The organism is Bacillus sp. FAU18, assembly GCF_056033885.1.
Window position 1 is genome coordinate 1,377,581 of sequence record NZ_JBVYHZ010000003.1, and the last position, 55,480, is coordinate 1,433,060.

At 42.8% G+C, this 55,480-nt stretch carries 62 protein-coding genes, 1 other RNA gene and 3 pseudogenes; 20 read left to right on the forward strand and 46 right to left on the reverse strand.

Annotation, left to right across the window (positions count from 1 at the left end):
• Positions 1-7: 7 nt before the first annotated feature.
• The 4 genes from ssrS to AC0OMU_RS07070 form a co-directional block, all read right to left on the reverse strand.
• Positions 8-194: non-coding RNA, 6S RNA (ssrS, locus tag AC0OMU_RS07055), on the reverse strand.
• 235 nt (positions 195-429) lie between these two features.
• A complete protein-coding gene (azoJ, locus tag AC0OMU_RS07060; RefSeq protein ID WP_003231260.1) occupies positions 430-1,056 on the reverse strand; it encodes an FMN-dependent NADH-azoreductase AzoJ in 627 nt (208 codons plus the stop codon).
• 150 nt (positions 1,057-1,206) lie between these two features.
• Positions 1,207-1,698 carry a TraR/DksA family transcriptional regulator gene (locus AC0OMU_RS07065; RefSeq protein ID WP_014477068.1) on the reverse strand — a complete coding sequence of 164 codons (492 nt, stop codon included), beginning with the start codon at positions 1,696-1,698 and terminating at the stop codon, positions 1,207-1,209.
• Between the two features lie 74 nt (positions 1,699-1,772).
• Complete coding sequence (locus tag AC0OMU_RS07070) at positions 1,773-2,105, reverse strand: hypothetical protein (protein ID WP_015383861.1); 333 nt, start codon at positions 2,103-2,105, stop codon at positions 1,773-1,775.
• Between the two features lie 77 nt (positions 2,106-2,182).
• Between AC0OMU_RS07070 and AC0OMU_RS07075 the strand changes: the two genes are divergently transcribed.
• Positions 2,183-2,410, forward strand: a complete 228-nt coding sequence (locus AC0OMU_RS07075; RefSeq protein ID WP_015383862.1) for a hypothetical protein — start codon at positions 2,183-2,185, stop codon at positions 2,408-2,410.
• On the opposite strand, the gene yocM is transcribed toward AC0OMU_RS07075, so the two are convergent.
• Positions 2,397-2,873: a salt stress-responsive protein YocM gene (yocM, locus tag AC0OMU_RS07080; RefSeq protein WP_003231255.1), complete on the reverse strand. Its 477-nt coding sequence runs from the start codon at positions 2,871-2,873 to the stop codon at positions 2,397-2,399. The two genes, AC0OMU_RS07075 and yocM, sit on opposite strands and share 14 nt — an antisense overlap.
• A gap of 66 nt (positions 2,874-2,939) precedes the next feature.
• On the opposite strand from yocM, the gene AC0OMU_RS07085 reads away from it, so the two are divergent.
• Entirely contained in the window at positions 2,940-3,203 is a 264-nt protein-coding gene (locus AC0OMU_RS07085) for a hypothetical protein (RefSeq protein ID WP_004399338.1), read from the forward strand.
• 4 nt (positions 3,204-3,207) lie between these two features.
• Positions 3,208-3,441 carry a hypothetical protein gene (locus AC0OMU_RS07090; RefSeq protein WP_003231251.1) on the forward strand — a complete coding sequence of 78 codons (234 nt, stop codon included), beginning with the start codon at positions 3,208-3,210 and terminating at the stop codon, positions 3,439-3,441.
• Positions 3,442-3,525: 84 nt separating this feature from the next.
• Here AC0OMU_RS07090 and AC0OMU_RS07095 read toward each other — a convergent pair whose 3' ends face one another.
• Both AC0OMU_RS07095 and AC0OMU_RS07100 read right to left on the reverse strand, forming a co-directional pair.
• The gene (locus tag AC0OMU_RS07095; protein WP_003220141.1) at positions 3,526-3,870 is read right to left on the reverse strand and encodes a PH domain-containing protein; all 345 of its coding nucleotides are present in this window, start codon (positions 3,868-3,870) and stop codon (positions 3,526-3,528) included.
• Positions 3,871-4,223: 353 nt separating this feature from the next.
• Positions 4,224-4,427 carry a DUF6501 family protein gene (locus AC0OMU_RS07100; RefSeq protein ID WP_003231245.1) on the reverse strand — a complete coding sequence of 68 codons (204 nt, stop codon included), beginning with the start codon at positions 4,425-4,427 and terminating at the stop codon, positions 4,224-4,226.
• Positions 4,428-4,656: 229 nt separating this feature from the next.
• Here AC0OMU_RS07100 and dhaS point away from each other — a divergent pair, with 229 nt between their 5' ends.
• The 3 genes from dhaS to AC0OMU_RS07115 all read left to right on the forward strand — a co-directional run bounded on the left by dhaS (position 4,657) and on the right by AC0OMU_RS07115 (position 8,978).
• On the forward strand, positions 4,657-6,144 hold the full coding sequence (gene dhaS / locus AC0OMU_RS07105) for an aldehyde dehydrogenase DhaS (protein ID WP_015483335.1): 1,488 nt from the start codon (positions 4,657-4,659) through the stop codon (positions 6,142-6,144).
• Positions 6,145-6,244: 100 nt separating this feature from the next.
• Positions 6,245-8,143 (forward strand): sporulenol synthase, encoded by a 1,899-nt coding sequence (gene sqhC, locus AC0OMU_RS07110; RefSeq protein WP_322839656.1) that lies wholly within the window; start codon positions 6,245-6,247, stop codon positions 8,141-8,143.
• Entirely contained in the window at positions 8,133-8,978 is an 846-nt protein-coding gene (locus AC0OMU_RS07115) for a superoxide dismutase (RefSeq protein ID WP_015251901.1), read from the forward strand. The genes sqhC and AC0OMU_RS07115 overlap by 11 nt, the downstream gene beginning before the upstream one ends.
• A 32-nt stretch (positions 8,979-9,010) precedes the next feature.
• Here AC0OMU_RS07115 and AC0OMU_RS07120 read toward each other — a convergent pair whose 3' ends face one another.
• The gene (locus tag AC0OMU_RS07120) at positions 9,011-10,348 is read right to left on the reverse strand and encodes a sodium-dependent transporter (protein WP_015383868.1); all 1,338 of its coding nucleotides are present in this window, start codon (positions 10,346-10,348) and stop codon (positions 9,011-9,013) included.
• A gap of 218 nt (positions 10,349-10,566) precedes the next feature.
• Here AC0OMU_RS07120 and AC0OMU_RS07125 point away from each other — a divergent pair, with 218 nt between their 5' ends.
• Positions 10,567-11,532, forward strand: a complete 966-nt coding sequence (locus tag AC0OMU_RS07125) for a bile acid:sodium symporter family transporter (RefSeq protein ID WP_015383869.1) — start codon at positions 10,567-10,569, stop codon at positions 11,530-11,532.
• A 49-nt stretch (positions 11,533-11,581) separates the two neighbouring features.
• Here the strand turns inward: AC0OMU_RS07125 and odhB are convergent, their stop codons facing one another.
• The 8 genes from odhB to cdaS form a co-directional block, all read right to left on the reverse strand.
• Positions 11,582-12,835 (reverse strand): 2-oxoglutarate dehydrogenase complex dihydrolipoyllysine-residue succinyltransferase, encoded by a 1,254-nt coding sequence (odhB, locus tag AC0OMU_RS07130; protein ID WP_015383870.1) that lies wholly within the window; start codon positions 12,833-12,835, stop codon positions 11,582-11,584.
• A 15-nt stretch (positions 12,836-12,850) separates the two neighbouring features.
• Entirely contained in the window at positions 12,851-15,685 is a 2,835-nt protein-coding gene (gene sucA, locus AC0OMU_RS07135; RefSeq protein ID WP_474241024.1) for a 2-oxoglutarate dehydrogenase E1 component, read from the reverse strand.
• 228 nt (positions 15,686-15,913) lie between these two features.
• Positions 15,914-17,830, reverse strand: a complete 1,917-nt coding sequence (locus AC0OMU_RS07140; protein ID WP_015483338.1) for a nitric oxide reductase activation protein NorD — start codon at positions 17,828-17,830, stop codon at positions 15,914-15,916.
• Between the two features lie 10 nt (positions 17,831-17,840).
• Complete coding sequence (locus AC0OMU_RS07145) at positions 17,841-18,755, reverse strand: AAA family ATPase (protein WP_010886530.1); 915 nt, start codon at positions 18,753-18,755, stop codon at positions 17,841-17,843.
• A gap of 63 nt (positions 18,756-18,818) precedes the next feature.
• The gene (locus AC0OMU_RS07150) at positions 18,819-19,409 is read right to left on the reverse strand and encodes a superoxide dismutase family protein (RefSeq protein WP_015251895.1); all 591 of its coding nucleotides are present in this window, start codon (positions 19,407-19,409) and stop codon (positions 18,819-18,821) included.
• Positions 19,410-19,501: 92 nt separating this feature from the next.
• Complete coding sequence (gene cwlS, locus AC0OMU_RS07155) at positions 19,502-20,746, reverse strand: D-gamma-glutamyl-meso-diaminopimelic acid endopeptidase CwlS (protein ID WP_004399265.1); 1,245 nt, start codon at positions 20,744-20,746, stop codon at positions 19,502-19,504.
• 380 nt (positions 20,747-21,126) lie between these two features.
• On the reverse strand, positions 21,127-22,344 hold the full coding sequence (locus tag AC0OMU_RS07160) for a macrolide family glycosyltransferase (protein WP_015383874.1): 1,218 nt from the start codon (positions 22,342-22,344) through the stop codon (positions 21,127-21,129).
• Between the two features lie 236 nt (positions 22,345-22,580).
• Positions 22,581-23,204, reverse strand: coding sequence for a cyclic di-AMP synthase CdaS (cdaS, locus tag AC0OMU_RS07165; protein ID WP_080030734.1), 624 nt, complete (start codon positions 23,202-23,204; stop codon positions 22,581-22,583).
• Between the two features lie 265 nt (positions 23,205-23,469).
• On the opposite strand from cdaS, the gene AC0OMU_RS07170 reads away from it, so the two are divergent.
• Both AC0OMU_RS07170 and rsbRC read left to right on the forward strand, forming a co-directional pair.
• Positions 23,470-24,828, forward strand: coding sequence for an MATE family efflux transporter (locus AC0OMU_RS07170; RefSeq protein ID WP_015383875.1), 1,359 nt, complete (start codon positions 23,470-23,472; stop codon positions 24,826-24,828).
• Between the two features lie 15 nt (positions 24,829-24,843).
• Positions 24,844-25,692 carry an RsbT co-antagonist RsbRC gene (gene rsbRC / locus AC0OMU_RS07175; RefSeq protein WP_014480032.1) on the forward strand — a complete coding sequence of 283 codons (849 nt, stop codon included), beginning with the start codon at positions 24,844-24,846 and terminating at the stop codon, positions 25,690-25,692.
• Between the two features lie 25 nt (positions 25,693-25,717).
• On the opposite strand, the gene bshB2 is transcribed toward rsbRC, so the two are convergent.
• From bshB2 to rarD, 4 genes are all read right to left on the reverse strand, one after another.
• Positions 25,718-26,383 (reverse strand): bacillithiol biosynthesis deacetylase BshB2, encoded by a 666-nt coding sequence (bshB2, locus tag AC0OMU_RS07180; RefSeq protein ID WP_003231215.1) that lies wholly within the window; start codon positions 26,381-26,383, stop codon positions 25,718-25,720.
• 18 nt (positions 26,384-26,401) lie between these two features.
• Positions 26,402-26,752, reverse strand: coding sequence for a YojF family protein (locus tag AC0OMU_RS07185; RefSeq protein WP_003231213.1), 351 nt, complete (start codon positions 26,750-26,752; stop codon positions 26,402-26,404).
• A complete protein-coding gene (locus AC0OMU_RS07190) occupies positions 26,749-27,027 on the reverse strand; it encodes a hypothetical protein (protein ID WP_015383876.1) in 279 nt (92 codons plus the stop codon). Before AC0OMU_RS07190 ends, AC0OMU_RS07185 begins: the two co-directional genes overlap by 4 nt.
• Positions 27,028-27,102: 75 nt before the next feature.
• Entirely contained in the window at positions 27,103-27,999 is an 897-nt protein-coding gene (rarD, locus tag AC0OMU_RS07195) for an EamA family transporter RarD (RefSeq protein WP_015383877.1), read from the reverse strand.
• A gap of 98 nt (positions 28,000-28,097) precedes the next feature.
• Between rarD and AC0OMU_RS07200 the strand changes: the two genes are divergently transcribed.
• Positions 28,098-28,571, forward strand: a complete 474-nt coding sequence (locus tag AC0OMU_RS07200; protein WP_015383878.1) for an Hsp20/alpha crystallin family protein — start codon at positions 28,098-28,100, stop codon at positions 28,569-28,571.
• A gap of 33 nt (positions 28,572-28,604) precedes the next feature.
• On the opposite strand, the gene AC0OMU_RS07205 is transcribed toward AC0OMU_RS07200, so the two are convergent.
• Both AC0OMU_RS07205 and AC0OMU_RS07210 read right to left on the reverse strand, forming a co-directional pair.
• On the reverse strand, positions 28,605-28,841 hold the full coding sequence (locus tag AC0OMU_RS07205) for a hypothetical protein (RefSeq protein WP_015483340.1): 237 nt from the start codon (positions 28,839-28,841) through the stop codon (positions 28,605-28,607).
• Positions 28,842-28,925: 84 nt separating this feature from the next.
• Positions 28,926-30,260, reverse strand: a complete 1,335-nt coding sequence (locus AC0OMU_RS07210; RefSeq protein WP_474241025.1) for a gluconate:H+ symporter — start codon at positions 30,258-30,260, stop codon at positions 28,926-28,928.
• Between the two features lie 364 nt (positions 30,261-30,624).
• Between AC0OMU_RS07210 and AC0OMU_RS07215 the strand changes: the two genes are divergently transcribed.
• Entirely contained in the window at positions 30,625-31,014 is a 390-nt protein-coding gene (locus tag AC0OMU_RS07215) for a tautomerase family protein (protein WP_015383881.1), read from the forward strand.
• Positions 31,015-31,408: 394 nt separating this feature from the next.
• On the opposite strand, the gene yodB is transcribed toward AC0OMU_RS07215, so the two are convergent.
• Positions 31,409-31,747, reverse strand: coding sequence for a transcriptional regulator YodB (gene yodB / locus AC0OMU_RS07220; protein ID WP_015483342.1), 339 nt, complete (start codon positions 31,745-31,747; stop codon positions 31,409-31,411).
• A 129-nt stretch (positions 31,748-31,876) separates the two neighbouring features.
• Here yodB and AC0OMU_RS07225 point away from each other — a divergent pair, with 129 nt between their 5' ends.
• Entirely contained in the window at positions 31,877-32,485 is a 609-nt protein-coding gene (locus AC0OMU_RS07225; RefSeq protein WP_014477092.1) for a nitroreductase family protein, read from the forward strand.
• Positions 32,486-32,527: 42 nt separating this feature from the next.
• On the opposite strand, the gene AC0OMU_RS07230 is transcribed toward AC0OMU_RS07225, so the two are convergent.
• Positions 32,528-33,130 (reverse strand): alpha/beta hydrolase, encoded by a 603-nt coding sequence (locus AC0OMU_RS07230; protein ID WP_015383883.1) that lies wholly within the window; start codon positions 33,128-33,130, stop codon positions 32,528-32,530.
• Positions 33,131-33,145: 15 nt separating this feature from the next.
• Positions 33,146-34,056, reverse strand: a pseudogene (locus tag AC0OMU_RS07235) (ring-cleaving dioxygenase).
• Between the two features lie 183 nt (positions 34,057-34,239).
• Between AC0OMU_RS07235 and AC0OMU_RS07240 the strand changes: the two are divergent.
• Positions 34,240-34,440 (forward strand): DUF3311 domain-containing protein, encoded by a 201-nt coding sequence (locus tag AC0OMU_RS07240; RefSeq protein WP_015383885.1) that lies wholly within the window; start codon positions 34,240-34,242, stop codon positions 34,438-34,440.
• Positions 34,440-35,930 carry a sodium:solute symporter family protein gene (locus AC0OMU_RS07245; protein WP_474241026.1) on the forward strand — a complete coding sequence of 497 codons (1,491 nt, stop codon included), beginning with the start codon at positions 34,440-34,442 and terminating at the stop codon, positions 35,928-35,930. Before AC0OMU_RS07240 ends, AC0OMU_RS07245 begins: the two co-directional genes overlap by 1 nt.
• Before the next feature lie 33 nt (positions 35,931-35,963).
• Here AC0OMU_RS07245 and ctpA read toward each other — a convergent pair whose 3' ends face one another.
• Positions 35,964-37,364, reverse strand: coding sequence for a carboxy-terminal processing protease CtpA (gene ctpA / locus AC0OMU_RS07250; RefSeq protein ID WP_015383887.1), 1,401 nt, complete (start codon positions 37,362-37,364; stop codon positions 35,964-35,966).
• Between the two features lie 152 nt (positions 37,365-37,516).
• On the opposite strand from ctpA, the pseudogene AC0OMU_RS07255 reads away from it, so the two are divergent.
• Together AC0OMU_RS07255 and AC0OMU_RS07260 are read left to right on the forward strand one after the other, a co-directional pair.
• Positions 37,517-38,219: pseudogene (locus AC0OMU_RS07255) on the forward strand (class I SAM-dependent methyltransferase).
• Positions 38,220-38,306: 87 nt separating this feature from the next.
• Positions 38,307-38,558, forward strand: coding sequence for a hypothetical protein (locus AC0OMU_RS07260; RefSeq protein WP_014477099.1), 252 nt, complete (start codon positions 38,307-38,309; stop codon positions 38,556-38,558).
• 70 nt (positions 38,559-38,628) lie between these two features.
• Here AC0OMU_RS07260 and ldcB read toward each other — a convergent pair whose 3' ends face one another.
• Together ldcB and deoD are read right to left on the reverse strand one after the other, a co-directional pair.
• Positions 38,629-39,450 carry an LD-carboxypeptidase LdcB gene (gene ldcB, locus AC0OMU_RS07265; RefSeq protein ID WP_046340243.1) on the reverse strand — a complete coding sequence of 274 codons (822 nt, stop codon included), beginning with the start codon at positions 39,448-39,450 and terminating at the stop codon, positions 38,629-38,631.
• 82 nt (positions 39,451-39,532) lie between these two features.
• The gene (deoD, locus tag AC0OMU_RS07270; protein WP_003241589.1) at positions 39,533-40,234 is read right to left on the reverse strand and encodes a purine-nucleoside phosphorylase; all 702 of its coding nucleotides are present in this window, start codon (positions 40,232-40,234) and stop codon (positions 39,533-39,535) included.
• Positions 40,235-40,435: 201 nt separating this feature from the next.
• Between deoD and AC0OMU_RS07275 the strand changes: the two genes are divergently transcribed.
• A complete protein-coding gene (locus AC0OMU_RS07275) occupies positions 40,436-40,561 on the forward strand; it encodes a hypothetical protein (RefSeq protein ID WP_003231174.1) in 126 nt (41 codons plus the stop codon).
• Positions 40,562-40,600: 39 nt separating this feature from the next.
• Here the strand turns inward: AC0OMU_RS07275 and yodL are convergent, their stop codons facing one another.
• From yodL to AC0OMU_RS07290, 3 genes are all read right to left on the reverse strand, one after another.
• On the reverse strand, positions 40,601-40,915 hold the full coding sequence (gene yodL / locus AC0OMU_RS07280; protein WP_004399431.1) for a shape determination protein YodL: 315 nt from the start codon (positions 40,913-40,915) through the stop codon (positions 40,601-40,603).
• Positions 40,916-40,975: 60 nt separating this feature from the next.
• A complete protein-coding gene (gene pgpB / locus AC0OMU_RS07285) occupies positions 40,976-41,587 on the reverse strand; it encodes a phosphatidylglycerophosphatase PgpB (RefSeq protein ID WP_015483346.1) in 612 nt (203 codons plus the stop codon).
• Between the two features lie 77 nt (positions 41,588-41,664).
• Positions 41,665-41,841, reverse strand: coding sequence for a YozD family protein (locus tag AC0OMU_RS07290; RefSeq protein WP_003231166.1), 177 nt, complete (start codon positions 41,839-41,841; stop codon positions 41,665-41,667).
• Between the two features lie 118 nt (positions 41,842-41,959).
• Between AC0OMU_RS07290 and AC0OMU_RS07295 the strand changes: the two genes are divergently transcribed.
• The gene (locus AC0OMU_RS07295) at positions 41,960-42,103 is read left to right on the forward strand and encodes a hypothetical protein (protein WP_003231164.1); all 144 of its coding nucleotides are present in this window, start codon (positions 41,960-41,962) and stop codon (positions 42,101-42,103) included.
• Here the strand turns inward: AC0OMU_RS07295 and AC0OMU_RS07300 are convergent.
• From AC0OMU_RS07300 to cgeC, 14 genes and pseudogenes are all read right to left on the reverse strand, one after another.
• Positions 42,100-42,780, reverse strand: a complete 681-nt coding sequence (locus AC0OMU_RS07300) for a hypothetical protein (RefSeq protein WP_014477102.1) — start codon at positions 42,778-42,780, stop codon at positions 42,100-42,102. The two genes, AC0OMU_RS07295 and AC0OMU_RS07300, sit on opposite strands and share 4 nt — an antisense overlap.
• 147 nt (positions 42,781-42,927) lie before the next feature.
• Positions 42,928-43,152: a YozE family protein gene (locus AC0OMU_RS07305; RefSeq protein ID WP_003231160.1), complete on the reverse strand. Its 225-nt coding sequence runs from the start codon at positions 43,150-43,152 to the stop codon at positions 42,928-42,930.
• 86 nt (positions 43,153-43,238) lie between these two features.
• Complete coding sequence (locus tag AC0OMU_RS07310; RefSeq protein WP_004399539.1) at positions 43,239-43,517, reverse strand: YokU family protein; 279 nt, start codon at positions 43,515-43,517, stop codon at positions 43,239-43,241.
• Complete coding sequence (gene kamA / locus AC0OMU_RS07315) at positions 43,514-44,929, reverse strand: lysine 2,3-aminomutase (RefSeq protein WP_004399420.1); 1,416 nt, start codon at positions 44,927-44,929, stop codon at positions 43,514-43,516. The genes AC0OMU_RS07310 and kamA overlap by 4 nt, the downstream gene beginning before the upstream one ends.
• A 28-nt stretch (positions 44,930-44,957) precedes the next feature.
• Positions 44,958-45,785 (reverse strand): putative beta-lysine N-acetyltransferase, encoded by an 828-nt coding sequence (gene ablB, locus AC0OMU_RS07320; RefSeq protein WP_063335187.1) that lies wholly within the window; start codon positions 45,783-45,785, stop codon positions 44,958-44,960.
• Complete coding sequence (locus AC0OMU_RS07325) at positions 45,763-47,073, reverse strand: peptidase (protein WP_080109043.1); 1,311 nt, start codon at positions 47,071-47,073, stop codon at positions 45,763-45,765. Before AC0OMU_RS07325 ends, ablB begins: the two co-directional genes overlap by 23 nt.
• 8 nt (positions 47,074-47,081) lie before the next feature.
• On the reverse strand, positions 47,082-47,735 hold the full coding sequence (locus AC0OMU_RS07330) for a 3-oxoacid CoA-transferase subunit B (protein WP_015383895.1): 654 nt from the start codon (positions 47,733-47,735) through the stop codon (positions 47,082-47,084).
• The gene (locus tag AC0OMU_RS07335) at positions 47,720-48,409 is read right to left on the reverse strand and encodes a CoA transferase subunit A (protein ID WP_015383896.1); all 690 of its coding nucleotides are present in this window, start codon (positions 48,407-48,409) and stop codon (positions 47,720-47,722) included. Before AC0OMU_RS07335 ends, AC0OMU_RS07330 begins: the two co-directional genes overlap by 16 nt.
• Before the next feature lie 6 nt (positions 48,410-48,415).
• Entirely contained in the window at positions 48,416-49,750 is a 1,335-nt protein-coding gene (locus AC0OMU_RS07340; protein ID WP_474241027.1) for an aspartate aminotransferase family protein, read from the reverse strand.
• Positions 49,731-49,886 (reverse strand): hypothetical protein, encoded by a 156-nt coding sequence (locus AC0OMU_RS07345; RefSeq protein WP_015714119.1) that lies wholly within the window; start codon positions 49,884-49,886, stop codon positions 49,731-49,733. Before AC0OMU_RS07345 ends, AC0OMU_RS07340 begins: the two co-directional genes overlap by 20 nt.
• Positions 49,880-50,029 (reverse strand): YjcZ family sporulation protein, encoded by a 150-nt coding sequence (locus AC0OMU_RS07350; protein ID WP_015251877.1) that lies wholly within the window; start codon positions 50,027-50,029, stop codon positions 49,880-49,882. Before AC0OMU_RS07350 ends, AC0OMU_RS07345 begins: the two co-directional genes overlap by 7 nt.
• A gap of 43 nt (positions 50,030-50,072) precedes the next feature.
• Entirely contained in the window at positions 50,073-50,852 is a 780-nt protein-coding gene (gene cgeE / locus AC0OMU_RS07355; RefSeq protein WP_474241028.1) for a spore maturation N-acetyltransferase CgeE, read from the reverse strand.
• A gap of 28 nt (positions 50,853-50,880) precedes the next feature.
• Complete coding sequence (gene cgeD / locus AC0OMU_RS07360) at positions 50,881-52,161, reverse strand: spore maturation glycosyltransferase CgeD (protein WP_474241029.1); 1,281 nt, start codon at positions 52,159-52,161, stop codon at positions 50,881-50,883.
• A gap of 64 nt (positions 52,162-52,225) precedes the next feature.
• Positions 52,226-52,507: pseudogene (cgeC, locus tag AC0OMU_RS07365) on the reverse strand (spore maturation protein CgeC); the annotation flags it as partial.
• Positions 52,508-52,724: 217 nt separating this feature from the next.
• Here cgeC and cgeA point away from each other — a divergent pair.
• Entirely contained in the window at positions 52,725-53,126 is a 402-nt protein-coding gene (cgeA, locus tag AC0OMU_RS07370) for a spore crust protein CgeA (protein WP_015383900.1), read from the forward strand.
• A 6-nt stretch (positions 53,127-53,132) separates the two neighbouring features.
• The gene (gene cgeB, locus AC0OMU_RS07375) at positions 53,133-54,086 is read left to right on the forward strand and encodes a spore maturation protein CgeB (RefSeq protein WP_041517905.1); all 954 of its coding nucleotides are present in this window, start codon (positions 53,133-53,135) and stop codon (positions 54,084-54,086) included.
• A 70-nt stretch (positions 54,087-54,156) separates the two neighbouring features.
• Here cgeB and AC0OMU_RS07380 read toward each other — a convergent pair whose 3' ends face one another.
• On the reverse strand, positions 54,157-55,305 hold the full coding sequence (locus AC0OMU_RS07380; protein WP_015483350.1) for a phytase: 1,149 nt from the start codon (positions 55,303-55,305) through the stop codon (positions 54,157-54,159).
• Positions 55,306-55,480 lie beyond the last annotated feature (175 nt).

A 55,480-nucleotide genomic window follows, 5' to 3' on the forward strand; every position in this document is an offset into this window, starting at 1 on the left:
GGAAATGGCTTTCGCTACGTCTTGCCGTATGCAAGTAAGAAAGTTTTAAACCACCACTCCTCAAAGTGGGTGTTTGCAGAAACGTTCCTGTCGTCCTCTGCAATGGAGGCATGACATTCCGGCTTCGATATAAAACTCCCTATTACAGCTTAAAGGTTAAAACTTAATTAACAATACGCACAAAGTAGCTTCTTTAATATAGTACACCATCAGGCGGTTTTAATCAAGAGGTCAGAACAATTGTTTAGAAAAACTTTTTCCAGTGAATAAAACTGTTTTTTCTCCAAAATACCTGACAATTCGACAAACAAAAAATATATTACAATAAAAAAACAGCCTTTTTCGCTAAAAGCGAATAATTATTTTCTTCTATATTAATGTGTATATACAAAAAGACTCCTATTTGTAACGATAGGAGTCTTGGCTTTATTAGAATTTTGCAGCAAGATCTTTTGCTTCTTGTAAACCTTTTTCAACGATTTCTTGCGCTTGATCAGGTGCTGCATTATGTCCTTCGATGACAACTGTGTGCAAGTCTTGAACACCCCAGAAACCAAGAACTGTTTTCATGAAGTTTAATGACATTTCAAGTGCAGCCATTGGTCCTTCTGAGTAGACACCGCCGCGAGCGTTAAGAAGCGCAACTTTTTTGCCGCCCATTAAACCGACTGGTCCTTCTTGTGTGTATTTGAATGTAACGCCTGCGCGAGACAGATAATCAACATAAGTATGAAGCACTGCTGGCACTGTGAAGTTCCAAAGCGGGAATGCGAAAACAACTTTGTCAGCTTTTACAAACTGGTTCAGATATTTGTCAGCAATTGCTGCTTGTTTTTTCTCATCTTCTGTCATTTCCATTCCTTGACCTGCTTTAAATGTTCCGTTAATCATATCTCTGCCAAGGTAAGGAAGGTTTTCCTTATGAAGATCTAATTCAACCACTTCATCATTAGGGTTGTTTTCTTTATAAGCAGCTAAGAAAGCTTCGTAAAGTTTAGTTGAAACGCCTTCTTCAGCTGTACGGTCGCTTGATTTTACAAATAAAACTGTAGACATTTGTATTCCTCCCGGTAAACTTTTTATATTTACTTACAAATAGTATGTTACTTTCTTTTTTACGCAAAGTCAATCACTTTATTTTGAATATGAGATTTTTTTTCAAAAAAAAGCAAGTACATCTAATATCGGTGTACTTGCTTGCCATTTTTACTTCGAATCTTGTTCACGATCCAAGATTTCATACGTCTGCGAGCTTTTTTGATCAATTGTTTCTTTGTTGGATAAATCTTTTACCTGTTCATGAAACTCTCTTTCATAAGAAGGAGCATCTGTCTCCAGATCATCCTCCACATCAGCTTGGGCCTCAACTGTCATTCTTGCATAAGGAACAGCTTCAAGTCTTTCGTAAGGAATCTCTTGGCCGGTTTTTTCACACACGCCGTAAGTTCCGTCTTTCATCTTTTGTAATGCACGGTTGACCTCCTCTAACAGCTCCCGGTCAATCTCTCTCACTGTTTGGTCTGTCATCCGGTCTGTGACGAGCGTCCCGTGGTCTGCCATATGGTTGTCAACCCCATTGGAAAGCTCCCCCACTTCTTCCGTCATTGATTCTGTTTCCTTTTTCTCGCCAGACAATTCTTTTTGCATATCGAGCAATTTATGATAGAGATGCTGTGTTTGTTCTTTTGTCAGTGCCATGTATATCCTCTCCTTTCTATCCTGTTTCCCGTTTTGCCTTCTGTCAAACATGGGAACATCGATGGAAAGATGAGCTACTGCCTTTTTGAACGGATCGTGACCGCTGGCGTCGATGGTGCTTCGGATTTTCGTTGGCACTTTTTGTCCTTCTCTTCTGGCGGTATATAATAGGTTGCGCCTATATTTAATCTGCCGCTCAGTTCATCAATGGTCAGCTCGCCGAATTCAAGATGATAGTCAATTTTTTCGACATTCAGCGTTTCAATATGTATATAGGTTTCTTCAGACTCCTGTTTGCTGCTTTGTTTTTGTTTCTCAATCACTGAGAGTCTTTCTTCACATTCACGCAGTTTGTCAAGTTCTGGTTTCAAGCAATGCCTGATCAGCGACCGGAACATTTTTTTCATGACATCACGACCCTTTGCATACTCCTCTTTCGTCTACATATATAATGAGGTATATCCCATAGAAAGGAGAGGTTTTCATGCTTCCGACTAACATCAATATTTCTCATCTCAAGACTAACTCGATAGGCACCGGCTCATCCCTTACCTTTGGTTCTGCGGAGTTAAGGAACAGGTGCTCTGCTATCAAAAGAAATAACGGTTTTGGGGAACAAAATGCAGATGTTATTGTCATGGTCATTCCGATTGAATCAATTGATGACCGTGATGGGGCAGATGCACTCAGTATGAAAATCAATCATCAATAACAATGGTTTTCGCTTGACCTTCGTCTTTTTGAATAGTGATGTATAGGATTCCGTCTTTAAAAATGGCATTCATCTTTCCATGAAGATGATCGGAAAGCGGAATTTTCTTTTCAAAACTTCCGTATTTCCCTTCTTTTTGGCGAAAGTCCTGTTCATTAAAATAGGAAAAGCGCTGCCCCTTCACCACTAAATAATCTCCGTACGATAATATGTGAACGTCTTGTTTACGGTAGCCTGGAAGATAAATTAAAAACTGCACTTCCGCAACAGTATCTACAATATCCATGCTCGGAAATGAAGCATCTCCTTTCCCTCGCTGATCTTGCTGCGCAAACGGAAACGGAGATTGGCCATTTGTCATAAAAGGGGTTTTTTGGTCTTCATCAAATACCTGTTTCCAAAAGTCACCGCCGTACATCTGCTGTGCGAATTCCATCCACTGCTTCATCTTTTCGAAATCCATTTGAAGCCCCCTGTCTTAACATACTTTATAACCGCCAGCATACAACTATAGAAAGGAGGTTTGCCTGTGGTTCAACCAACTCCGTATATCAATATTAATATTTTCATGCTGAAAATTAATTCCTTTGAAAATGCTTCAGCGGTTAACGTAGGACAAAATTTATTGGCAGAATGGCAAAATTCAGATAAAAAAAATCAAGGCTACGGACAGAATTTTGGAGATGCGAGCGGATTTATGGGCACGAGAAGCCATGTGGATGACAGAGACCAAATTGATTCTCCGGCCTCTTTTGAAAGTGAAGCGGTTAACTCCTCAATCAAAAGGAAGTGATGAGATGTTCTTTTCTCCCTCCGTCGTGAATGTCGGCGGATTTAAAATCAATACGATGGACCGTGGTTCCTCTTTAACACTCGGTCCGTATCAGCAGGTCGATTACTTTTTATCAGCTAAAATAAATCAAGGGTTTGGAGAAGAAAATGGCGACTTTACTCCTCTTGTCGTACCGATTTCAAATGTATTAGATGCAGATCTTGTTGATTCGAACTCAGCGAAAAACAGTGTGGTGTAATAAGAACAGGGCGCACATGCCCTGTTCTTGTTTTTATATAAAAAAAAGCCTAACCATTTTTTGAACGGCTGGCTCATCAAATATTCAGCTGCACAAATGCTTTGTCAGCACCGCCTGAACCTCGCTTAAATCGGTGTCTTTCGCAAATTCTAATTCGAACGTTTTGCTTCTTGTCATCAATAAAAGCCCAGTGTCCGGATCAAACATTCCCGCTTCTTGGATGGCAAAGCTTTCAATTGTTTTATATGGAAGAAATACACGAACCTTCTTTTTAGAAAACATTTTATTGTCAAAGAAAATGATCCGCTTATTTGTAAAGCAAATTTGGTCCACTCGGAGCTTATAAATCGATTCTATTCTTTCCCCTTCAACGAGCAAAGCCTCAAGCTTCTTTGCGTCCGTTGATCTGCTAACAGAAAAAATACCCAATGAAGAACCCCTCTTTCTGCATTTATCTATTTGTTTTATCATTCACTACATAAAAATAAGTCCTTTATCCCTATATAAGAATACGACATAGAAGACATTTAAACCATTACGAACAGATTACATTTTTCAAATTTTTGATTTGTTTTTTGGCTTTTAAGCTGTTGTCATCAAGTAATACGCACATATAGAGAAAAAAGTTTCAATATTCAGCAATGTTTTTATAAAAAAGTGGTTTTTAATGATTTTTTTAATTTTGTTTTATATTTCCTGTTTTAACCACAAAAAAACCGCAGCTGAGCTGCGGATTATGTATCGATGTTTTAACAAAATCTGTCTGATGCTTCAAGGAAGCATTACATCTCTTCGAAGTATTCTTTATAATAGCCGCCGACTTTATTCGTATTGTCGACCACAAAGAGAAACTCCTCTGTTTCATTTTTTACTTCATATTCTTTTCCCGGCGTTAAAACGCGGTTTACGATATATTTTTTTGCGTTTGTCTGCACACACTTTACTTTTTTAATTGTTTCTTTTTCAAGCCAATTTTTATGAATCATGATGAAATCTCCTTTTCTTATCTATAAGCTTATTGTAGCTTTTTTCTTTTGTAAATTGCAATATCGGTTATTCATTGATTTTGCCTTGATTTCTATTATAGAATGTTTGTATACGCTTACGTTTGAAGCAACTATCACAGCTTATTTCTGCTATTCAATCCAGGAATCAATGTGCTATCACCAAGAATCTCAGAACAGACCATAAAAAATGACTGGAGGTTTGTTACGGATGAGTTCTTTAACGATGCAAGTGACGAAAAGGCTGGAGACATTTTTACAGGGAACGAAGAAGCTTTATATTGACGGAAAGTTTGTTCCGAGTGCCTCAGGGGCAACCTTTGACACTCCAAACCCGGCGACCGGCGCAACCTTGATGACGCTGTATGAAGCCCAGGCTGCGGATGTGGACAAAGCGGTTAAAGCTGCCCGGAAAGCCTTTGACCAAGGTGAATGGAGAACAATGTCTCCAGCTTCGAGAAGCAGACTGATGTATAAGCTGGCGGACTTAATGGAAGAGCATAAAACTGAGCTTGCTCAGCTTGAAACACTTGATAATGGGAAACCGATCAATGAAACGACTAATGGAGATATTCCGCTGGCTATTGAGCATATGCGCTATTACGCCGGCTGGTGTACAAAAATAACAGGACAGACGATTCCGGTTTCCGGCGCTTATTTTAATTATACGCGTCATGAGCCTGTCGGTGTCGTCGGCCAGATCATTCCATGGAATTTCCCGCTCCTGATGGCGATGTGGAAAATGGGCGCGGCACTTGCAACAGGCTGTACAATCGTCCTCAAACCGGCTGAACAAACACCGCTTTCAGCTCTTTATTTGGCAGAATTAATTGACCAAGCCGGTTTCCCTGCCGGTGTAATCAACATCATTCCAGGATTCGGTGAAGATGCGGGAGAAGCGCTGACGAACCACGAAGCGGTTGATAAAATTGCCTTTACCGGTTCCACTGAAATCGGAAAGAAAATCATGTCCACCGCAGCGAAAAGCATTAAGCGTGTTACATTGGAGCTGGGCGGAAAATCGCCTAATATTCTTCTGCCGGATGCGAATTTGAAAAAAGCCATCCCGGGCGCTTTAAACGGTGTGATGTTTAACCAGGGCCAAGTCTGCTGTGCGGGCTCACGTGTCTTCATTCATAAAGACCAATATGATGAAGTTGTTGATGAAATGGCGTCCTATGCTGAGTCACTCCGCCAAGGAGCGGGACTTCATAAAGATACTCAAATCGGGCCTCTCGTAAGCAAGGAACAGCATGAGCGCGTTCTTTCTTATATTCAAAAAGGAAAAGATGAAGGAGCAAAAGCAGTGACCGGCGGAAGCTGTCCTTTTGAAGCAGGATATTTTGTCGCACCGACTGTGTTTGCGAATGTTGAAGACGAAATGACCATTGCAAAAGAAGAAATTTTCGGACCCGTGCTGACTGCAATTCCGTACGAAACAGTCGATGAAGTTATTGAACGGGCAAACCATTCAGAATATGGGCTTGCGGCCGGACTATGGACAGAGAACGTCAAGCAGGCACACTATATCGCGGACCGACTTCAAGCCGGAACCGTTTGGGTGAACTGCTATAATGTGTTTGACGCGGCGTCTCCATTTGGCGGTTATAAACAGTCAGGACTCGGACGAGAAATGGGATCATATGCCTTGGATAATTACACAGAAGTCAAAAGTGTATGGATAAACCTTGAAGACTAACATGTATGTTTAAAAAACTGCTGCCTGCCAGCAGTTTTTTTCTTTCTGTAATGGCAGTAAAAGACGCTGAATATATATGCTTCTGAAGGAGTTGAACGTGATGGGCACACTTCAGGAGAAAGTGAGGCGTTTTCAAAAGAAAACCATTACGGAGTTAAGAGACAGGCAAAATGCTGATGGTTCATGGACATTTTGCTTTGAAGGACCAATCATGACAAATTCCTTTTTTATTTTGCTCCTTACCTCACTAGATGAAGGCGAAAATGAAAAAGAACTGATATCATCCCTTGCGGCCGGCATTCATACAAAACAGCAGCCCGACGGAACATTTATCAACTATCCCGATGAAACGCGCGGAAATCTAACGGCTACCGTCCAAGGATATGTCGGGATGCTGGCTTCAGGATGTTTTCACAGATCTGAGCCGCACATGAAGAAAGCTGAACAATTTATCATCTCACATGGCGGTTTGAGACATGTTCATTTTATGACAAAATGGATGCTTGCCGCGAACGGGCTTTATCCTTGGCCTGCTTTGTATTTACCATTATCACTCATGGCGCTCCCCCCAACATTGCCGATTCATTTCTATCAGTTCAGCTCATATGCCCGTATTCATTTTGCTCCTATGGCTGTAACACTCAATCAGCGATTTGTCCTTATTAACCGCAATATTTCATCTCTTCACCATCTCGATCCGCATATGACAAAAAATCCTTTCACTTGGCTTCGGTCTGATGCTTTCGAAGAAAGAGATCTCACGTCTATTTTGTCACATTGGAAACGCGTTTTTCATGCACCATTTGCTTTTCAGCAGCTGGGCCTACAGACAGCTAAAACGTATATGCTGGACCGGATTGAAAAAGACGGAACATTATACAGCTATGCGAGCGCAACCATATTTATGGTTTACAGCCTTCTGTCACTTGGTGTGTCACGCTACTCTCCTGTTATCAGGAGGGCGATTACCGGCATTAAATCACTGGTGACTAAATGCAACGGGATTCCTTATCTGGAAAACTCTACTTCAACTGTTTGGGATACAGCTCTAATCAGCTATGCCCTTCAAAAAAATGGTGTGACCGAAACGGATGGCTCTGTTACAAAAGCAGCCGACTTTTTGCTAGAACGCCAGCATACCAAAATAGCAGATTGGTCTGTCAAAAATCCTAATTCAGTTTCTGGCGGCTGGGGGTTTTCAAACATTAATACAAATAACCCTGACTGTGACGACACAGCAGCCGTTTTAAAGGCAATTCCCCGCAATCATTCTCCTGCAGCATGGGAGCGAGGGGTATCTTGGCTTTTATCGATGCAAAACAATGACGGCGGATTTTCTGCTTTCGAAAAAAATGTGAACCATCCACTGATCCGCCTTCTGCCGCTTGAATCCGCCGAGGACGCTGCAGTTGACCCTTCAACCGCCGACCTCACCGGACGTGTACTGCACTTTTTAGGCGAGAAAGTTGGCTTCACAGAAAAACATCAACATATTCAACGCGCAGTGAAGTGGCTTTTCGAACATCAGGAACAAAATGGGTCATGGTACGGCAGATGGGGTGTTTGCTACATTTACGGCACTTGGGCTGCTCTTACTGGTATGCATGCATGCGGGGTTGACCGAAAGCATCCCGGTATACAAAAGGCTCTGCGTTGGCTCAAATCCATACAAAATGATGAGGGAAGCTGGGGAGAATCCTGCAAAAGCGCCGAAATCAAAACATATGTACCGCTTCATAGAGGAACCATTGTACAAACGGCCTGGGCTTTAGACGCTTTGCTCACATATGAAAATTCCGAACACCCGTCAGTTGTGAAAGGCATGCAATACCTTACCGACAGCAGTTCGCATAGCGCCGATAGCCTCGCGTATCCAGCAGGGATCGGATTGCCGAAGCAATTTTATATTCGCTATCACAGTTATCCATATGTATTCTCTTTGCTGGCTGTCGGGAAGTATTTAGATTCTATTGAAAAGGAGACAGCAAATGAAACGTGAATCTTATCAAACGGAGATGTTCAATTGGTGTGAAGCCCTGAAAGATCAGATTCAAAAGCGAGGTCAGCTTGACCAGTTTGAAGATCAAATCGACAAGATGATTGAGGCTCTGGAAGATGACCAAACAACAGAAGAAGATTGGTATAAACAGGCCGCTGCCCTTTATCGGGATATTACAGAATCAGATGATACAAGTGAAAGACGCGCTTATGTTCCTATAGGGAAACACGTGCTGCCAAAGCTTCCTTACAAATACTCCGCCTTAGAACCTTATATTTCACGCGATATTATGGTCCTTCATCATACAAAACATCATCAAAGCTATGTCGATGGCCTGAACAAAGCAGAATCAGAGCTTAAAAAAGCGAGAGCAACAAAGAATTATGACTTAATCACTCATTGGGAAAGAGAGCTTGCGTTCCATGGAGCAGGCCATTATTTGCATAGTATTTTTTGGTTTTCTATGCATCCAAACGGAAAACGGCGTCCTACAGGGGCATTGTTCCAAATGATAGACCTTTCATTTGGAAGCTATTCCGCTTTTAAAGAACATTTTACCCAAGCCGCTAAAAAAGTGGAAGGCGTCGGCTGGGCCATTCTGGTCTGGGCACCTCGATCAGGACGGCTGGAGATTTTAACGGCAGAAAAACACCAGCTCTTCAGCCAATGGGATGTAATCCCCCTTTTACCGCTTGACGTATGGGAACATGCCTACTATTTGCAATATAAAAATGACCGGGCCAGCTATGTCGACCACTGGTGGAATGTCGTGGATTGGCGCGAGGCAGAAAAACGTTTTGAGCAGGCAAAAGAAGTCGTTTGGAAGCTCTATTAAAAAAAGCCCCCTTTCCCCGGGGGCTTCGTGTTTTAAAAAATCCCTACCACATGCAAAAACACGATGATGATGGCAACAGGAGATAGATATCTAATGAGCAGCAGCCAAACCGCAAACCACTTTCGTTTGAGATTGGAACCGCTTTTCAGCTCGTCAAACAAATCCTGTTTCGGTATTTTTAGCGGAACAAAAATCGAAATCAGTAACGCACCTAACGGCATTAAAATATTGCTCACAAGATAGTCGGCCGCATCAAAAATAGACAGATGAAATATAGTGACGTCACTTAAGACACCGTATGATAATGCAGACGGCACACCGACAATAAAAATAGCAATTCCGCCTAACCAAGCGAATCGTTTTCTCTTATTGACATCGCCTTTCGAAAGTACTGCGACCAAAATTTCCAGCATTGAAAAAGCAGATGTCAATGCAGCAAATAAAAATAGAAGTAAAAATGCTAATAAAAAGATAATTCCGAACGGCATTTGATTAAACACAGTCGGCAGCACGTTAAATAACAGAACCGGGCCTTGGTCTGGTTTGAGGCCGAATGAAAAGACAGCTGGAAAAATCGCAATTCCGGCCATTACAGCAACAAGCATGTTCATAACAGTTACAGATACAGCGGACTGTACCAGATTTTCCTGTTTCTCTAAATAAGCGCTATACGTTACCATGACAGATACACCGACACTTAATAAGAAAAAGGATTGTCCCATTGCATATAAAATGGTATTGGCATTAATTGCAGTTAAATCAGGCATCAGGAAAAATTTGATTCCTTCCATCGCGCCATCAAGTGTAACCGAACGCACCATTAAAATGATGAATAATAGAAAAAGCGCCGGCATTAATACTTGGCTTGCTTTTTCAATTCCGCTGCTTACCCCTTTTGCAACAACTAAAATTGTTACCACCATAAAGAGCAGCTGGCCTCCTACAGCCAAATAAGGATTTGAAATGGTACTTGCAAATATCGTATCAAAACCAGATGTTTGCGATAAACCGCCAGTGAAGCCTTTTATAATATAAATTAAAATCCATCCGCCGACGACACTGTAGAAAGATAGAAGAATAAAGCATGTCACCATGCCTAAATAACCGATCCAATGCCACTTCGTTCCTGGAGCAAGTGTTTTATAGGACTGAACGGCATCTTTCTGTGTTCTTCTGCCTATGATGAATTCACCTAACAATAAAGGCAGTCCGATTAAAACCGTAAATAAAATAAAAATAAGTAAAAATGCGCCTCCTCCGCTGGTTCCGGCAACATATGGGAATTTCCATATCGCACCAAGCCCGATAGCTGATCCTGCCGCGGCTAAAATAAAGCCGAGCTTCGAAGACCATTGATTTGCTTCCTTCACCGTATCACTCCTATTTGATCTAACCATTATAAAGGTTCATTGTAAGAATATCTTCCTATATAGTCAAGAACATTTTGATTAGTTTACATCATATATCTATAGACATCTGCCAAAAACTAATATTGAATTATTCAGAAAATTATTTATAATAAGAGAATGTTATGAAATTTGTAAGAATTTCTGCTGAAGTTCTTGATAAGTGTGTTAGGAGTGTTTTTATGGACATCATTAGAAAAATAAGTCATTTTGCAGGACAAACCTTTGGCATATGGGTCATTGTTTTTGCAGTGCTGGGATTTTCTTTCCCATCTTTATTTACGTGGATCAGTTCTTATATTACGATTTTTCTTGGCATTATCATGTTTGGGATGGGCCTTACACTGCAAGCCGATGATTTCAAAGAGCTGGTCAGAAAGCCTTGGCAAGTTATTATTGGAGTAATAGCTCAATATACGATCATGCCGCTCGTTGCTTTCGGCCTCGCATTTGGGCTTCATCTTCCAGCTGAAATCGCAGTTGGCGTTATTCTTGTCGGCTGCTGTCCCGGGGGAACTGCATCTAATGTTATGACATTCTTAGCAAAAGGAAATACTGCCCTTTCTGTTGCGGTTACAACAATTTCTACCTTATTGGCACCTGTTGTAACACCGTTGTTGATTATGCTGTTTGCCAAAGAATGGCTTCCTGTCTCGCCGGGGTCTTTGTTTATCTCAATCTTACAGGCGGTTTTATTTCCGATCATTGCAGGTCTGATTGTCAAAATGTTTTTCAGAAAACAAGTGGCAAAAGCCGTACATGCCCTTCCGCTTGTTTCTGTCATTGGCATCGTTGCGATTGTCTCAGCTGTCGTCAGCGGCAATCAGGAAAATCTGCTTCAATCGGGGTTGCTCATTTTTTCAGTTGTTATCCTGCATAACGGTATCGGTTATTTACTTGGGTTTCTTTGTGCAAAGCTTTTAAAAATGGATTACCCGTCTCAAAAAGCGATTGCAATCGAAGTCGGCATGCAAAACTCCGGGCTTGGGGCTGCACTTGCCACGGCTCATTTCTCACCGCTATCTGCCGTACCAAGCGCAATATTCAGTGTGTGGCATAACCTTTCAGGTTCTATGCTTGCAACATATTGGTCAAAAAAAGTGAAAAAGAAACAAGCTGGATCCAAAAGCAGCAATCTATCACTTTAAATATGCATCAAAAAAGGTACATCACTTTATCGTGATGTACCCTTTTTTATTATCCTTCTAATAAAAGCTGTTCAGGATCTTCCAGTAAATTTTTGATTGTCACGAGGAAACCAACCGCTTCTTTACCGTCTACAATTCGGTGATCATAAGATAAAGCGATATACATCATCGGACGGTTTTCGAAACGCTCTTCATCAATGGCTACAGGACGCAGCTGAATCTTATGCATGCCCAGTATACCGACTTGCGGGCTGTTTAAAATTGGAGTTGACATCAATGAACCGAAAGTCCCTCCGTTTGTAATCGTGAAGGAGCCTCCCTGAAGCTCGCTAAGGGTTAATTTATTGTTTCTTGCTTTTTTCGCAAGCTCGCCGATCTCTTTTTCGATTCCTGCAAATGTCAGGCGATCCGCATCCCGCACAACCGGAACGACAAGGCCTTCATCAGCAGCAACAGCGATTCCGATATCGTAGAATTTTTTAACGATCAACTCATCGCCTTGAATTTCTGCATTCAACAGCGGATATTTTTTCAATGCAGCCACGACCGCTTTCGTGAAGAAAGACATAAAGCCGAGCTTCACTTCATTTTGCTCAAAGAATTGATCTTTGCGGCGTTTTCTGAGATTCATGACAGCCGTCATGTCCACTTCATTAAATGTGGTCAGCATCGCTGATGTTTGCTGTACCTCTACAAGGCGTTTTGCAATCGTTTGTCTGCGGCGTGACATTTTTTGCACTTCAACAGGTTTGTCAAAGCTTTGCTGTGCTTTTTGAGCCTGAGGCTGCTGCTTTTGCTGAGGAGCCGGTTTTGATGCCGGTTTTTCGTACGCTTCGACATCCTGCTTGCGCACTCTTCCAAGCGGATCTCCAGTTGGAACTTGAGACAGGTCAATTCCTTTTTCTCTCGCCAGCTTACGGGCCGACGGAGAAGCAATCGTTCTTGATTTTGCTTCAGATTGTGCTTCCTCGCTCACCTCTTGTGCAGCTGGTTCAGCCTGTTTCTCTTCTTTTATGCTTTCCTTGCTTTCTGCTTTCTCTGTAGGAGCAGGGGCAGAACTTTCACCCGCGCCTTCTGAAATCGTACCGATAATTTCTCCGACCTGGACGGTATCACCCGAATCTTTCAATACCTCTTGAAGTACACCCGATTCTTCTGCTGTCAATTCAACATTCACTTTATCCGTTTCTAGTTCAAGCAGATATTCACCCTGTTCTACATAGTCACCAGGCTGCTTTAACCATTGGGCTATTGTTCCTTCTGAGATTGATTCTGCTAATTCAGGTACCTTAATTTCCGCCATTTTTTCATTTCCCCCTTAGTTTTTGCGAGTCAAGCTATCAGATACAATACGTTCCTGTTCTTTTTTATGAACTGTCGGATCTCCCTCTGCAGGGCTGGATCGTCTTCTGCGTCCAATATATTGAACGCTTACTCCCTCTGGTGCAATCTCTGTCAAATACGGGCTGATATAACCCCAAGCCCCCATGTTCTGCGGCTCTTCCTGCACCCAAACGATTTCTTTCAGGTTCGGAAGTTTTGCAAATAATTCTTTGACTCCTTTTGCCGGGAATGGATACAGCTGTTCGATTCTCGCAATGTGAAGCCACTCTTTACCGTCTTCTAACTTATTAAAATGATCGCTAATGTCTATAGACACTTTACCGCTGGATAATACAAGTCTGGTTACTTTTTCATAGTCATGAGAAAGTCCCGACTGTTCATAAACAGGCTGGAAGCGGCTTTCGCTGAGCTCCTGCACTTCCGACACCGTATTTGGGTTGCGAAGAAGGCTCTTCGGCGTCATAATGACAAGCGGTCTGATTTCTTCACGAAGCAGCATTTTAGCCTGCCTTCTTAAAATATGGAAATACTGTGCCGCGCTTGTCAGGTTGGCAACCGTCCAGTTGTTTTCCGCTGCAAGCTGCAGGAATCGCTCGATTCTTCCGCTTGAGTGCTCAGGCCCCTGTCCCTCGTAACCGTGCGGGAGCAGCATGACTAATCCGGATTTTTGGCCCCATTTCGCGCGTCCGGCAGAAATAAATTGGTCAAAATACACTTGAGCAGCGTTGGCAAAATCTCCGTACTGTGCTTCCCACAAAACAAGCGTTTCCGGTGAATGCACGTTATAGCCGTATTCAAAACCGAGAACCGATCCTTCAGACAGCGGGCTGTTATGAACAGCAAATGATGTGCTGCAGTCAGATAAGTGATGAAGCGGCACAAATTCTTTGCCCGTCTCACTGTCATGAAGCACAAGGTTTCTTTGGGCGAACGTTCCGCGCTCGGAATCTTGTCCTGTTAAACGAATCGGTGTTCCGTCTTTCAAAATTGAAGCAAACGCGAGTGATTCTGCCAAAGACCATTCCACTTTTCTGTCATCATCGAACGCCTTGGCGCGTCTTTCTAAAATGCGCTTTAGCTTGCCGAAAACATTAAATGACTCCGGCCAGTTGATCAATTCGCCATTCAGCTTGCGGAGCACATCAAAATCAATCGAAGTGTCCACATCTGGGAAACCGTTTGATACAGGCTCTGGAAGTTCAATTTCACAGGCAGTGTGTTCCTTTTTAGACGGAACTTTCTGATATGCATCCTCAATGCGCTTCGTTACCGATTTTTCGATGTTTTGAACAACTTCCTCGGTAAGCACGCCTTCTTTTACCAGCTTTTCAGCGAAAATTTGTTTGACGGTCAGATGCTTTCTGACAGCATCATACAGCATTGGCTGAGTGGTTGACGGTTCATCCATTTCGTTGTGTCCATAGCGTCTGTACCCGATCAAATCAATCAGAAAATCTTTGTTGAATGTTTTTCGGTATTCGACCGCAAACTTAACAGCTGAAAGACAAGCTTCAGGATCGTCCGCATTCACGTGAACAATCGGAATTTCATAACCCTTGGCCAGGTCACTGGCATATTTTGTCGATCTGGATTCAGCGCTTTCTGTTGTGAATCCGATCATGTTATTGGCGATAATATGAATCGCACCGCCTACTTGATACCCTTTTAAAGAGCTTAAATTCAATGTTTCAGCTACAATTCCTTCCCCAGGGAATGCAGCGTCTCCATGGATTAAAATGGCCAGCGATTTTGTTTCATCTTGTACCGGGTATCCGCTTTGTGTTCGCGTTTCCTGTGCCGCTCTTGTGCTGCCTTCAACAATCGGATTGATAAATTCCAAGTGGCTCGGGTTGTTCGCTAACGTAATGCGCGCTGATTTTGTTTCAGCGTCTTGAAGCTCCCGATTCGCCCCCAAATGGTATTTGACATCCCCTGTCCATCCGTAGCTGATTCCAATTGATCCCTCAGACGGAACAAGATCTTTATTCGGCGCATGCTGGAATTCAGAGAAGATGATTTCATACGGTTTGCCGAGCACATGTGCCAAGACATTCAGGCGTCCCCTGTGCGCCATCCCGATGTTGACACTTGTCGTGCCTGATTTGACAGATTGTGCAATAATGTCATCAAGAACTGGAACAAGAGCGTCCAGACCCTCAATGGAAAAGCGCTTCTGCCCGACGAATGTGCGGTGTAAAAACTGCTCAAAGCCCTCTACTTCTGTCAATCTTTCCAGCACAGCTGACAGCTTTTCAGCTGAGTTCTTCTGGAACAGCTCGCCAGATTCAATCTTTCTTGTCAGCCACTCGCGCTCTTTGAAGTCATGCACATGGTCAAATTCAAAAGAGATGGTTCTTTTATACGTATTTCGTAAATACTGAATGGCTTCTAAACCGTTCGTAATGTTTTTAGGAGCGTCTTTGCAGATGACTGACGCAGGTATTGCTTTTATTTCCTCTTCTGTTAGCCCGTAATCGGATAATGGAAAAAGTTCGCTCTTTTTCTCATCCTTTCTGAGCGGATTGACGGAAGCGTTCAAATGGCCATAGGTTCGGATATCTTCTGCAAGTCTGACTGCGGATGCGATCTTTTGAATCAGATCGGCTGTAACACGTCCCTTTTCTTTTGTTCCCGAGGCCTCTTTTATATCGCTTGGCGGAGCACCGAGCTCGTCGAACATTTCCTTCAAATCCGGGTCAATGCTGTTCGGATCCTGGGTATACTGATCGTAAAGCTCCAGCGCATAGCCGAGGTTCGGACCGTAAAAATCTTCCCAATTCATTCGTTGTTTCATACTATTTTGAAACATTTGAATATTACCCCCAACTTAAATAATCAAGTGATTGATTCACTATCTTGAAATAACTTTCGAACGCTGTGTCCAAAATTATGTAATAAAAACGCTTCCAACGATATTTTACCACTGTTTGCAATTTGATTCTACCTTGATTGTTCACAAAATAGTAAAAAACCTTTATAAAAAACAAAAAATTTAATCATTCGAAAAAACAAACGCCAAAAAGCATAGGATTAAGGGCTATCCTATGCTTTTATGAAGCAGTTTTTTCAGCAGCGGATACAAAACATCCGGTAGCTGATCAACATCCGGGACAAATATACTGAATTTTCCGTACATATCCTGGATCGTCTTCATTTGCGATTCTTCTATTTCTGAGTTGGAGAGAAAAACATTTATCACTTCTATTCCTCTTTTTCGGGCTTCGATAACCGCCTCACTTGTATCGACGATCCCATTTTGTTCGTAGCCAAATGCGGCCGGCTCTCCATCTGAGAAAACAATTAAGAACTTTTGCGCCTCGCTGCGGTGTAGCATTTTTTTCGTCATCTGCCTAATTGCGTACCCGTCACGGTTATCTTCCTCTGGCTCAAGCTGCATAATCGCCGGTCCAGATTCTTGTCTTAATGATGATTGGAAGGGAATAACCGTATTGAAATAGTTTGGCTGGCTTGTTTCGGTCGCATCATTTGTGTCCTCCCAGAAACCGACAATCTGATGCGGAACCGCTACCGATTTCAACGCTTCGTGAAACAGCACGATCCCTCGTTTTGTTTCGTCCATTTTGTCGAACATGCTGGCTGAACAATCGACCAGCAATGTAAAAACTGCGTCGATTTCTGAAGACGGTTCTTGCTTTTTGTAGAACAGGCGCGGATTTCGCTCAGTGAAGTAACGAAGAAGCTTATTGTTCAGTCTCCCGGCATGAAGGTCTGTTCTCGGCAATGTTTTTTTATGCTCCAGCGTTTTTTGAATCATTTGTTTCAAACGCTTTTGATACGATTCAATCGTTTTTGCCTGCTGTTTATAAGAAAGCTCTTCTTCACTGGTTGCCGGCTGCGGTTCTTTATAAATTGGAAATGCATATTTATTTTCTTTGCCGTCAGCCATACCCGCTCCGTTCGGCTGGTCTTTTTGGGACTCCAGCGCTTCCAGCTTGGAATAGTCTTTCCGTTTCGTTTGTCTGGCTGATCCTTGAACAGAGCCAAGGGCCTGATCTCCATCGTCGCCTTCCCTTGAAGCATCTTTTCCTAAATCTGATTTTGCGCCGTGTTCAATATCAAATTGAAGGAAGCTTTTAGACGGTGCTTCTGTTTCCCGGTGCCATGTCGGCATTTCTTCTTCATGGATATCCTCATCACCGTCTGATTGTTTTGGAAGCGTGATGTCATCACTCAGCTTCGGCGCTTTTTTCTCTTCTTCAAATAACGGCTGTTCTGCAGCTTTTGCGTAGTCAAGCTCAGGCAAAAAGAAGTAGGTGTTCAACATGTCTTTATCGAGCACCTCTTCAAGCCCATCCATGAGGTCCTCAACAATTTTCAGAACCTGCCGTGTCGAATCTGCTTCATACACACGCAAGAGCTGCTGCTCAATAAACGGGCGCATCAGATCGATATCTTCACGCATGGACGGAAGGGTCTCAAGCGGCGATTCCGCTGTGAGTTTGACATAGATCGCGCAAAAGAGCGCATCGGTAAAAATGCTTCGTTCCAAATTTAAGGTCAGCTGAGTTGAGAAATGTTTTCTGTACATGTCTTTTCGCTTCGCAAATACTTGTTTCGTACCCGGGCGCTCACGTTTGATGCATTCTTCGATTCTAATGTCTTCAAGCAGCATAAAGAGCTGCTTGGCAAAACTTTTAAACGTAAGATGGCGATGGATATCATTCAAAAAGTTCGAATACTCATGCAGCGAGCTATATCTTGTTCCGACTGAACGCAGGTAGACGTCGCTTTTCAGACCCGCTTCCATGTCCTCAGCTGCCCTGTCTTTCCAAAAGTGGCTCATATAGATTTTCTTTTCAAATGGATTGTAATAGGACTGAACGCCATACTCCACTTCTACCGCTTCACTCTTGGTGAGTGTTTTGGCCAAATCAGTCAGCATCATAAATAAAAATGAATCAATCGTGCTGTCGTTAAATTTGATAAATTTCATCGCAGCCCCCTCATTCAAACAGAGTTTCTGCAATATTTCGGACGGCCGCTTTTTCCCGATCATCATCAAGCTTTTCTACAATTCCCCGCTCAATGGCACGACGCGGCGGAATATAAGCAGCTAAATCACATGTATCGATTAAAGCTCTGATGGATGCCGCTTCTTCAGACACCTGTCCGTTATTGGCCTGAACGATCAAGTCAGAGGAAAGCGTGATAAATCTGTCAATCAATTTCTCGTCTTTCAAGGCTGACTGAGACATGAGCACTTGTTTCAGCAGCTCGCCTTTAATATAAGGCACATCAATGATGACAAAACGGTTTTTCAACGCTTCATTCAGAGGAACAGTTCCGACATAGCCTTCATTGATGGCTGCAATGACTCCGAAACCGCTTTTAGCCCGTATGACCTCGCCTGTAAACGGATTTGTCATCATTTTTCTGTAATCTAATACACCGTTTAAAATAGGCAGTGTTTCCGGCTTCGCCATATTGATTTCATCTATATAAAGAAAATGGCCTTCCTTCATTGCCTTTGTAACAGGTCCTGAAACAAACTCGATTGTCGCCTGGCCAGATTGATTTTCAATCGTTTTATAACCGACCAATGCCTCAGCGTCCAAGTCGACTGAACAGTTGACGCTGTGCATCGGTTTATGAAAATAGCTGGACAATGTTTCTGCCAGCTTTGTTTTTCCTGAACCTGTAGGCCCTTTCAGCAGGACATTTTTTCCCATGGCTAATGCAATAATAGCGTCAAATAAAATGGCTTCATCCTCCGCCTCATAGCCTGATGTTCCTATAAGCGATTGAAACTCTGGGGAAATAGGCTGCTCTTTATATGATAAAAGCTTTTGTTGTATATCTTCCGGCAATGTTAAGTGCTGTAGTTGAGTTGTCATAGACAGATTCCCTTTCCTATTCATATTCCATTAACGAGTATACTAAAAAAGCCCCTGTATGCTCAATACAAAAGGGCTTGGATGATATTACTGCTTCTCGTTATTTCCCAAAAGGGCTCCGCAGACAATACGCGCACCGGAATTGCCGCTTGGGTTTGTCAGATAATCGTCGGCTTGTTCATGAATAATAAATGCACTTCCGTCCTCGTCGAGAATATTTAGTTTACTTCCTTTTTTCAGTGAAGTGTCAGGCGCATTCATAATGACATCTACCTTTCCATCAGCACCGACTTCAAGGTTCGGCAGATCTCCGGCATGATGCCCCATCGGATTGTTGAAGCCGTGTTCTTTGTTCAGTGGATTAAAGGGACCGCCCGCTGATTCAAAATCTGGCCTGACACAAGAACCTTTCTCATAAATATGAAAACCGAGAGAAGCACCTGGACGCAGGCTGTTTGCGGAAATATGAATATCGAGGCCTTCATCATCTGATTCTTTGATCTCTATAAAACCGACTGCTTTCCCTTCACGATTGACCAGCTGGACATGATGACCAAACGCTGACGTTTCAACCACTTTTTTTTCCGGCACCCGGTTAGGAGGGTCTGGAGGTTTTTTTTGTCCGCATCCGGCAACTCCCAGTGCCGTCAGCATCATCAACAGCAAGAGACGGTACATACTGTCTCCCCCTTGTTTTTTCTAACAGTGTGGTCAATCATGGTCTGGTATAAACAAAAAAGCCTATAAAAGGCTTTTTGTCATACTCATTTTTAAAAATAACTTCTTGCGCCCAAGTACCGCTGTTTCCAATACGAATTGCTGAGATTGGAAATGTCGACGCCCGATGAGCTTGCATGAATAAAATCACCGCCGCCTAGATAAATCCCCATGTGAGACGGGCCGGATTTATATGTGGTAAAGAAGACAAAGTCTCCTACTGACGGCTGGCTGACTTTCTGCATGACATTCCAATATCCTGCCGTACTCAATCTTGATATAGATGATACATTATTAATGAGGTAATAAATGAAGCCGCTGCAATCAAAACCGGCAGGCGTGTTTCCGCCCCATCGGTAAGGCACTCCGACATATTTTTTCGCTTCCGTTATCATTCTGTCAATCTTCGAACCTATTTGAATGTTTGACCCTGAGTTATCTTTTGGCTTTGTTGGCTTTGTCGGATTTGAAGGATTAGATTTTGATGCTCCCGAAATAGTCAGAACCTGCCCGATTTGCAGCACATCCGATGATAAATTGTTTTTATCACGGATGCTTTGGACAGTGACTCCGAGCCGATTTGCAATTTTCCACAGCGAATCGCCTGCTTTTACCTTGTACGTCGTTGTTTTTGAGGGATTGGAGTTTGACGGCTTTTTGGAACCGCTGTTTCCGTTCTTAGGTGAACTGCTTCCTTTTATTTTGAGCACTTGTTTAGGATAAAGTGTATCTGATGTTAAGCCATTTAAGGTTTTTAATTCAGCTACAGTCATATTTAAGCTGTTTGCGATTTTCCACAGTGAGTCACCAAGCTTAACCGTATATGTACTTTTTGAAGAACCTGAAGAATTGGAACCGCTGTTTTTCTTTGATCCATTTGATCCGCTTGAACTGCTTGTCCCTTTGATCTTAAGCTTTTGCCCCGGACGAATCAGGTCACTGCTCAGGCTGTTTAAGCTTTTAAGCTCAGAAACACTCATTTTATGATTTTTAGCAATCATCCATAGGGAATCACCATATGCAACTGTGTATGTTGATGTTTTGCTTGAGTTAGATGGGGATGTCGTGCTTTTTTTGCTGCTTTCAGGAACCTTAAGGCTTTGTCCGACATAAAGCACTGTTGATTTCAATTTGTTTTCGGATTTCAGAGCTGATATTGTCGTATCATACTGGCGGGAAAGTTTCCAAAGAGAGTCACCGCTTTTTACTTTTATCGTTTTTGCTTCCGCGGGTGCTGCGGCCATCGACGACCCAACAACTGCAGAAACAGCCAAACCGGCTACAATCTTCTTTTTCATTCATTCAACCTCCTAAACTGTTTTTTTTGCAAAAACAGCTAGTATTTTGTTTCCAAAAATGGCACACAACTGTTTTATCGTCAATTTTTCAGCAAGTTAAACCCTTTTCAAACATTTGGCAGCATTTTCAGCATCATTCGACCTTTTAACCTTTAAATAAACACCTCACATTTTACATAAGGAGGATATGTTTTTCGAAAGTCTAAGGAACTATTTAAGCGAGGGTAAAAATGATGGTTTTCTATTGATGAACGAAGCAGTTTCTCCTCCTTTCTTGTCTATTTTTCTAATCAATTCTCTATCGGCGTGTCAAATCCCTTCCTCTGCATTCTTATGAAATGGCAAAAAGCCTGTTCTTTCGATAAGAACAGGCTTTTACACTATGCATTTGCTGATTGAGTTTTTTGTTTTACAGCTTCAAGAATGCTATCGGCCGCTTTTTTAGAGCCGCCTGCCGCTTTCAGTGATTGTCCAATTTCTTTTGCCTTTTCAGCATACGAACGATTATTCATTACTTCTTGTATCGTCTCTTTCAGAAGGCTTTCAGATAATTCTTCTTTTTTTAACACTTTTCCTGCACCGACTTTTTCCACCTGATCTGCGACAACAAATTGGTCGCCTCCCATCGGAATGACAACGAGCGGGGTTTCAAAATACAAACCTTCACTTGTACTGTTCATTCCGCCATGGGTCACAAATAAGCTGGCTCTTTTCAATATCTCAAGCTGAGGGACATACGGGCGTACAATGAAATTCTCCGGAATGTCGTTTAACTCACTTGTTTTAATATGCTTGCCGATGGAGAGCACAACTTTACCGTCAAAGTCCTTACACACTTCAAGGCATTGATTAAAAAACTGCTTTTGATTATTAAAAATGGTTCCCATTGAAATAAACAGCACGTTTTCATTGTCAATCTGATCAAATGGGAAATCATTGTTTCCGGCTCTTTCTGTAATGGAAGGACCGACAAATACATATCGCTCGCCAAATTGCTCAGCCAGTGGCTGAAATCCCCTTGATGTAAAGACGATTGTCAAGTCACCATCAGCTAAAAAAACATCAAATGGCTTCTTGATCTCTGCTTGAAAATCAGCATTTAACGTTTCTGCAAGCTGCTGGTATGATTCATAATGAGGCGAATCTTCAAGTGATCCTTTCATGTACGCTCCCATCATTTCCTTCGCAAATTCCTCATTCATCGCAAAGGTTGTACACAATGAAAATCTTGGCAGCTTCAGCATGTTGGCAATGACTTTACCCGCGAGAAGATGGTGATCATATATGACGTAATCATACGATTCATGTTTGACTTCCTCATAAATATGAGTCGCGATATCCTTACAGGCTTTCAAAAAAGCGCAGAGCATTTCTGTGAAATCTCTTTCTTCATCGCCGGTTGCGTTTTTCCCGTAGTAATCTCCCCTGAAATCATGATACTCACGAAACTCTATATCAAGAGCTGTGATTTTTTCTTTATATTCCTTCACTGCGTAGTACGTAATGTTTTCTCCCCGGGATTTCAGCTCCTTCATCACACCGATAGATGGATTAATATGCCCTTCACCGGGGAAACCGATCATTAATACATTAGCCATGCGGCAGCCACCCTTCCTTTAAAAATTTATGTAATATTCTATACGGTACTATAAATACATAAACAGGTAAAGTATTTCACTTAATTAATATTCATCACATATAACTTTTCTACCAGTTTATATTTCCTGTCTTCAAGACAAAAAGCATTCAGCTTGAAGCGAATGCTTTAATAAAGATGCGAATTCAGTCATTTTGTCTCATGATAGGATTCTTAATCAGGCCCTTTTTATTATTTTTACGTTCTTGGTGAAATTAACGGATATAATACACCGTCTTTGGCAAACGACATCTTCCCTGTTTCCTCTGAAACCACGAGCACCAGTGCATCCGTATATCCCGACATACCAAGAGCCGCCCGGTGCCGGGTTCCCAGATGGATATCCACTTCCTTCGTCGTCAAAGGGAGCACATTGGCTGCTGACACAAGTTTATTTTCCCTCACCAATAAAGCGCCGTCATGAAGAGGGTTTCCGGGAAAAAAGATGCTTTCAATTAATGAAGAGCTGATCTCGGCGTGTAGGGAGGTGCCTTTTTGAATAAAATGTTCAACCGGGTCTGCTCTTTCAATCACAATTAAAGCTCCATGCTTATGTTCCGATAAGGCTTTAATCGCCTTGGCCAGCTCAATAAATGCCGGCGTAAATTCCTCAATGTATGATTGCAAATAAAAGGAGGATGCAATCCCCTGCATGTCCTGAAAAACGTGCCCCAAATCATCTAATTCACAAAGAAGGCACTGGTCTTTTTCGTGAAGCGTTTTCAAGATTAGAGATGCATCACCTAATATTTGCTCTAAGTACACCTGTATTTTCCCCTTGAACGCATTTTCTGATATCTGCTCATAGCGCATAGCCTTCATCTCCTGTTCAAATTTCCAACTTTTCACGAATGCTTATCTTATTGATGCACATTCTATTGGTAAAGGAGGGATGTAAAGAATGGAAATCGAAAGAATCATTCAGTATATTTGCACCTTTTTAGGCGTGATTTCGCTTTCTTTTATTTATGCCCAAATGTTTAGAAAAACGAAACCGACAAAAAAAGAATAGGCCCGGCGTTCATTGCTTTTTATACATAAAATGTTATAATTTCTCTCGTTATGAAAAAGAAACGGAGATCAATGTATGATAGAAACTCAAAACGCCCGGGAAAAAATCAAACAGCTTTTGCACATTTTAATACCGATATTCATTACCCAAGCGGGGCTTTCTCTAATGACTTTTCTAGATACGGTGATGTCAGGGAAAGTCAGCCCCGCTGATTTAGCGGGTGTCGCGATTGGCTCAAGCCTTTGGACCCCTGTTTACACAGGACTGGCAGGTATATTAATGGCGGTCACCCCGATTGTCGCTCAGTTATTAGGCGCCGAGAAAAAACAGAAGATCCCCTTTACTGTTTTACAGGCTGTATACGTGGCCGCGCTTCTTAGCATCGCCGTTTTAGTGATTGGATATGCTGCAGTTGACCTTATTCTTGGCCGATTGAACCTTGATATTCACGTGCATCAGATTGCTAAACACTTTTTAGGCTTTTTATCACTGGGAATTTTCCCTTTATTTGTTTACACCGTGTTGAGATCATTCATCGACTCATTAGGAAAAACGAGAGTCACCATGATGATTACACTCAGTTCTCTTCCGATCAATTTTGTATTGAATTATGTATTTATCTTCGGGAAGTTCGGAATGCCGGCACTTGGGGGTGTCGGCGCGGGGCTGGCATCCGCGTTAACTTATTGGTGTATCTGCATCATCAGTTTTTTCATTATTCATAAAAACGCACCGTTTTCTGAATATGGGATTTTCCTTACCATGTATAAGTTCTCTTGGAAAGCATGCAAAAACTTGCTCAAAATCGGGCTGCCTATTGGGTTCGCCGTGTTTTTTGAAACGAGCATTTTCGCAGCTGTCACGCTTCTCATGAGCCATTTTCATACAGTGACCATCGCGTCCCACCAGGCAGCCATGAATTTTGCGTCTCTTTTATATATGCTGCCGCTCAGCGTATCCATGGCTTTAACAATTGTTGTCGGGTTTGAAGCTGGTGCAGCCCGTTTTAAGGATGCACGCTCATATAGCTTAATCGGCATCATGATGGCGATCGGCTTTTCTTTGTTCACTGCCGCCTGTATCCTTTTATTCAGAGAGCAAATTGCGGGCATGTACACCTCTGACCCCGATGTGCTCCGGCTGACACAGCACTTTTTAATTTATGCGCTATTTTTTCAGCTTTCCGATGCTGTTGCCGCACCGATCCAGGGAGCACTCAGAGGGTACAAAGATGTGAACTATACGCTTGCGGCCGCTTTTGTCTCTTACTGGGTCATTGGCCTTCCGGTCGGTTATATGGTCGGTACGTTTACAAGCCTCGGTGCATTCGGCTATTGGATTGGATTAATAGCAGGACTCGCCGCCGGAGCAGTTGGGCTGTTTTTCAGGCTGGCAAAACTGCAAAAACGTTATTCTCAAAAACAACACATTTAAAAGAGGTGATCAATCATGGCAAAAAACAAAAAATTATTCGAGTATCTTTCCCAGCATGCGGAAACCATCAGTTCAACGTGGTATGAAACAATCGAGGAGACTGATCCCAATTCCATTTATGCCTCAACAGACCCTGTTGTCATTCACAATTTAAAGAGCCAGAATCTTGCCTTTAACTATAAAATAAACCGTATTTTTATAGATGATGAGGACGTATACTTGCCTATACTGAAAGAATGGGCCTTTGAAGTCACACAGGATCAAGAGCATTTAAAAACTCCTATCCACTATATTATTCGGGAGTTTGTCAGAGTGAGAGATTTATATGTTTCCTATGTGAAAGAATTTGTCCATCTCAATCAGGATACTGTGAAAAGCGAAGAAGCCGAAGACCTGTATCACGCCCTTATAAAAGCGTTTGATCTTGTGATTCATATTTTTATAGAAGAAATGTACAAAAACACAAGCCTTCAGCTTCAGGCCCAAAAAGATATGATTACTGAATTGAGCGCTCCGGTCATCGTGCTGTTTCACAGCGTCGGACTGCTGCCTTTAATCGGAGATATTGATACAGTCCGCGCCAAGCTGATTATGGAAAACACACTGCATCAATGTGCGAAAAAAAAGGTGACACAACTGTATATTGATTTGTCAGGAGTAGCTGTGATTGATACGATGGTTGCCCATCAGCTGTTCAGTCTGATTGAGGCGCTTCGTTTAATCGGTGTTTCTTCAACTTTGTCTGGAATCCGTCCGGAAATCGCGCAAACAGCGGTTCAGCTAGGTTTGTCTTTCGAAGGTATTTCCTTGAGATCCACTCTCGCTTCAGCAATTGCATCGGACTTAAAATTAAAAAAGGTATAAGGCTTAAGGCCTTATACCTTTTTGATTAATCATTCCATTGATACGTCCAATATATTTCTTCTTCAAACCATGTTGCCATAACAGGTTCATTATTTTTCAATTTCTCTTCAAGCTCTCTGAGCATGCCTTCTGTTTGTGTGCGGTGAGCTCTTAACGCATTCATTTTAATATCAGCTACTTCTTTGATATCAAGTACGACATCAGCTTCGCCGAGAACCTCTTCTCTGTTGCGGGTAATGGCCATGCAGATTGTACGCGGACGGTCTTCTTTCTTTTTGCGATATAATGCACGGATAACCGCTTCCCCGCATGCATCATGGTCAGGGTGCACACCGTGTCCGGGATAAAATGTGACAATTAAACTTGGTTTTACATCATCTATGATCTCTTCCATGATATCAGCTAAATACTCATCGTCTTCAAATTCGAGCGTTTTGTCACGGAGTCCAAGCATACGAAGGTCATTGATATCCATTTCTTTGCAAGCGTTGATGAGCTCTTGTTTTCTTAGCAGCGGCAACGTTTCACGATTAGCGAAAAATGGATCGCCCATATTTCTGCCCATTTCACCTAAAGTGGCGCAGGCATACGTAACGGGAATGTCTTTTTTTCTGTTTAAGGCAATTAGACCTGCCACTCCATATGATTCATCATCAGGGTGAGGCAGGATTACTAGTACATGTTCTTTCATTATTATTCACCCTTTTCTTTAAACTGTGAACGGTTTTTCGCTGATTTGCAGAGAAATAGCCAGTTTACCGCCCGGCAGATGTCCCGCCATTAATAAACGGTTTTCTTCATCTACCGTGTATTCAGTCAAGCCTTCAGCATAAATCCAGCCTTCTTCTGTTTTCAAGCCAACGCGGTAAGGCCCGTTACCTTTGATTTTTGCCTGATGATAAGTGACTTTTGCATTGCGGATATACGCAACAACTGTCATGTTCTTTTCATTTAAATGCGCTGAATAAGAACCTGTGGTGGTTTCTAAATGGATATATACAGGGCGGTCCGCATATCGTTCTAAAGATGCTTGCACATCTTCTTTTATGATCGCTTTCATGATTGCTCCCCTCTTTCTTCTTTTAAATACTCTGCACGTTCTGTATGTAATTTGACCAGCTGATATTTCACAGCCGGTTCGAGCTGTGAATTCACAATGCGCTGAATCGCGGCAAAATATTTTTCCAGCATCGGTTTTCGGAGTCTTGGATGTGTTCGTCTATCCAAGAGCTCAAGATCAATCGCCTCTGCTACCGCTTCTGCGTCATTATGTGCGAGAGATCGGTTATTCCAAAGTGAAGCATAGGCTTTCACTATCTCTTTATCATTGTCCATCGTCTTGCTCCTTTATGTCTTACATACATGAAATGATTATACATAATATATGCATCAGCTGAAAAGCCAAAGGCCTCAATGGCTTTTTGACGCCCGTTTCCACTTCACTTGTGAAAACGTAAACAAGAGCAGCGCAGCCCATATACAGCTGAATGTAAAAGCCTTCGAGCTTGAAAATGGCTCATGGTAAACAAACAGCCCGATCAGCAGGGTAATGGTCGGCGCAATATATTGTAAGATACCGACTTGATACAGCGGCAGCCGTTTCGCTCCTTCCGCAAACAATAAGAGCGGCAAAGCCGTAAACACACCGGCCAAAAAGAGAAGCAGCCACGTCCCTCCGCTTTCTGCACCCGCTGGCTGAACATGTCCGCTGAACAGCAAATACCCCAATGCAATGGGCATAATCATGAATGTTTCCAGCGTTAAGCCGATGGCGCTCGGCAGGCTTGTTCTTTTTTTGCTTAACCCGTATAGCCCAAAACTGAATGCCAGCAGAAGCGCAACATAAGGAATGGAGCCGTATTGGAACGCCGAGATGATGACACCGGCTGCCGCAATCGAAACGGCCACTAATTGCAGGCGATTCAGTTTTTCCTTTAAAAATAAAATCCCAAGGAGCACTGATACAAGCGGATTAATGTAATAGCCAAGACTAGCCTCAAGCAAAAAGCCATGGTTGACAGCCCATATGTATACAAACCAGTTGATCGAAATCAGGATAGAGGCAAGAAATAAAGAGAGGATCCCTCCGTTCTTTTTCAGAGAGCGCAGCTCCTGCCATCCTATTTTCCATTGCCGCAAGAAAAAAAGTACGATACACATAAAAACAAAAGACCATATAATACGATGAGCCAAAATATCAAGAGCCGGCAGCTGTTCGAGAAGCTTCCAATAGAGCGGAAACAGGCCCCACATGATAAAGGAAACGGCTGTGTAAATAACGCCTTTTTTTGTTTCTGAATATTGCATTTATATCCCTGCCTTTCTTTAGAGCATCTTATATTATATCACGTGAAAGATCTGGCGGGCATATACTATTTTGTCCGTGAAGAAAGGATGTGAAGACAATGTTTGAGTGGAACAAGTACTTTCCTTTCCACAATCAATTTTCTAAAGAAGCATTAAAAAAAGCTGATCCGAAAGAAGTTGAAACGTATGTCAATCGTGTGATGGAAAGTGTGTTCGGCAGTGATTATGCGGCTCAATTTCCTTTCCGCGATCCTCTCCCCCAAAAAGAACAGCCCGCCAAACCTGATGCAAAACCTGATGTCAAACCTGATATTGATATATTCGAAACTGCAGACCATGTGTTTGTAAAGGTGCCAATCAGCGAAGAATGGCTGGAACAAGTGAGAATCAAACACACATCTCACGAATTATGGTTGGAAAACTTCCCAAGAGCAGATCATCCGAAAAAAGTAAACCTTCCTTGTTTAGTCAAACGCAAAGGAACAAAAGCCGTCTATAAGGATGGCCTTCTGGAAGTCATGTTTCAAAAGCAGCAAGACTACAATATGTCCGAGGTAGAAATCATCCGATAAAAAACGGCCTGCAATCGATGCAGGCCGTTTTTATTAATAGAAGCCGGGATATCCCCCGTATGGCCCGCCGGCACCAAAACCGTACGGTCCGCCTCCGTATCCATAAGGGCCAGGAGGATAGGCATAGGGACGAGAATAGTTAAACAGCGCACTCCCGAGAAAACCGCCTAATAAACCGCCGACTAGAGGAGCGCCAAACAAAAAAGGACTACGCGCCGGATATCCGGCTGGACTTGGGATTCCGCGATAATACGAATGATGAGGGTACATGATTTTTTCCTCCTTTATGTCTGCCTATACGTAAAGTATTCAACAAAGAAGAAAAACGATTGGGCTACGGACTGTCTATGATTGTTACATCACAAGCCCTGCCAATAACACACAGCCTAGCCCTGTAACCGAAAGAACTGTTGTAAGCAGCGTCCAGGTTTGAAATGTTTCTTTCATGCTCAAGCCGAAAAATTCCTTTACCATCCAAAATCCTGCATCATTTACATGACACGCAATGACACTGCCGGCTCCTGTTGCAAGCACCATTAACGCGGGGTTTACACTGCCAGCCTCCATAAGCGGAGCTGCCATTCCCGCGGTGGTAAGCGCAGCCACGGTAGCAGAGCCTAGACACAGACGCAGAACCGCGGCGATGGTCCATGCAACGAATAGCGGCGACATGTTTGTTTGACGGAAAAAATCAGCGACATAATCGCCGACCCCGCCGTCAATCAGCACCTGTTTAAACGCTCCTCCCCCTCCTATGATGAGCAGCATCATCGCAATTTGCGAAATTGATTCTGAAATAGATCTGCTAATTTCCTGCATAGATATTTTACGGGCATATCCCATCGTATAGAGTGCAAGCAACAGCGAAATGAGCATTGCCGTTCCCGGAGTGCCGATAAATTCTATAATGTCTTTTCCTTTTGAATGTTCACTCAATAATAAAGAAAAAACTGTTGCCATTGCCATAAAGATAACCGGGAATAAAGACGTGACAGCACTGATCGCAAAGCCCGGTGTTTCATCCAGCTGAAATTCTTTCCTCGGTCCTAACCCCGATAAGTTTCCATGCTTTTGATATGCACCAGGAAACCGTTTCATCGCAAATTTATTAAATAAAGGCCCGGCAATCACAGTTGTCGGAACAGCGATAGTGATTCCAAAAAGCAGCACCTGGCCAATATGGGCACCGTATGCAACTGAGATAGCAGTTGGAGCAGGATGCGGGGGCAAAAATCCGTGAGTAACATTTAAGGCGGCGGCCATCGGGATTCCCAGATACAGAAAAGGCATTTTTAATTCTTTAGCAATCGCGTAAACAATCGGTATCAACAGAACAAGACCCACTTCAAAAAACAGCGCAACACCGATGATAAAAGAGGCAACCACAACCGCCGCCTGTATTCGTTCCTTCCCGAATTTATCAATCAGCGTAATGGCAATCCGGTAGCCGCCCCCAGCATCTGAGACAAGCCTCCCGAGCATCGCGCCAAGTCCAAACACTAAAGCTAAATGCCCCAGCTGCCCGCCAATTCCAGTCTCAATTGAAAGAACAATTTTATTGATATCCATTCCAAGTCCGATGGCTACTAAAAATGAAACGACAATCAGTGAGACAAAGGTATTTAATTTTACTTTAATAATGAGAAATAACAGAATCAGCACTCCGACAGCTACAATTAAAATCGGCATGGTACCCCTCCAAAAGTGTTTTATATGATTCTCGCGACAATGTTTTGGCGCTTTTCATGCCTAGATGAACAGAAAACGTTTTCATTAATAACTAAAAACGTCTTGGTTATATGATTGTTATCTTTTGATCAACTAATATGTTCATACTAATCTCCTAATCAATGACTGTCAATCGTTTTTATGAGCTTGTCTCGATTATCTACCGCCTAACCCAATGATGTATTAGTTATATGTTGATTAACTTTTGGTTATATGTTATGTTTTTTAAAGTTGACTGCCAATCATTATATTTATCCATAGTCAGGAAGCAAATGAGACAATATGAGAACAGACGGATAACAACTTCACAAGAGGAGGAGTACACATGCCATTATTGCGTTTTGATGTAATTGAGGGCCGTGATGAAAAATCGCTGCAATTGTTATTAGATACTGCTCACCAAGCGATGGTTGAAGCGTTTGGTGTTCCGGAAAGAGACCGTTATCAAATTGTCCATCAGCATCCAGCAAACGAGCTTATAATCCAAGATACGGGATTAGGGTTTCAGAGAACCAAGGACCTGGTCATCATTAGCATGACAAGCAAAGCAAGAACCGAAAGCCAAAAGGAAAAATTGTATGCTCTGCTTGCTGAAAGGCTAAAAGAAAAATGCGGAATTTCCCCTGAAGACCTCATGGTATCTATTACTGAGAATGGTGACGCAGACTGGAGTTTCGGTCTCGGTGAGGCGCAATTTTTGAATGGAAAACTATAAGATTTCGTCTCCCCATAAAAAAGAAGAGAGAGCTCCAAAGAAGCTCTCTCTTCTTTTCATAAATGCGGAAGTCATCAGTATAGAAGCATCCAGCAATACGAAAAACCTGGATCTCCTTTTAGATCCGGTTTAAATGCCAATTGGAAGATGAATGGGTTTTGGCGTAAAATAAGATTTGCATAACAAGATAAATCATTATCCTCATTTACAACAGGCTGGATGCTATAACTTATTGATCATTTCCTATTTTATATATCCCCTTCATATGCACATGACACTTTTGCCAATCCGGAAATGTCAGTCTGTCAAATATAAAAAGTCATGTAAACGGGTGTGAACCGTACTTACATGACTCACCATGGAAACAAAGGCTCTTTTTCAGGTGCCGCTTTCCTTATTTCTCTTCTTCACACACTGTGTCACCAGGCTCGCAAAATTGATCGGCCCATGCCTGCATCTCTTGAAATACAGCTTGAAGCGCTGTTCCTTTTTCAGTTAGCGTGTAGATGACTTTGACCGGCGTTTCAGGGAGAACCTGCCGTTCGATAATCTCGTTTTGTTCAAGCTCCTTCAAGCGCTCTGCCAACATTTTTTGGCTGATCATCGGTATTGTTTCCGTTATCTCTTTAAACCGTTTCGGCCCATCCATTAGCACATGGATGATCAGACCGTTCCATCGTTTTCCCAGCAATGAAAATGCGGATTCCATTTTAGGGCACATCGTATTTCCCACAAGTCTTCATCCCTTCATCTATTGATTGACATGTATTCAATGATCCATTACAATAATCTTTCAAGTTACATTTAGTAAGCTTCTAACTTTTCTATTATCATACCACGTTTATCCGAAGGAGGAAACACTATGACGAATACTCTGGATGTTTTAAAAGCACGTGCATCTGTAAAGGAATATGATACAAATGCCCCGATCTCTAAGGAGGAGCTGACTGAGCTATTAGACCTTGCCGCTAAAGCGCCTTCCGCTTGGAACCTTCAGCATTGGCATTTTACAGTATTCCACAGCGATGAATCAAAGGCGGAGCTTCTTCCTGTAGCGTATAATCAAAAACAAATCGTTGAGTCTTCTGCTGTTGTTGCCATTTTAGGCGATTTAAAGGCAAATGAAAACGGTGAAGAAGTTTATGCTGAATTAGCAAGCCAAGGCTATATTACGGATGAAATCAAACAAACATTGCTCGGCCAAATCAACGGTGCTTACCAAAGCGAGCAATTCGCACGTGATTCCGCTTTCTTAAATGCTTCTTTAGCTGCTATGCAGCTTATGATTGCCGCAAAAGCAAAAGGTTATGACACTTGCGCAATCGGCGGATTTAACAAAGAGCAGTTCCAAAAGCAATTTGATATCAGTGAGCGCTATGTTCCGGTTATGCTAATTTCAATCGGCAAAGCAGTGAAGCCTGCACATCAAAGCAACCGTCTGCCGCTTTCAAAAGTATCAACTTGGCTGTAAGAATATGAAAAACCTTAGTCCGAAATCCGGACTAAGGTTTTTTTATACAATCGCCTCTTTGTACCATTCACGAGCCTGTTCAGCTTCATGCTGAGTCAGCTGATGGCCCCCGTCCTGCCAGAAAACAGAGGCTGATGCCCCGCTGTCACGTAAATAGCAGTAAAGCTCTTCTGATTCTTCCTTCGTGCAAAGAGGATCGTATTTCCCGGCACCGATAAAAACAGGGAGCCCTGCCATATCAGGCAGCTCGATACCCCGAATCGGAACCATTGGATGATGCAGAATAGCCCCTTTTAACACATCTTTATAATGAAAAAGCAGGCTTGCCGCAATGTTTGCGCCGTTTGAATAACCGACTGCAATCACTCGGTCGCGATTAAACTGATGCGTTTCTGCAGCCTCGTCGATAAAATCTTTCAATTCTCTTGTCCGCACCACAAGATCCTTTTCATCAAAAACTCCTTCACTCAGACGTTTGAAAAATCGCGGCATTCCATTTTCAAGCACCGATCCTCTGACACCAAGCAAATGAGCATCAGGGTCTATAAACCGCCCCAATGAAAGCAGATCGTGTTCATTACCGCCCGTGCCATGCAACAGCAAAAGTACGTTGTCAGATGTTCCTTTTTCATAAATATGCTTCATTATAAATTCCCCCTTTTAAAGTTCAGGTAAAATGTCTGTAATTTGTTGTCTATGTTTCTCCAGCCATTCAGGCAGTTTTAAGGAAGTCCCTAGCTCAGCAAACGTTTCATCTGTCATAAAGCCCGGTTCATCTGTGGCAATTTCAAATAAGATACCGCCTTTCTCCCTGAAATAAACTGATGTAAAGTATTCCCTGTCGAGAATTTCTGACGAAGGCAGATGGTTTTCAGCAATAATCGGCAGCCATTTCGCCTGTTCCTTTTTCTTTGTCCGAAACGCTACATGGTGTACCGTACCATATCCTCCGACTCCTCTTTTTTCAGGGTGTAAATGGACATCAATGACACCGCCGACGGCCGCTGAGGTTGCCAGTCTGACAATCTGGTCTTCTTCGGCCACTTTGGTATATCCAAGGCTTTCCGTTAACAATTGTATGGTCGCCTGCGGGTCGTAGGAATATAGCAGCACACCTTTCATTCCCGTAATTGCTTCATTTGTTGTGATCCCGTCAGGCGTCCACTCGCTTTTGCCGCTTTTGCATCCTCCATGATCGCCAGCGGAAGGTCTTCTGTATCATCAAAAATAAGACCTTTTTCACCAAACAACGTTTTTTCCTCTAGGCTCAGCTCGCTTTTCTCAAGACGCTCCTTCCAAAAAGACAGGGAGCCTGAGGGAACTGAAAAGTACACCCGGCCCGCTTGGCCTTTTCCTACCGTTCCCTGTCCGCTTCCTTGGAACGGAAAAAAGGTCATTATTGTACCGGGATCTCCGTTTTGATTCCCAAAGTAAAAATGATACGTTCCGGGATCATCAAAGTTTACTGTTTTTTTAACAAGCCTGAGTCCAAGCGCTTCTGTATAAAATCGCAAGTTTTCTTGCGGATCTCTGGCGAATGCTGTGACATGGTGCAATCCTTCTGTTTTCATTTTCTCACTCCTATTTATCTCGATTTCAAGATATTCATTATTTTAAACCTTTATTCAAAAGGATGCAAACCATGTGTTTTGATTAAATAATTGAAAAAATCATTTTTTTCTAATAATTATCTTGTGATCTTTTCTTACAACTGCTATTATAGTGAGCATTATCATGTTTCAGGAGGAAAGTAAATGGTTAAAAAAGCACTTATTGTTATTCTCATTCTTTTGCCATTCGTTCAGCTCGCGCTTTTGCCGCTTGTGAATCGAAAAGAACCGATTATGTTCGGCCTGCCGTTTTTCCACTTTTGGCTGCTGTTGTGGATTATTATTACGCCGTTATGCTCGTTTGGCATTTATCAGATGCAAAAAAAAGATGGAGGACTTGAATAATGCAAGGGAATCTGACTGCACTTCTCATTACTTCTATTATTGTTTTAACCGTTGTCTGTATCGGCTTTCTCGCCGGAAGAGACAAATCCTCGCGCACTTCTGTGGAAGAATGGTCTGTCGGCGGCAGACGCTTCGGCGGTCTTCTCGTCTGGTTTTTAGTAGGCGCTGACCTTTATACGGCCTATACTTTCTTAGGGTTGACCAGTACTGCTTTTACAGGCGGAAGTGTTGCATTTTTCGCCATTCCTTATTCTGTGTTGGCCTACTTTATCGCCTACTTCTTCTTGCCAAAACTTTGGAAAGTTGCGAAAATTCATAAATTAACAACACTCGCGGATTATGCCCGGGAACGTTTTAACAGTAAGCTTTTGGCAAGCCTCGTTGCCATCGTTGGGGTACTCATGCTTATTCCGTACATATGCCTTCAGCTGAGCGGCATTCAAGACACGCTTCAGGTTGCCGGTACCGGATATATTAACGTAAAATTCGTTGTGATCATTTCATTTATTCTTGTTGCTCTTTACACATTCTTCAGCGGGATTAAAGGGCCTACATATACAGCCATCATTAAGGACATTTTAGTATGGGTCATTATGCTGTTTATGGTGGTGTCCCTCCCTCTCATTCATTTTAACGGCTGGACACCGATGATTGACACGTTAGTGAAGGAAGCGCCTCAAATGCTGACGATACCGGCAGAAGGGCCAAAAGGCATTCCTTGGTTTATCACAGCATCTATTGTTTCCGCTCTGGCACTTTTTATGTGGGCACATGCCGCTACAGGTGTTTTCACGGCGAAAAGCGCTGATGCAGTAAGAAAAAACAGCATGTTTTTGCCGCTTTATAATATCGTGTTAATTTTGGTTATTTTTCTTGGCTTTATCGCCTTTCTTGTCCTGCCGGAAGATACAAATCCAAGGCTGGCGCTGCTGCATTTGATTCAAACATCTTACGGCGGCGTGGCACAAGGTTTTGCATATGCCACTATCGCTCTTGCTTCATTAATACCTTGTTCCATTATGGCAATCGGCGCATCGAATTTATTCGCCAACAACCTATACCGGGATTTGATTCATCTGAATGTGTCGCAAAGCAAGCTGACCCTCGTCACACGTTCAATGGTCTTTGTTGTCATCGGTCTTGCGCTGCTGTTTGGAATGCTGTTCCCGACTGCCTTAGTGACACTCCAGCTATTAGGTGTATCCGGTATGGTGCAAATCTTCCCTGCGATCGCTGTCAGCCTGTTCTGGAAAAACCAAACGAAAGAAGCGACAGTTATCGGATTATTAGTCGGCCTAGCGGTTACGTTTATTGTGTATACCACTCAATCCGCACATGGCATTTATGAAGGATTCTGGGGATTGGCCGCCAACATGATCGCTGTGGTGATCCTGAATCCGCTGTTCGTTAAAAACGCGGGATCCAATCCTGTCATTGAAGGTTTATTTGGCAAAAAACAAGACGCTAATCCAAATCAAAAGGGTGCATAAAAAAACCATACGCGGCAGCCGCGTATGGTTTTTTTACATTTCTTTTTTCAGTGTTTCAATTGCCTTTTCCATTTGCGTATCATTATCAGACAGCTTCTTTTGAAGTTCTATCATTAATTTCGTTGTTGTATCGCCAGTCAGTATGCCTGTTTCTTTCAGCTTCTCTTTTTTCTGGAACTGTTTGACGACAGATACAAAGTCCTGGTCATACGTACTGTTAATCTTTACCTTGTAACCAAGTGCTTTGAGCATTTTCTGAGCCACTTTGACGTTTGTGCCTGTATCACCTGATTTGTACGTTTTATCTGCGTCCAAATACGGCAGCTTCGCGTAATCAGGCAGCTCTGCTTTCACTTGAGGCTTGATGCCTTTTTTGTGAATCCATTCGCCGTCAGCAGTCAGCCATTTGGCAACTGTCAGTTTGACGGTAGAGCCATCATCATATTCTTTTGCCGTTTGTACTGTACCTTTGCCGAATGTCGTCTCGCCGATTAACGGTACGTTTGACGATTCATGAAGGGCAGCGGCCATAATTTCGGCTGCGCTTGCTGTACCGTCATTTACTAAAACGACGGTCGGCTTGGTCACTTTCCGTTCTTTTTCGGCCTTCATGACTTCTTTTGAACCGTTTTTGTATTCAACCTGCATGATGTTTTTCCCTTTATCAATGAACAGGTTGCTCATCGTAATCGCCTGTTCCATTAAGCCGCCCGGGTTGCCTCTCAAGTCTAAAATATAGCCTTTGGCGCCTTTTTTCTCTAAACTGTCAATCGCATCTGTCAGCTCTTTAGCTGTTGTTTCAGAGAAAGAAGTGATTTGAATTTCTCCGATGTTGTTGTCTTTCATCTCTGAATAGACAGTCTCTACAGGAATGGTATCGCGCTTAATGGAAAAATCGATATTCCCCACTCCCGCTCTGTTCAGTTCAAGCTTCACCTTTGTGCCCTTTTTGCCTCGGATTAAAGCGACGGCTTCATTTACATTCATGCCTTTTACGCTTTTTCCATTCACCTTAATGATTTGGTCCCTCGGTTTGATACCGGCTTTTTCAGCAGGTGAACCTTTAATTGGGGATACAATAAGGATTTCTCCGTCTTTCTCCTCTACTTGGGCTCCGATTCCTTCAAAAGATGCTGAAATCGTCTCGTCGAATGATTTCGCTTGCTCTTGATCCATATATGTAGAATACGGATCATCCAGTGATTGAATCATTCCTTTAATTGCTCCGTCTACTAATTTGTCATCATCTGTTTTTTGGTAATAATCACTTTTGATTTGCTCATACGCTTTATTTAATTTGTCGAACTTGCTGTCTCCTGTGCTTGCTGATTTTTGGCCCAGGATACTGGAATTGCCCGTAATAAATAAAGTAAGCGCCGAAGCGACAACTGCAGTGATCAGCACAATAAAAAACAGTTTTAATTGCCGTTTCAATTAAACACCACCTTTTTCTTCTTACATTATTATCATGGACGAATTCTTATTCGTCAACTCGGAGCAGAAATGAAAGAGAAACGCCCTTCTTTTGCTTTTCATAAACCTATGTCTTTATACGACATATGATAAGGAAAAAGGAGGATTCGATATTGAGCCGATATTTAGAAATGCTGTCCTTATTCGGTGTCGCAGGGGCGCACCCAGGCGGGCTGGCTTTTTCAAAAGCGGTCTTGCAAAAGGCTGCGCCCTCCCCGGATCAGCCGATTCTTGATGCCGGATGCGGAACAGGGCAAACGGCGGCTTATTTAGGACATTTGCTGTATCCTGTAACAGTCGTTGATAAAGATCCTATTATGCTTGAGAAAGCGAAAAAAAAGATTTGCGAATGAAGGGCTTGCCATCCCTGCATATCAGGCGGAGCTGGAACATCTCCCGTTTTCTTCTGAGTCCTTTTCCTGCGTCCTGTCAGAATCGGTCCTCAGTTTTTCACGACTGACATCCTCTCTTCAAGAAATTTCAAGAGTTTTAAAACCCGTCGGGATGCTGATTGGTATCGAAGCTGCTTTAAAAAAACCGATGCCCCCTGCAGAAAAGAAGCAAATGATGGATTTTTACGGATTTACTTGCTTACATGAAGAAAGCGAATGGCATAAACTCCTAAGATCCTATGGCTTTCAAAAAACAGAAGCGATGACACTTCTTCCGGAAGACATGGAATTTGAACCAACCACAGAAATGGATTTATCGCAAACGATTGATCCCATCTATTACGATACGCTTCAAACACATTATCAGCTCATGCAGTTATATAGTGAGTACATGGGTCATTGTATTTTTATCGCGTACAAGTAAAACGGCGTATCGCCCCCTGTTTTCGTCCAACCTTTTTTTCCTATCTATCATATGCTGATAGAAAGTCAGGATAGGAGGGGAACAATATTGGAGAGATATTATCATCTTTGCAAAAACCATCAAGGTAAAGTCGTCAGAATTACAGAGAGAGGCGGGAGAGTTCACGTCGGCAGAATTACCCGTGTAACAAGAGACAGAGTTTTTATAGCTCCGACCGGCGGAGGGCCAAGAGGTTTCGGTTACGGATATTGGGGCGGTTATTGGGGATACGGAGCAGCTTACGGTATTTCCCTCGGTTTAATTACAGGGGTCGCTCTTGCTGGTTTATTCTTCTGGTAAGCATAGAACAAATGCTAGATTCACCAGACACAATAAAGCCCGCTTATCTAGTATAAGCGGGCTTTTCATTTTAAATTTTCTTCACTTTTTCAAAGTACTCTTCAAGCGTTAAATCATTATCTTGGATGACCTTTGCGGCTTTTTTGCCTACATAGCGCAGATGCCATGGCTCATATTCATATTTCGTGATATCTTCTTTATTTTTCGGATAGCGAATGATAAAGCCATATTTATAAGCATTGTCCTGCACCCATTTCCCGTCTGCCGTGCTTCCGAACGCTTCATTTAGCTCAAAGCCATTGCTCCGGCTCGAAATGTCCATCGCAAGGCCTGTTTGATGCTCGCTTTCACCCGGGTAAGCGACCGCTTCCTTTGCCTTCTTTTCCCCTTTTAGGCTTACTTCATTGTCAAAAATGACTTTCTGTCTGTCATACGAACGGTACCCTGAGACAGCTGCCAGTTCATAGCCTTCCTTTTTGGCAGCATCGAACATTGTTTTTAATGCGTCGGCCGCTTCTTTTCTGATGTAACGTTTTTGAATCTTTTCTTCAAAAGAAAACTCTACATCAGGTATGACAAGATCGCTAGGTTCATAGTTTCCGGGCAGTGCATATTGTTTATTGACAAGCGCGAGTACATTTTCTGGATTTTGAATGGTTTCCAGACCATCGACTTTTTTAATATCATTGAAATACTGGCTTTCCAATGAAAACTCACTGTTTTGAGTGTTTGATTTTTTGCTGTCAGCTGTTTTTTGTTCTGTTTGCTTTGTTTCTGCTGTGGTTTTCGTATCCTTTTGAGCATCACCGTTCGACATGCTGCAGCCGGCTCCGACTATTGCCGTTACACTCAGAGCGGCAGCCAGTGAGAACCATTTACCGGACTTTTTCATATTACATTACCTTCCTTTTATCAATCGTTTCCGCATTCATAAAGAAGAGGCTGCCGGCACCCAGCACGCCTCTTGATATATTTTATTGTGATACGGAATGTAAAGCCACTTCTATCATATCATGAAATGTCGTTTGACGCTCTTCCGCTGTCGTTTCTTCTCCTGTTAATACGTGATCACTCACGGTGAGAATTGACAGGGCTTTTCTTCCGTGCTTCGCTGCTAATGTATACAATGCAGTTGTTTCCATTTCAACGCCAAGCACACCGTATTTTGCAAGTTTTTCAATTTGCGAATCGTCGTTGTAGAACTGGTCAGCTGTAAATACGCTTCCTACAGTCACCGGCACACCTTTATCCTTTGCGGCATCATAGGCATTTTTTAAAAGTTCGAAATCTGCGCAAGGCGCAAAATCAATGCTTCCAAAAGCGACTCTGTTCATTTGTGAATCAGTTGAGGAGGTCATCGCCAAAATGACGTCTCGCACTTTGACATCTTTTCGAATAGCGCCGCAAGAACCGACTCTTATTAGATTTTGCACATCGTAGCTTTGAATTAATTCATTCACATAAATTGAAATAGACGGAACGCCCATTCCCGTGCCTTGTACTGAGATTTTTTTACCTTTATATGTACCCGTAAATCCATACATGCCTCTGACTTCATTGTAGCATTCTACATTTTCAAGATACGTTTCTGCAATAAATTTTGCTCTGAGAGGATCTCCCGGCAAAAGCACTGTATCCGCAATTTGTCCTTTTTCAGCACCTATATGTACACTCATCTCATATCCTCCTGTAAATCTAAATTATCATCCAGCCCGTCCATTTTACAACGAATGTCATGATGAAACAAACTTCAGCATTGATTATAAAGGAATATGTCGAAAAAAGAAATGTTCGAGGATCTGTTAGGCACTTCCTCAGAAAAACGGATAATCGGGGTGTTAATTTGAAAACCTAACCGCAGGAAGGAGGGGTGGGACATGGGTAAAAAACATCGCAACCGGATCACCGGCCAAAAAAAGAACAATCATATACCTGAAAAAGATATCATTGCAGCTGAAGAAGCACACGGGAAAGAATATTCTGCTGCCAAACGCAAGCCTTAAAACTGCAGAAAACTGCGGGTTTCCGCAGTTTTCTTTTCATTATGTCGTTTGTACAATCAGACGATTGATTTTCCTCCAGCCGGCGGGAAGCAGTTGATAGTATGTTTTCCCTTTTCTGCCTTCATCAATCAAGATCACGTCCCCTGTGGCCATGAATCTTGCATCATAATCACTCGGAACAGTGTCGAATACATTAAACAAAGAGAATGCTCTTTTCAGCACGTCTTGATGATCGCTCCCGTTCAGTTCAGTTCGATAGACGGCTCTGTAGCCCTTTTTTTCGCCAAACCGGGGTGTCTGAAATATTGTCACGTCATAGGAACAAGACTTCTTTTTAAACACGGATAACATCATCAAGATCCCCTCCCTTTTATTTCTTTAACATATTGGCGTTTTTGCTGTGTTTTCCTCTCTCTATTTTTGTCGAAACCGCTTAATCTTTTCGTCAAAACCTTTTACTAGGAAAAACAGAAGCAAGCCGAGGCTAAAGCCTCCTAACACATCTGTCACAAAATGAACCCCCAGATACACTCTGCTTATGCCGACTAAAACAGTAATTACACCGGCTATGATATATACCATTTTTTTATGCTTGGACAAAAACGGGAGATGTTTCACTAAAAAGTAAGCAATAACAGGATAGACACAAGCAGCATTCATGGAATGGCCGCTCGGAAAACTGAAGGATGATTCATGAACCAGCGGTGCAAAATCAGGCCTCACTCTTTCGATCCATTCTTTTAAGACTTTGTTTAACAGCCGATCTGTGCCGAATACTAAGAGCATCAACAGGCCGTCCCATGTTTTTCTGTAGAAAAACAGGCCTGCTCCAATGATGACAATTAGAGGGAGCAGAAAAGAAGAAGCACCAAGATGCGTGATCCCCGTCATGACTTCATTAAGCCATGGCTGACGGATCAAAACAGCTGCCCTGCTTATTGCTTCATCTGCAGATTGAACAGCATTTGTATGAATGGCCGCAGCTAGAATGAGAAAGAAAAGAAACAAACTAACGGGCTTGTACAATTTCAACCACCTCAATTTTTTCAAAAGTCATAGAACATGAATAATAAAACCGGAGCTGACCGCTCCGGTTTTAAGCCTCACTCATCTTCATCCAGCTCTTCATCTATCATACATTTTTCTATCAAATAATCAAAGGTAATATCAGCGATTTCAAACAGCTCATCCTCACTCGGTATGTAGCCCCGTCTTGCAAGCTCTCTGTAAAAAAATTCAGCGATTTCTTCCGTATCAATCACAAGATCTATTTCTTTCATCTCCGTACCGCCTCCTTTTTTATGTTTTATGAAAAAACAGGCTGAATTATACCCGGTGTTCTAAACAATTCTTTCAGTCATATATTGAATAAAAAACGAGCCATGGGAGGCTGACGCTATGATTGCTAAAATGATGGAAGCACTGGACGGAGAAAGATTTGATATCATAATGGAAAAAACGCTCAAAGGAATGACGCGTGTGATGATTTGGGGCTGTCTGCCATATTTTTTATATGTCTTGATCCGTATGTTCACAAACTAACTGAAATGCTCTTTTAAACTTTCCAAAACAAACATCATCATGTCTTTATATTCTTCATCCTGAAACATTTCGTACAGAATTTTGTAGTCATTATAAATATCCAGAAGCTCATCAACAATTGACACAGCAAGGATGTGAAGGGTATCTTGATCTTCATCATCGCCTTCAAACTGAAGAAGAGCAGACGATGCGATATCTTCGCCGATCTCATGGCCAGTTTCTCCGACATAATGGACAAACAACAGCTGATGCACAAACTGGTCCATTTCATATTTTCTAAGCACCAGCGTGAGATCCTCTTCCTCCGTTTCAAGCCACTCTCCATCCTTTAAACGGGTCAGCTCATAAATGATATCTTCCCAGCCATCTTCTAAATATCTCCAAATTTCTGTTCTATGGCCGATAATGCGAAAGAGTTCTTTTCCATAGTCTTTTACATAAACAACGTCCCCAATAAGGAATTCATACTCAATATCAAGCTTCTCCATGTCGACAATGACACCCTCATAATCTTTATAAAGCTGAATAGATGATTCAAAGTATAAAACTTCGTTATGATTGACTTCATAAAGATAGTGTTTATCAATTTGGTGTACTTTTGTGATGGTGCCGACTGTTCCATACATAATGACGACTACGATATCCCCTACTTGGAATTTCGGTTTATTTTGCTTCATGGTGTCTCCCCCTCGCCGCAACATTTCTCATACGCTATCGTATGCCGGGTGAAGCCAATTCGCATGGGCATGAAAACCAAAGGAAATATCCAATTATGGCATGGGAGACATAAAAAAATCCGCAGTGATCTGCGGATGAAACAGCTATTATCTGCCGTGCACTTCAGACTCGTATTGATCCCAAGCTTCATCAAACGTCGCCATCGTGTGAAGGTAATCAGCATTCAGCTCCAAATATGAACTGATTTCATGATAATCGGTTGATGTTTTTGGAAAGCTGTGATCCTCATACGCCTGATTGGCAAATTCACTGATGCTGTCCTTCGGCTTAGGGTGTCTGTATTTCAATAAATAGTGATAAAAGGATTTCATGGGTTTCCCCTCCTGGTGTCTGTCTTTTGTTGTTCTATTATACAGTTCAAGTGTAAAATTACAACAAAAGAATACTGAAACATGACTCAGGAGAAGTCAAAATAGTTGCGTTTCAAAATTCTTTCTGTCTCCATGAGCTGTTGATATGTCAGGCTTTCAGGTAGTTTTTTTGTTTGAATTAAAAGCAGCTGATCCTCAATCTCCTTAACCGTGTTTTCCTCTTGATAAGTCATACCGCAGGAAGAACATACCATGGCAGGGGTGTCTGTCAGTTCTATAGCCCTCGTTCCATCAGGGAGCTCCCAGTACACCGTGTTCCTGCCGGGCACCGCTTCAAGCTCGCCGCACCACTCGCATGTTTTCATGAAGAATCCCCTCCGCATTCAGTCTCTTTCTGTTTTTTCTGCTGCGCCAAAAATTTCTTTTCTTTAAGCTGATCTCTTTTCTCACGCCGATCTTTTAATGTTTCATGCTCCGGATTTGCGATGTATGCCTCTCTCCTTTTGATTCTGTCTACATTTTCAGGTGTAAACGAAACTTCTTTGTCAGCAAAAATGGCACTCAGCCCGATCGGCTCCTTTTTGTCAGCGGTTTCAGGGAAAACAGACTCAAAATAGGCGTCTGCCTGATTGGGGATATAATTCTCTGGTTCCGGATATGACGTAATCACACCTTCAAAATTTCTTAAGATCACTTTGTCAGGACTTTGTGACAGTACATAGTTTGGCTGCAGGGCGATTTTACCGCCGCCGCCTGGTGCGTCAACGACAAAGGTAGGAACCGCATAGCCTGAGGTATGACCTCTCAGCCCTTCAATGATCTCTAAACCTTTGGAAACAGGAGCTCTGAAATGCCCGATTCCCTCTGACAGATCACATTGGTAAATATAATAAGGACGGACTCTGATTTTTACCAAGTCATGCATGAGCTTTTTCATAATTGGAACCGAATCATTAATACCTGCTAATACGACAGCCTGATTTCCGACCGGCACTCCCGCGTTCACCAGCTTTTCACATGCCTCAACGGATTCTTCTGTCATTTCGATGCTTGTGTTAAAATGGGTGTTCAGCCAGACCGGATGATATTTTTTCAATATCTCGCACAGATGATCGGTAATGCGCTGTGGAAAGACGACGGGCGCTCTTGTTCCGATTCTGATGACTTCCAGATGCGGAATGCTGCGCAGCTCTTTTAAAATATATTCTAAAATTTGGTCGTTGATGAGCAGCCCATCACCGCCTGAAATTAAACAATCGCGGATTTCGGGTGTTTCCCGGATATAAGCAATTGCAGCATCAAGCTGTTTTTTGGGGACGCCCATTCCGATTTGTCCGGAAAAGCGCCTTCTTGTGCAGTAGCGGCAGTACATGGAACATTGATTCGTGACAAGAAACAGCACACGGTCGGGATAGCGGTGTGTCAGACCGGGTACCGGTGAATCTTCATCCTCATGAAGCGGGTCTTCCAGATCGTATTTTGTTTTGTGCATTTCTTCAGAAAGCGGCACAGACTGCATGCGTACCGGGCATCTCGGATTGTCGGGGTCCATTAAAGAAGCATAGTAAGGTGTAATATTTAAGGGGATAGTTTTGGTAGAAATTCTGACGCCTTCCTCTTCATCCTCGGTCAGATTGATGACTTTCTTTAAATCATCTAACGTTCTTACAGTGTGTGTCAGCTGCCAAAGCCAATCGTTCCATTTCTCTTCCGGAACGTCCTTCCATAACTCGATCTCCTTCCAATGCCGTTTCGGTTTATACCATTTGTTTTTCAAACGAACTCCTCCTCGCGCATATTTTGACTTACAGTTGCTTGCACCAAATATTCATGTTTTCAAGGCCTTCGGCTATAAAGCAATTATTGATCAGCCTTCCGCCATACTGATAACCTGAATGGTACAACACAGCATTCATCCCAAAAGACGAAGCACGGGCGAGAGAAAATACATGAAAGATATCCTTTCCAGCCATTTCTTTTTCTAACGCCTCGATTAAAAAGCTTGTTAGCGAATGGCCGCGATATTCCGGCAGCACAGCGCAATCGGTTATTTCTGCATGCCCAAGCTCTGGATTGATTTCTGCGCTTGCTGCGCTGATCAGGCGGTCATGATCAAGCATGATATAATACACCGTATTTGCATTCATCGTCTTTTCAATATAAGCGGGGTCAAATACCGGGGTTGGGTACGTGCGGAATACTTTTTTATACAGCATCGATAGCTGGTACATGTCGTTTGTTTCTGCTTTTCTCATCGTAAAAACGGGTGTATTGTCGTTGCGAAGACGGGGCGCTGTGCGATATATGGCTTCGATGATCTCCTGTTCCTCTGTATAAGAATCTGTTTGTCTCCGGCTTTCTGAAAGGTAACGTACCATGACACAAGCCGAATAGCCGAGATAATAGCCCTTTAGATAGCCCTCCGGCGCAAATAATTGTTTGGCAAGGATCGGCTCATCATGCTGCTTCGCATAGACAATGATTTTTTCTGCATTCTCTTCTTTTGCCGCTGCCACGATATCCGGCAGGGCCTTCTCAATAGCTCCGTCATAACGGACCACTCTGATTCGTTTATTAAAGCCGTCATGGTCCAAAACTGCTGTGACACCGCTACTCTTTATTGACTTGAGCATCCGCATCCTCCCCATCTGTATGAAGCCCGCACCAATCCATGACAAAAAGTGCAATAATTTTAGCAGATTCTATCATGGCTTCAACCTCAATGTATTCATTGGCCTGATGAGCCGTTTTTGTTTCCCCCGGCCCGAAAACGATCACTGGTGTATCTCCTGCATGGTACAAAAGCCCTCCATCCGTTCCCCACGGGGAAGCCTCAATAATCGGCTCTGTCTGTTTCATTTTTTGATAGGCTGATTGCAGCACAGAAATTAAAGGGTGATTATCAGGTAAATCATTCGGCAGCCATTGAGCCCCAAACCATTCGACTTGTACGGGATGGCGTTTAAACCATTCGTCATGGTATTCTAAATCCTTCAGCCAGTTTTCCAATTCAAGTTTTACAGCTTCTGGTTTCTCATGGGGAGCAATTCCGCATCTCCCTTCTATGACGACACGGTCTGCAACTGAAGATGGCCAGGCACCGCCCGAGATGGTGCCGATATTCACCGGTACCGGTATTGGGATATTGTCATACAGCGGATCTGAAATTCTCGCATTGCGGACTTTCTCCAGCTCTTGTATCGCTGTGATAACGTGCATGCTTTTTTCAATCGCGCTTACCCCTTCGTAGCGTGTGCCCCCATGTGCGGATAATCCCTTCACAGTGATCCGAAACCACATCGAACCCTGCTGCTTAATAAATAGTTTCATATTCGTCGGTTCAGGAATCAGCGCCCCGTCAGCACGATAGCCTCTCATGATGGCGGACAGTGTACCGGCGCCGCCGCACTCTTCATCTACAACACTCTGAAACAATACATCTCCCTTCAGTTTGACATCGCAGGCGTGCAGGGCTTCTAAAGCAAAAAGAAGGGCTGTATTGCCTCCCTTCATATCCGTTGAGCCGCGGCCGTATATTTTACCGTTTTCTTCGACAGCTTGATACGGTTCATACTTCCAATCCTTTACGCTTCCTTCAGGCACAACATCGATATGGCCGTTCAAAATCAGGGACCTGCCTCCGCCGGCTCCCGTTTTTTTAGCCACGATATTCGGGCTCTCATGAAAATCGGATCGGTTAGATTTAAAGTAGGGATGCTGTTTTAATTGCTTTATGCTTGGCTCCCATACATCAATGTCCATATGAAATTGCCGCAGCTTTTCAAGCACAACAGCTTGGGCGTTAAACTCTGACCCCAATGTGCTTTTTTCCCCAATCAGCCTTTTGAGAAGACGAATGGCTTTGGCCGAATGCTGATCAAGCCACCCGATTACTTTTCTTTCAATGTCTTGCATCCTCATTCCCCCTTTTAAGAAAAAGGCATATCTATTTTGATTTCAGCTTCTGTCAGCCTCGTCACCTCATCAATTGTCGAGCCATTCATCAGCTCTTTTAAAATGAAGTGATGGCTATCGACCTCAAGAACCGCTTTTTCGGTAATAATCAAATCTACACAGCCTGCAGCAGTTAATGGCAGCGTACATCTTTCTGTTAATTTAGGCCTTCCCTTTTGATCTGTATGACTCATGACGACAACCACTTTTTTCGCTTTTTGGGCAAGCTCCATCGCCCCGCCCATACCAGGCACCTTTTTTCCCGGAACAAGCCAATTTGCCAAATCTCCTGATTGGCTCACCTGCAGGGCGCCTAAAATCGTAATGTCAATTTTGCCTTTTCTGATCATCGCAAAAGACATGGTTGTATCAAAATAAGACGCCCCTTTTACAGCGCGGACAGGATATCCCGCAGCGTTGCATAAATGCGCATCCTCTTCTCCCTTTTCGGGACTTTCTCCAATGCCAAGGACACCGTTTTCCGCTTGAAACATGACCTGCATGTCAGGCGGCAAAAAGTTCGGTACCAAGGATGGGATACCGATACCGAGATTCACAATCATGCCCTGCTTAATTTCAGTAGCAGCCCGTTTTGCAATCTGTTCTCTTTCTGCTACTCCCAAGCCCATTTCCACTTCACTCCCTCGCTTCGTACAACCCCCTCAACAAAAACCCCCGGTGTGACAATCATTTCTTCAGAAATCTCACCTTTCGGAACGATACGCTCAGCTTCGGCAAAGGTTCTCCTGGCGGCCATTGCCATAAGCGGATTCATATTGCGCGCGGTTTTGTCATACGTTAGATTGCCGAATTCATCTGCAATGTAAGCATTGATGAAAGCAAAATCAGCCGTCAACGCCTCTTCAATCAAGTATCGTTTTCCCGCCACTGTTACGATGTCCTTTTTTTCGCAAACCATTGGATTATCAATGCCCACATCGGTTAAAATACCGCCAAGCCCCGCTCCGCCGGCGCGAATCCGTTCCGCAAGCGTTCCCTGAGGTGAAAATTGAACCTCTAACGTCCCCTCTGTCATCTGTTTTCCGGCTACAGGATTGGAACCGATATGCGAGGCGATCAGGGTTTTGACCCGTTGATTAACAATAAGCGGGCCGATCCCGATATCCGGGAAACCGGCGTCATTGCAAATCACAGTTAAATCCGTTACACCGCTGTCCAATATCGCTTCAATCAATGAAGGAGGCGACCCGACTCCCCCAAAACCGCCAAACATCAGAACCGATCCATCCCGAACATCTGCAATTGCTGTGTCCATGCTGATTGCTTTTTGAAATGGCGCCATTTAATGTCAATCCTTTTTTAAGTTTTTTTCGACCGCTGCAACAGTTTCTGAAAAAATAGAGATAAGCTCTTCCATTTCACCGTCTGAAATGGTAAAAGGAGGAGCAATAATGACAGCATCTCCTTCTCCACTGTCTATTCCAGCTTTGGAAGGATAAACAATCAGCCCGCGTTTTTTCGCCTCGCTGACAATAATCTGAGTTACCGCCTGCTCTGGCGGGAATATTTTCTTCGTTTTTTGGTCTGCTACAAATTCAACGCCTAATAGCAGTCCTTTTCCGCGCACATCACCTATAATGCCGCTTTGAGATGCCGCCTCATCAAGCTTTTTCTTCAGCACAGCGCCCTTTTTTTCTGATTGTTTGATCAAGCCGTGCTTTAACACATATCGCAAAACTTCAAGAGCAGCTTTGGCTGAATAGGGATGTGCACTATATGTGTGACCGCTCATAATCACACCTGACCCTTGTTTTATCGTTTCAATAATAGAATCAGATACGACGGCAGCTGCAATAGGCGCATACCCCGCACCGAGTCCCTTCCCCAGTACAGCAAGATCAGGTACGGTGTCCCAATGCTCTGTCGCGAGCATCCTTCCTGTTCTCCCAAGCCCCGTCATCACTTCATCTGCAATAAAAAGCACATCGTGTGTGCGGCATACCTCACTTAATCTCTCATAATATCCCGGAGGCGGAGTAATCGCTGCCCCTGCAGCACCAATAATAGGCTCAGCCACAAAGCCGGCGATGAACTGGCTTCCGATTCTTTTGATCATAGTGTCCAGTTCATCAGCTGCAGTCTGAACAAAGTCTTCTTCTGTCTCGTGATTCAGCCGATAAATATGTGGAGCTGAGATAGCTGGATACCGCTCAATGAGATGGGTGAACCGGTATCTCCTTTCATAAAAACCAGACAATGAAAGCGCTCCCAAAGTTATTCCGTGGTAACTGCTCCATCGAGACAAAAAGATGGATTTTTGTGGTTGCTTTTTTTCCTGCCAATACTGAATGGCGATTTTCATAGCTGTTTCTATCGCTTCTGATCCGCTGTTGACAAAAAAAGACCAATTCACATCTCCGGGCAGCTCCTGTGCCAAGAGAGCGGCTAATTGCTCGGCGGGCTCACTCGTAAACTGTGAGCGGTATGCAAAAGACACCTGATCAAGCTGTTCTTTCAGCTTCTCAGTCACATCACGAACTCCGTGGCCGATATTACATGTCACCGCACCTGACGAGCCGTCGAGATATTTTTTTCCGGTCTGATCATAAACATATGAACCCTTCGCAAAACTGACAACCGGATAGGCCGAGCTAAGCTCTGGCTTAATCAAATAACTGCTCATGCTCCCACCTCAAAACCCCTTTTACCATATTGTATGAGTGTCCAAATGGCGGCATGACGTTCCCCGCAAAAACTTTTTCACATAAAAAGAGCCTTCCTAATAGGGAAGGCTCTTTTGGAATTTCAGCATCTAGCAAATAAAAGCGGCTCCAACAATAATTAATAAAATGAACAAGACAACAATTAACACAAATGTATTTGTCCCGCAGCCAAATCCGTAACCGTACCCAGAGTATCCATACATACTGTTTTCATCCTTTCTTATCACGATATACGGCATTTTATGCGGGCCAAGTCCCAAATGGTTTGTGCAAACGCCTATTTCATGTAAGGAAATAATGAAATACAGTATGCACCCGCTCATATTTTTTAAACGTCAGCTTTTCGTAAAACTGAGTTGCACCGTCAGTGCTTGCAGCCACTAAGTAGGCTGCTTCCATTCCTAGTGATTTGGCGATGGACAGCATTTCTTTCACTAAGATACTGCCGTAGCCCTTCCTTTGAAACTGATCTAAAATTGCCACTTCTTCGATTTTAGCCGATTTCTCTTGATGATCGATAAACAGCTCGCCGCACCCAATTGGAACTTTCTGTGCCTGGTCGCTGTAACAAACAACAAGAATGATTATACCTGCTTCATAGAAAGGATATTTTCTTTTTAATTTTTGTTCAGCGATTGCTTCTCCAATATAAATGGAATCGTAAATTTTCATAATAGAAGATCCGTCGCTAAGACTTTTTGCCGTCCCCCATGCGGTTAAAGGATGTCCCATCTGCCCCTTCCAGTCACTAAGCTTCATGTCATATAGTAGCTCATCCTCGACGACAAAACCGCTTTTTACAAGCGACTGCTTCAAACCGAGCGGAAAAACATGCTGCGGCGACGCTTTTAAATGGAGATAATTCGCATCAAGCAGCTTTGGTACGGAGGGTAAAAAGTTAAGTAACCGCTCCAATGGAAACGTATCATGGAGCTGAACAAAGTTATGAGAAAAAATTTGCGGAAGCTGCGGATCTCTGTATACGCTGTAATGATCAAACGATGCCGATTCAGACGTTAACAATATATATTGATGTTCCGTTTTTGAATAATGTCCTGTCATGAACGTCTCCTTTTTATGACCTATACCTTTACTCTGTTGCAATATTCAATTTCTTTATAATCTCATCGTACACCGGATAAAACGGCTTTCCAATTGGAAATTGCTGAATATTTCGGAAAGAAGCGGAGATTGGCTTCTGATGTAAAAAAAACTTCCTTGTTACTTGTTCACTAATCGGGTGAAAGACGCCATTTAGAAACAAAAACGGCTCGCGTTCGATGAAAAACAGACGTCGGCCAGGCGGATTTTTGATCAATTCAGATCGTTTCCACGTAATCGGCGGCCCTTCCGGAAGCGCCTCCATCTCTTCTTTTCCAATTGTCACTATGTCTTTTCTTTGAAATTGATAAAATTGCAACGCATACTGGTCCACAATTCGCCTTTTTTTTCCGGCCTCGATATAAAATATTGCAGGATGGTCAGCTTCCTTTACTAAAATATAATTCGGAATGTTTAAAATTTTGCCAATCCTATATTGGAATAAATATGGGTCTGGAACAGCGACAGTCCGATTTAGATACAAAAAACCCCACTTTTCTCCAACAGGATGCCTTACACCCTGATCAAAAAAATACACATTTTGATCTGAACCTTTTACAAAAGAGCCGTCAATCAAATCGGCGGGCAGAAACCGATATGCATTTTGAAATGAATCTGGGGTTTTATAGGTTGTGTCTAATACTTCATTTATCGGCAGAAATGGGGTAAAGTTGTTGAGTCTCGCCCAAAAAATTGCGTCGCCATGATTCCAATGCTTCATATCATCATCCCAGTAGCCTCCAAATTTATGGTGGATGAGATTAAGTAACGAACGGCGATGCATAACGGAGCAATGATCAACTTGAAAAGCGGCCTGATCAAGCACTGCATTGGCATTTCTGTAGAAATGTGAGATTTCCTCTCCCCTTTCGTTTACATGTACAACTTTTTGTTTTGAATAGACCGCCTGCGCTTCAGGCTTATGTGAAAACTCTTGCACCATACGGCTCAGCCGCTCAGGATGATAAACAGTGTCGTCAGTAAGATAGGAAATGTAATCGCCGTCTGTAAATGGGAGCGCACTGTTAATTAATGTGGCATAACGGGCTGTTTTTAATCGATCTGCAGGATGCACGAAACTGTTATGGTATTGAATGCGCCGGTCATGGAGATACTTGTGAATCACCGCAGTTGTTTCTGCATTCGAATGATCATCCATGATAAAAAGCTCCCAAAGATCATGCGTTTGCTGTATCACGCTTTCGATCGCTTTTTGCAAATAATCGGGTTTGTTGTAACTTGTTAAAATAATAGACACTTTCTCTCCCATCTATACCGCCTCCCGCCGTCAAACATAAAAACGGCTCCGCAGCAAGCAGAGCCTCTGGCATCATTTAAAAAGCACCCCAGCTTACAACACTTGAGAGTGAAACATGAGATCTCGTGTTATTTAACGGGTTTTGGAAAATAACCAAATCAGTCAGAACTTCTTTTACGATGACATTTTGAAGTGTATCTCCGTTGATCAAATTGACTTTTGAAACCGGTACGCCCAGCTCTTTTGCAAAAACAAGCTGGCGTCTGAGGTCAGATGGATTTCCTTCAGAAGACGATTGACGTATCAGCAGAATCAGCAAAAGCAAAATAAAATGCAGTTCATCTTGGTTTTCTTCTCGACTCTAAATCCAAATCATCCCTCTCCCTTATCCTTATCTCTGTTTCACAATATGTGCGACTTCGATTTATGGTATAGGCTATGTCCACTCCATTAAAAAATCAGCATTTTCCTTAAATAGATGAAAAATAGATCAGGTACGGCGTTCGACTCATACCAAATAACAGCCGGAAGAATATGATTAACGTGAGTTCACTATCGAATAGGAGGTGTGTGTAATGAGCTCTAAAAATGCACAGTTAAAAAAGGATTTAATTAAAGCCGTTTTAAGCCCTTTATTTCCAACTGCAACAGAAGGAGGAGAAAACATGGATAGTAATCTTAAAGACTTGCTTGAAGCTGCCATCGATCAAAGAGTAGATGAAAGTGAGACGGTTACGGCAGAATCTCTTTTAGACCCTTCCCTTCCGGCAAGATGGATTTTTGCCAGAGTTACGCCAGGCACGACAATCAGCATTGTAACCGATTCGGGAGACATGATCGGGCCGGTTGTCTTCGTTGCTTTCGATCAGGTTCACGGGATCGTATTTGTAACACAGGAAAGCTCCGTCACTCCAGCAGGCCAAGCTACAACATTAATTGATGTAGACAAAGTAGAAAGCGTTACGTTCTTTTCATAACATCCGATGAAAGTGTTGTATATCCAGTCGGGATACGGAGGAATATATTGTTATTTTAATCGCTGGGCTGAAGAATGTTTTCGGAACACTCATACAGAGTATATGTCTGCAGATACACTTGAAGCAGAAACTTTGGTGAAGATCGAAACGTTTCAGCCGGACTTCGCACTCTTGATGGTTGGAGACCGCGTTCCTCACGACTGGCTGACCTGGTTAAAGGGTAAGGGTATCCCCGTATATGTTTGGCTGACCGAAGACCCATTTTATATGGATATCAGCCTACAGGTAATCAAGCTCGCTGACGCCATATTAACGATTGAACAAAATGCCGCTCTCTATTATCAAGGGCTCGGCTACCAGCACGTCTATTATGTTCCGATACCAGTTAATCATCGGCTGTTTAAAAAAATGGGCACCGAACATTCCTATCATTCAAATCTGTTAATCATCGGCTACCCTTACCCTAATCGGGTTCAGCTTATGAAAGAAGCGGTCCATCTGCCATTCACGGTTCGGGTAATCGGCAAGGAATGGAGAAAATATCTGCCTAAAAAAGTGCTCAAACAGCCGCATATTGATATCGTCAGCACATGGGTTCCACCCGAACAGGCCGTTCATTATTATAATGGGGCAGACATCGTAATTAATGCGCATCGTCCCTATCATTTTGCTTTCAACCAAAATACTATGCGCATCAAAAATGCCAGTTTTAATAACCGAACGTTTGATATCGCTGCATGCGAAGCATTTCAATTAACAGATTTACCCGCGGCGCATCCTTTTTCATCCTTTATTTCTTATCACGGCATGAACGACTTTAAGGAAAAAGCCGCTTTCTATATCAACCACCCTGAAGAACGGCAAAAAGCTGCAGCAGCCAATTATAAAGAGACCGTACCCGCATTTACGTTTGATGAGCTTCCTGCAAAACTAAAAGCGATTCATCTGGCGCTTTCTTGAAAAATCGTTCATTGCTATGAACGATTTTTTTATTCATAGAAAAAAGCAGCTGTACAAGCTGCTTTCTATTCTAGCCGTCAGAACGGTCTTTCAGCTTCCTCGGATTTACCTGTTTATGAAGATCAGGCATTTCGCCGAGATGCTGTGCAATTTGTTCCCACGATACAATTTTGAAATTTTGATTGACGGCTTGTCCGTTATCGATATTTTCGCCGTCCTGCGCCACAAAAATCCCGTACGGATATTTTGGGCCAAGTCCGAAACCGAGAACATCAATACCATCCGTGTCACTAGTACCGTCTATCTTCTCGCCATCTGTAATCTCAAAGTTGGCTACATAGCGATTTTTCCCCTGCCGTTCATACATTGCATAGCTGTTATTTCCTTGACTTGAAGCCATGAGATATCCTTTGCCATTTGGTGCATAATAGATTGTCAGTCCTTCAATATCAGCTGTCAAATGATCTCCTGTCGCACGGTCAACAACCTGCCCCTTTGACCCTCCGCCGGGCTCAGCGTTAAATTTCCAGATGGCCTCATCTTCCTCTGCTATGTATAGGTTCCCATACTCATCATCCGCAACAAGGCCTTCGGTCTGAGAATTCAACTTAAATTCACGCACCTTTTTCCCTGTTACATAACCCTTTCCACCATCAACAATTTCATACTGCTCAAATTCCCCTTGTTTGCCTGTCACTAATGCGTAAAATGCTCCTGTTTTCTGGCTGTGATACAGGCCGAATCCATAAACCTCAGAAATATTGGTGGAAATAGGATGTTTCGGATCTGTAATGCTTTTCAATTTTCCTTTATCCCCGTCTATTGCATATACTTCAATTGTGTTTTTTCCTTCGGACCGGTTGGATGCGGCAGCAATATCAATTTTTTCGCCGTTCAATGGAAAATCATAGCGCAGATCGACATTATTGAGCTTGCCAAACTCATAAGAATGAAGCTGTTTTCCGTCTAAATCATACACGACGAGCCCTGACTTCTTATTTGTCGTAATCAACTTGCTTTTTTCCGGGTGTTTTTCATGAACCCAAATGGCCGGGTCATCTGCTGCGTCATCGCCAGATGCGACCGGATCTGTCTCCGTGTGTGCAGTCACTTTGAAATGATGTTCCTCATTCACATAATGAGCCGACACCGAGGTTGCTGTCAGGCTAAGCAATAAACCCGCGGCAGTGCTTAGCAGCATTGTTTTTGAAACCTTCATTTGGTACCCTCCTCTTTTATCACTATCACTACTATTGTAAAATATATACAGGTGATTACCGTGAGGAAAATGAACCTTTTTTTATAGGGTTTCTGACTCAAACAACTTTTCCCCAAAGTGGTACGTGAGATGGACTTTGTCAGGTTTGCTTTTGAGGAGCGAAATAAAAATATGT

Coding starts and splice junctions, on each gene's coding strand:
- AC0OMU_RS07150 (WP_015251895.1), bottom strand. CDS start 19,409: ATGTACCGTCTCTTGCTGTTGATGATGCTGACGGCACTGGGAGTTGCC.
- ablB (WP_063335187.1), bottom strand. CDS start 45,785: ATGCTCAAGTCAATAAAGAGTAGCGGTGTCACAGCAGTTTTGGACCAT.
- AC0OMU_RS07210 (WP_474241025.1), bottom strand. CDS start 30,260: ATGCCGATTTTAATTGTAGCTGTCGGAGTGCTGATTCTGTTATTTCTC.
- AC0OMU_RS07075 (WP_015383862.1), top strand. CDS start 2,183: ATGCTTCCGACTAACATCAATATTTCTCATCTCAAGACTAACTCGATA.
- AC0OMU_RS07300 (WP_014477102.1), bottom strand. CDS start 42,780: ATGAAGCAAAATAAACCGAAATTCCAAGTAGGGGATATCGTAGTCGTC.
- AC0OMU_RS07140 (WP_015483338.1), bottom strand. CDS start 17,830: ATGAAATTTATCAAATTTAACGACAGCACGATTGATTCATTTTTATTT.
- AC0OMU_RS07230 (WP_015383883.1), bottom strand. CDS start 33,130: ATGAAGCATATTTATGAAAAAGGAACATCTGACAACGTACTTTTGCTG.
- sqhC (WP_322839656.1), top strand. CDS start 6,245: ATGGGCACACTTCAGGAGAAAGTGAGGCGTTTTCAAAAGAAAACCATT.
- sucA (WP_474241024.1), bottom strand. CDS start 15,685: ATGTTTCAAAATAGTATGAAACAACGAATGAATTGGGAAGATTTTTAC.
- AC0OMU_RS07240 (WP_015383885.1), top strand. CDS start 34,240: ATGGTTAAAAAAGCACTTATTGTTATTCTCATTCTTTTGCCATTCGTT.
- AC0OMU_RS07310 (WP_004399539.1), bottom strand. CDS start 43,517: ATGAAAACATGCGAGTGGTGCGGCGAGCTTGAAGCGGTGCCCGGCAGG.
- cgeB (WP_041517905.1), top strand. CDS start 53,133: ATGAAAGTGTTGTATATCCAGTCGGGATACGGAGGAATATATTGTTAT.
- AC0OMU_RS07350 (WP_015251877.1), bottom strand. CDS start 50,029: ATGCCGTATATCGTGATAAGAAAGGATGAAAACAGTATGTATGGATAC.
- AC0OMU_RS07190 (WP_015383876.1), bottom strand. CDS start 27,027: ATGGACAATGATAAAGAGATAGTGAAAGCCTATGCTTCACTTTGGAAT.
- AC0OMU_RS07125 (WP_015383869.1), top strand. CDS start 10,567: ATGGACATCATTAGAAAAATAAGTCATTTTGCAGGACAAACCTTTGGC.
- yocM (WP_003231255.1), bottom strand. CDS start 2,873: ATGGATTTCGAAAAGATGAAGCAGTGGATGGAATTCGCACAGCAGATG.
- cgeD (WP_474241029.1), bottom strand. CDS start 52,161: ATGGGAGAGAAAGTGTCTATTATTTTAACAAGTTACAACAAACCCGAT.
- dhaS (WP_015483335.1), top strand. CDS start 4,657: ATGAGTTCTTTAACGATGCAAGTGACGAAAAGGCTGGAGACATTTTTA.
- azoJ (WP_003231260.1), bottom strand. CDS start 1,056: ATGTCTACAGTTTTATTTGTAAAATCAAGCGACCGTACAGCTGAAGAA.
- cdaS (WP_080030734.1), bottom strand. CDS start 23,204: ATGAAGGCTATGCGCTATGAGCAGATATCAGAAAATGCGTTCAAGGGG.
- AC0OMU_RS07295 (WP_003231164.1), top strand. CDS start 41,960: ATGATTGCTAAAATGATGGAAGCACTGGACGGAGAAAGATTTGATATC.
- odhB (WP_015383870.1), bottom strand. CDS start 12,835: ATGGCGGAAATTAAGGTACCTGAATTAGCAGAATCAATCTCAGAAGGA.
- AC0OMU_RS07115 (WP_015251901.1), top strand. CDS start 8,133: ATGAAACGTGAATCTTATCAAACGGAGATGTTCAATTGGTGTGAAGCC.
- AC0OMU_RS07290 (WP_003231166.1), bottom strand. CDS start 41,841: ATGAAAGAAATAGATCTTGTGATTGATACGGAAGAAATCGCTGAATTT.
- AC0OMU_RS07145 (WP_010886530.1), bottom strand. CDS start 18,755: ATGAATAGGAAAGGGAATCTGTCTATGACAACTCAACTACAGCACTTA.
- rarD (WP_015383877.1), bottom strand. CDS start 27,999: ATGCAATATTCAGAAACAAAAAAAGGCGTTATTTACACAGCCGTTTCC.
- AC0OMU_RS07090 (WP_003231251.1), top strand. CDS start 3,208: ATGTTCTTTTCTCCCTCCGTCGTGAATGTCGGCGGATTTAAAATCAAT.
- AC0OMU_RS07100 (WP_003231245.1), bottom strand. CDS start 4,427: ATGATTCATAAAAATTGGCTTGAAAAAGAAACAATTAAAAAAGTAAAG.
- AC0OMU_RS07205 (WP_015483340.1), bottom strand. CDS start 28,841: ATGTACCCTCATCATTCGTATTATCGCGGAATCCCAAGTCCAGCCGGA.
- cgeE (WP_474241028.1), bottom strand. CDS start 50,852: ATGACAGGACATTATTCAAAAACGGAACATCAATATATATTGTTAACG.
- AC0OMU_RS07325 (WP_080109043.1), bottom strand. CDS start 47,073: ATGAGGATGCAAGACATTGAAAGAAAAGTAATCGGGTGGCTTGATCAG.
- AC0OMU_RS07070 (WP_015383861.1), bottom strand. CDS start 2,105: ATGAAAAAAATGTTCCGGTCGCTGATCAGGCATTGCTTGAAACCAGAA.
- deoD (WP_003241589.1), bottom strand. CDS start 40,234: ATGAGTGTACATATAGGTGCTGAAAAAGGACAAATTGCGGATACAGTG.
- ldcB (WP_046340243.1), bottom strand. CDS start 39,450: ATGAAAAAGTCCGGTAAATGGTTCTCACTGGCTGCCGCTCTGAGTGTA.
- AC0OMU_RS07245 (WP_474241026.1), top strand. CDS start 34,440: ATGCAAGGGAATCTGACTGCACTTCTCATTACTTCTATTATTGTTTTA.
- AC0OMU_RS07340 (WP_474241027.1), bottom strand. CDS start 49,750: ATGAGCAGTTATTTGATTAAGCCAGAGCTTAGCTCGGCCTATCCGGTT.
- AC0OMU_RS07330 (WP_015383895.1), bottom strand. CDS start 47,735: ATGGGCTTGGGAGTAGCAGAAAGAGAACAGATTGCAAAACGGGCTGCT.
- AC0OMU_RS07065 (WP_014477068.1), bottom strand. CDS start 1,698: ATGGCACTGACAAAAGAACAAACACAGCATCTCTATCATAAATTGCTC.
- bshB2 (WP_003231215.1), bottom strand. CDS start 26,383: ATGAAAGAACATGTACTAGTAATCCTGCCTCACCCTGATGATGAATCA.
- AC0OMU_RS07225 (WP_014477092.1), top strand. CDS start 31,877: ATGACGAATACTCTGGATGTTTTAAAAGCACGTGCATCTGTAAAGGAA.
- AC0OMU_RS07170 (WP_015383875.1), top strand. CDS start 23,470: ATGATAGAAACTCAAAACGCCCGGGAAAAAATCAAACAGCTTTTGCAC.
- AC0OMU_RS07160 (WP_015383874.1), bottom strand. CDS start 22,344: ATGGCTAATGTATTAATGATCGGTTTCCCCGGTGAAGGGCATATTAAT.
- AC0OMU_RS07380 (WP_015483350.1), bottom strand. CDS start 55,305: ATGAAGGTTTCAAAAACAATGCTGCTAAGCACTGCCGCGGGTTTATTG.
- cwlS (WP_004399265.1), bottom strand. CDS start 20,746: ATGAAAAAGAAGATTGTAGCCGGTTTGGCTGTTTCTGCAGTTGTTGGG.
- yodL (WP_004399431.1), bottom strand. CDS start 40,915: ATGATGTTATCCGTGTTTAAAAAGAAGTCTTGTTCCTATGACGTGACA.
- AC0OMU_RS07275 (WP_003231174.1), top strand. CDS start 40,436: ATGGGTAAAAAACATCGCAACCGGATCACCGGCCAAAAAAAGAACAAT.
- AC0OMU_RS07200 (WP_015383878.1), top strand. CDS start 28,098: ATGTTTGAGTGGAACAAGTACTTTCCTTTCCACAATCAATTTTCTAAA.
- AC0OMU_RS07335 (WP_015383896.1), bottom strand. CDS start 48,409: ATGGCGCCATTTCAAAAAGCAATCAGCATGGACACAGCAATTGCAGAT.
- rsbRC (WP_014480032.1), top strand. CDS start 24,844: ATGGCAAAAAACAAAAAATTATTCGAGTATCTTTCCCAGCATGCGGAA.
- AC0OMU_RS07185 (WP_003231213.1), bottom strand. CDS start 26,752: ATGAAAGCGATCATAAAAGAAGATGTGCAAGCATCTTTAGAACGATAT.
- AC0OMU_RS07215 (WP_015383881.1), top strand. CDS start 30,625: ATGCCATTATTGCGTTTTGATGTAATTGAGGGCCGTGATGAAAAATCG.
- cgeA (WP_015383900.1), top strand. CDS start 52,725: ATGAGCTCTAAAAATGCACAGTTAAAAAAGGATTTAATTAAAGCCGTT.
- AC0OMU_RS07305 (WP_003231160.1), bottom strand. CDS start 43,152: ATGAAATCCTTTTATCACTATTTATTGAAATACAGACACCCTAAGCCG.